We start from the raw sequence: 56,312 nt of genomic DNA, 5'->3' as shown, positions 1-56,312 counted from the left end.
TGATCAAAGAGCAGGACGAGGGTTTCTCCTATCGTCGCTCTTGCCGTGAAGGTGTTTGCGGTTCCGACGGCATGAACATCAACGGCAAAAACGGCCTGGCGTGCGTCACGCCGCTGTCTGCTGTCGTAAAAGGTAACAAGTTGATCGTTCGTCCTCTGCCAGGTTTGCCGGTTATCCGTGACCTGGTCGTCGATATGAGCATCTTCTACAAGCAATACGAAAAGGTTAAGCCATACCTGCAGAACGACACGCCGGCTCCGGCCATCGAGCGTCTGCAGTCCCCTGAAGAGCGTGAAAAGCTGGACGGTCTGTACGAGTGCATCCTGTGCGCCTGCTGCTCGACTTCCTGCCCGTCCTTCTGGTGGAACCCGGACAAGTTCCTGGGTCCTGCTGCCCTGCTGCAAGCGTACCGCTTCCTGGCAGACAGTCGTGACACCAAGACGTCCGAGCGTCTGGCTTCGCTGGATGACCCGTTCAGCGTATTCCGCTGCCGCGGGATCATGAACTGCGTCAGCGTATGTCCGAAAGGCCTGAACCCGACTAAGGCCATCGGTCACATCCGTAACATGTTGCTCTCAAGCGGCGTGTGATTCAGCTGCTGTACCCGTTGTACCCGTAGATGCTGCGGCGCAGGCTTCAACCGGCGCCGTAGTTTTAACCTGAGCAGCAGCTTAAAAGGCTGCGGCTCTTATTTTGAAGAAATGAGACAAGCAGGGGCATCCGGGCTGGTACCCGGACTATCAGTGTGATCCTAGTGGCTTGTTTTGGTCGCTGCATTCGGACTTCTGCAAGTTTGCTCGGTGTCGACACCGGTGGTGTTCCCCTAACCGAGGGTGACCAAGCATGCAAGAAAGCGTGATGCAGCGCATGTGGAACAGTGCCTACCTATCCGGTAGTAACGCTGCCTATGTGGAAGAGCTTTACGAGCTCTACCTGCACGACCCTAACGCTGTGCCAGAAGAGTGGCGCACCTACTTCCAGAAGTTGCCTGCTGACGGCAACTCTGCCACCGATGTTTCGCACTCCACAATTCGCGATCATTTCGTCTTGCTGGCAAAGAACCAGCGCCGCGCCCAACCGGTTTCCGCCGGCAGCGTGAGCAGTGAGCACGAGAAGAAGCAAGTTGAAGTGCTGCGATTGATCCAGGCCTACCGTATGCGTGGCCACCAGGCAGCCCAGCTTGACCCGCTGGGGCTGTGGCAGCGTCCTGCACCTGCAGACCTGTCGATCAATCATTACGGCTTGACCAATGCCGATCTTGATACGACCTTCCGTGCCGGCGACCTGTTCATCGGCAAAGAGGAAGCGAGCCTACGCGAAATTCACGAAGCGTTGCAGCAGACATATTGCCGCACCATCGGCGCTGAGTTCACGCACATCACCGATTCCGAGCAGCGCCAGTGGTTCCAGCAGCGTCTGGAAAGCGTGCGCGGTCGTCCGACGTACTCCGCCGACATCAAGAGCCATCTGCTCGAGCGCGTGACCGCCGGCGAAGGCCTGGAAAAATACCTGGGCACCAAATACCCGGGTACCAAGCGTTTCGGTCTGGAAGGCGGCGAAAGCCTGATTCCGATGCTCGACGAGCTGATCCAGCGTTCCGGTTCCTACGGCACCAAGGAAATCGTCATCGGCATGGCCCACCGTGGCCGTCTGAACGTGCTGGTCAACACCTTCGGCAAGAACCCGCGCGAGCTGTTCGACGAGTTCGAAGGCAAGAAGAAGGTCGAGCTGGGTTCCGGTGACGTGAAATACCACCAGGGCTTCTCGTCCAACGTGATGACTTCCGGCGGTGAAGTTCACCTGGCCATGGCGTTCAACCCGTCCCACCTGGAAATCGTTTCCCCGGTGGTCGAGGGTTCGGTTCGCGCCCGTCAGGACCGTCGTAACGATCAGACCGGTGAGAAGGTTCTGCCGATCTCCATCCACGGTGACGCTGCGTTCGCAGGTCAGGGCGTGGTCATGGAAACCTTCCAGATGTCGCAGACCCGCGGTTTCAAGACCGGCGGTACCGTGCACATCGTGATCAACAACCAGGTCGGTTTCACCATCAGCAACCCGCTGGACTCGCGCTCCACCGAGTACGCGACCGACGTTGCGAAAATGATCCAGGCGCCGATCCTCCATGTGAATGGTGATGATCCGGAAGCCGTATTGTTCGTGACCCAGCTGGCCATCGACTACCGCATGCAGTTCAAGCGTGACGTGGTGATCGACCTGGTCTGCTACCGTCGTCGCGGCCACAACGAGGCCGACGAGCCAAGCGGCACCCAGCCACTGATGTATCAGCAGATCACCAAGCAGCGCACCACCCGTGAACTGTATGCCGATCGTCTGACCCAGGGCGGTGTGCTGGACGCAGAGCGTGTTCAGGCGAAAGTCGACGAATACCGCAACGCGCTGGACAACGGTCTGCACGTAGTGAAAAGCCTGGTCAAAGAGCCGAACAAAGAGTTGTTCGTGGACTGGCGTCCGTATCTGGGCCACGCCTGGACCGCGCGTCACGACACTCGCTTCGACCTCAAGACCTTGCAGGAACTGTCCGCCAAGCTGCTGGAAATCCCGGAAGGCTTCGTGGTTCAGCGCCAGGTTGCCAAGATCTACGAAGACCGCCAGAAGATGCAAGCCGGCGGCCTGCCGATCAACTGGGGTTACGCCGAAACCATGGCGTACGCGACCCTGGCGTTCGAAGGTCATCCGATTCGCATGACTGGCCAGGACATCGGCCGCGGTACGTTCTCGCACCGCCATGCTGTCCTGCACAACCAGAAGGACGCGGGCACCTACATCCCGCTGCAGAACCTGTACGACGGTCAGCCGCGTTTCGACCTGTACGACTCGTTCCTGTCCGAAGAAGCGGTACTGGCGTTCGAGTACGGTTACTCGACCACCACGCCGAACGCCCTGGTTATCTGGGAAGCCCAGTTCGGCGACTTCGCCAACGGCGCCCAGGTAGTTATCGACCAGTTCATCACCAGTGGCGAGCACAAGTGGGGCCGCCTGTGCGGTCTGACCATGCTGCTGCCGCACGGTTATGAAGGTCAGGGTCCGGAGCACTCCTCGGCTCGTCTGGAGCGTTACCTGCAATTGTGCGCCGAGCACAACATCCAGGTGTGCATGCCGACGACGCCGGCTCAGATCTACCACTTGCTGCGCCGTCAGGTGATTCGTCCGCTGCGCAAGCCACTGGTAGTCCTGACTCCGAAGTCGCTGCTGCGCCACAAGCTGGCCATCTCGACGCTGGAAGATCTGGCCGAAGGTTCGTTCCAGACCGTTATCCCGGAAATCGATGCCCAAGACCCGAAAAAGGTCGAGCGCGTTGTTCTGTGTAGCGGCAAGGTCTACTACGACCTGCTGGAAAAACGCCGTGCCGAAGGTCGTGACGACATCGCTGTCGTGCGTATCGAGCAGTTGTACCCATTCCCTGAGGACGACTTGAAAGAAGTCCTGGCGCCTTACACCAACGTCAAGCATGCCGTCTGGTGTCAGGAAGAGCCGATGAACCAGGGTGCGTGGTACTGCAGCCAACACCACATGCGTCGCAGCATCAGCAACCTCAACAAATCTCTCGTACTCGAGTACGCGGGCCGTGAGGCATCTGCTGCACCAGCATGCGGTTACGCATCGATGCACGCCGAACAGCAGGAAAAACTGCTGCAAGACGCCTTTACTGTTTAACGCCTTCGCGCACCTGAAACCGAATTTAAGGAACCACAGACAATGGCTATCGAGATCAAAGCCCCCACTTTCCCGGAATCGGTTGCCGATGGCACCGTTGCCACCTGGCACAAGCAACCGGGCGACGCGGTCAAGCGCGACGAACTGATCGTCGACATCGAAACCGACAAGGTCGTGCTGGAAGTGCTGGCTACCGCTGACGGCGTGCTGGGCGCTATCGTCAAGAACGAAGGCGAAACCGTTCTGTCCGACGAAGTCCTGGGCTCCATCGTTGAAGGCGGCGCTGCTGCCGCTGCTCCAGCCGTTGCTGCTCCGGCCGCTGCTGCCGCTGCTCCAGCTGCCGGCGCTGACGAAGACGCTATCGCAGCTCCAGCTGCTCGCAAGCTGGCCGAAGAAAACGGCATCAACCTGGCTTCCGTCAAAGGCACCGGCAAAGATGGTCGTGTAACCAAGGAAGACGTGGTTGCCGCTGTCGAAGCCAAGAAAGCTGCTCCTGCTGCCGCACCTGCCAAGGCTGCTGCTCCGGCTGCCGCTGCTCCTGTGTTTGCCGCTGGCGATCGCATCGAGAAGCGCGTACCGATGACCCGCGTACGCGCCACCGTGGCCAAGCGTCTGGTTGAAGCTCAATCGAACATGGCGATGCTGACCACTTTCAACGAAGTCGACATGACCGAAGTCATGGCGCTGCGTTCGAAGTACAAGGACCTGTTCGAGAAGTCCCACAACGGCGTGCGCCTGGGCTTCATGTCGTTCTTCGTGAAAGCGGCCACCGAAGCGCTGAAACGCTTCCCGGCTGTCAACGCGTCGATCGACGGCGGCGACATCGTTTACCACGGCTACGCTGACGTCGGCGTTGCAGTTTCCAGCGATCGCGGCCTGGTTGTGCCGGTCCTGCGTAACGCCGAACTGATGAGCCTGGCTGAAATCGAAGGCGGCATCGCCACCTTCGGCAAGAAAGCCCGCGACGGCAAGCTGTCGATGGACGAAATGACCGGTGGTACTTTCACCATCACCAACGGTGGTACTTTCGGTTCGATGATGTCGACCCCGATCGTCAACCCGCCACAAGCAGCCATCCTGGGCATGCACAACATCATCCAGCGTCCGATGGCCATCAACGGTCAGGTCGTTATCCGTCCGATGATGTACCTGGCACTGTCCTACGATCACCGTCTGATCGATGGCAAAGAAGCTGTGACCTTCCTGGTGACCATCAAGAACCTGCTGGAAGATCCGGCTCGTCTGTTGCTGGATATCTGATAGAAGCAGCCATGAGCTGCAAGCCCGGGCTGTCGGAAAACCCGCTGCCTGGCTTGCCGCTCACGGCTTGAAGCTTTTCGCTAAAGAGGATTTTTTGAATGTCGCAGAAATTTGACGTAGTAGTGATCGGCGCGGGCCCTGGCGGTTACGTGGCTGCCATCAAGGCCGCCCAGCTTGGTCTTTCGACGGCCTGCATCGAGAAGTACACCGACAAGGAAGGCAAACTGGCTCTGGGCGGTACTTGCCTGAACGTCGGCTGCATTCCATCCAAGGCCCTGCTGGACAGCTCGTGGAAATTCCACGAAGCCCAGGACGGTTTCGCGATCCACGGTATCAATCACGCTGGCGTGACCATGGACGTGCCAGCGATGGTCGGCCGTAAGGCCAACATCGTCAAAGGCCTGACCTCCGGCGTTGCGACCCTGTTCAAAGCCAACGGTGTGACCTCGATCCAGGGTCACGGCAAGCTGCTGGCCGGCAAGAAAGTCGAAGTCACCAAGCCAGATGGCTCGGTTGAAATCATCGAAGCCGAAAACGTCATCCTGGCTCCAGGTTCGCGTCCGATCGACATTCCGCCGGCTCCGGTTGACCAGAATGTGATCGTCGATTCGACTGGCGCCCTGGAATTCCAATCCGTTCCAAAACGTCTGGGTGTGATCGGTGCCGGCGTTATCGGTCTGGAACTGGGTTCGGTCTGGTCGCGTCTGGGTGCGCAAGTGACTGTCCTGGAAGCCCTGGACACCTTCCTGATGGCAGCGGACACCGCTGTTTCCAAGGAAGCGCTGAAAACCCTGACCAAACAGGGTCTGGACATCAAGCTGGGCGCTCGCGTAACCGGTTCCAAAGTGAACGGCGACGAAGTCGTGGTGAACTACACCGATGCCAAGGGCGAACAGAACATCACTTTCGACAAGCTGATCGTAGCCGTTGGTCGCCGTCCGGTGACCACTGATCTGTTGGCTGCCGACTGCGGCGTGACCCTGGACGAGCGCGGTTTCGTGCACGTCGATGATCACTGCGCCACCACTGTACCGGGCGTCTACGCCATCGGCGACGTGGTTCGCGGCATGATGCTGGCGCACAAAGCCTCGGAAGAGGGCATCATGGTTGTCGAGCGCATCAAGGGCCACAAGGCCCAGATGAACTATGATCTGATCCCGTCGGTTATTTATACTCACCCGGAAATCGCATGGGTTGGTAAAACCGAGCAGGCCTTGAAAGCTGAAGGCGTTGAAGTTAACGTCGGCACCTTCCCGTTCGCAGCCTCTGGCCGTGCCATGGCTGCCAATGACACCGGTGGTTTCGTCAAGGTCATCGCAGATGCCAAGACAGACCGCGTATTGGGCGTCCACGTGATTGGCCCAAGCGCCGCGGAACTGGTTCAGCAGGGCGCGATCGGTATGGAATTCGGCACCAGCGCTGAAGACCTGGGCATGATGGTTTTCTCCCATCCGACCCTGTCTGAAGCCTTGCACGAAGCTGCTTTGGCTGTGAATGGCGGCGCCATCCACATCGCCAACCGCAAGAAGCGTTAAGACATAATAAGAAACCACGGCGGTTTGGCCCGTCGTGAGCCTTGCATGCAAGACTCACCGCGGAATATCCGCTGGACGCAGTCTTGCATAGCTGCACCGGGTATCCGGAAAGGCTATGCAAGCAGCAGTCACAGGTGGTGCGGCACTTGAATGAGTGCAGCACCGAATGCGCAGTACCTAACGAAGACGGTAATAAGCATGAATCTTCACGAGTATCAGGGTAAGCAGCTGTTCGCTGAGTACGGCCTGCCAGTTTCCACCGGTTACGCGGTAGACACCCCGGAAGCAGCAGCAGAAGCTTGCGACAAAATCGGCGGCAGCGAGTGGGTTGTCAAAGCCCAGGTCCACGCCGGTGGTCGCGGTAAAGCGGGCGGCGTAAAGCTGGTTCGCAGCAAAGAAGACGCCAAAGCCTTCGCACAGCAGTGGCTGGGCAAGCGTCTGGTGACTTACCAGACTGACGCCAACGGTCAGCCAGTCACCAAGATCCTGGTTGAATCGTGCACTGATATCGCTAAAGAGCTGTACCTGGGCGCTGTCGTTGACCGTTCGAGCCGTCGTATCGTGTTCATGGCTTCCACCGAAGGTGGCGTGGACATCGAGAAAATCGCTCACGACACTCCAGAAAAAATTCTGAAGGCCACTATCGATCCACTGGTTGGCGCTCAGCCATTCCAGGGTCGCGAGCTGGCTTTCCAGTTGGGTCTGGAAGGCAAGCAAGTTGCCCAGTTCGCCAAGATCTTCGTAGGTCTGGCCAAACTGTTCAAGGATCACGACCTGGCCCTGCTGGAAGTGAACCCGCTGGTGATCAAGGCTGACGGCGATCTGCATTGCCTCGATGCCAAGATCAACATCGACGCCAACGCCATGTACCGTCAGCCTAAGCTGAAGACTTTCCACGATCCGTCGCAGGACGATCCGCGCGAAGCGCACGCTGCCAAGTTCGAACTGAACTACGTAGCGCTGGAAGGCAACATCGGTTGCATGGTCAACGGTGCTGGCCTGGCCATGGGTACCATGGACATCGTCAACCTGCATGGCGGCAAACCAGCCAACTTCCTCGACGTGGGCGGCGGTGCTACCAAGGAACGCGTTACCGAAGCGTTCAAGATCATCCTGTCCGACACTAACGTCGCTGCAGTACTGGTCAACATCTTCGGCGGCATCGTTCGTTGCGACATGATTGCCGAAGGCATCATCGGCGCCGTGAAAGAAGTCGGCGTGAAAATCCCGGTTGTTGTTCGCCTTGAAGGCAACAACGCTGAGCTGGGCGCTAAAGTACTGGCAGAAAGCGGTTTGAACATCATCGCTGCTACCAGCCTGACCGACGCTGCTCAACAAGTTGTCAAAGCTGCGGAGGGCAAATAATGAGCGTCCTGATCAATAAAGACACCAAAGTTATCTGCCAGGGTATTACCGGTTCGCAAGGTAGTTTCCACACCCAGCAAGCCATCGAGTACGGCACCAAGATGGTCGGTGGTGTAACTCCAGGCAAAGGCGGCACCGAGCACCTGGGCCTGCCAGTGTTCAACACCGTGAAAGACGCTGTAGCTGCCACTGGCGCCACCGCCAGCGTGATCTACGTTCCGGCTCCTTTCTGCAAGGACTCGATCCTGGAAGCTGCCTTCGGCGGCATCAAGCTGATCGTGTGCATCACCGAAGGCATTCCTACCCTGGACATGCTGGACGCTAAAGTTAAGTGCGACGAGCTGGGCGTAGTCCTGATCGGCCCTAACTGCCCAGGCGTGATCACCCCAGGCGAATGCAAGATCGGCATCATGCCAGGTCACATTCACTTGCCAGGCAAGGTCGGTATCGTTTCCCGTTCCGGCACCCTGACCTACGAAGCTGTGAAGCAGACCACTGACGCCGGTTTCGGTCAGTCGACTTGCGTTGGCATCGGCGGTGACCCGATCCCGGGTTCGAACTTCATCGACATCCTGAAGCTGTTCCAGGAAGACCCGAAGACCGAAGCGATCGTGATGATCGGTGAGATCGGCGGTTCGGCTGAAGAAGAAGCGGCTGCCTACATCAAGGCACACGTGACCAAGCCGGTTGTTTCCTACATCGCTGGTGTGACTGCTCCTCCGGGCAAGCGCATGGGCCATGCTGGCGCAATCATCTCTGGCGGCAAAGGCACTGCGGACGAGAAATTCGCTGCTCTGCAAGACGCAGGCGTTAAAACCGTGCGTTCGCTGGCAGACATCGGCAAGGCCCTGGCCGAGCTGACCGGTTGGGCTGTCAAGTAAGCTTCGTGCTTGACTGACGCTTCACCAAACAAAGGCCACCTTCGGGTGGCCTTTGTCGTTTCCGGCATTTGTGTTGGCTCTGCCGGCCCCTTCGTCGGAACGCCGCCCGGGGCAAGCCCGCTCCCACAGGTTTTGCAGGGTAGTCCAAATCGTATGAACGCAACAAATCCTTGTGGGAGCGGGCTTGCCCGCGAAGGCGGACTTACAGGCACCAACCATTTACATGCATAAACGCGACACAAAAATGTCGTATATCGGAATGTTTGCCCACTAACAGTGCGTTTATCGGCCAAATTCGTTAGGCTACTCGCCATTTTTGCGTCCGCGGCCCACAAGGCTGCAACGCGCTAAAAGGGTCGGTCTTATACGGACTGACAGCATTTCCCTCACCCATAGGGAAATCCCTCTCTAAATTCCGATTCAGTAGTGTGGTATTTCCTTAATGAAAGTGTTGAAAGGCCAGGACATCCTGGCACTTGGTTTTATGACGTTTGCCCTGTTCGTCGGGGCCGGCAACATCATCTTCCCGCCTATCGTCGGTTTGCAGTCCGGGCCCAATGTCTGGATGGCGGCGCTGGGTTTTCTGGTCACGGCGGTGGGTCTGCCGGTGATCACCGTTGTGGCGCTGGCCAAGGTTGGCGGCGCCATGGACGCGCTGAGCAGCCCGATCGGTAAAGTGGCCGGTGGCCTGCTGGCAGCGGCTTGCTACCTCGCTGTCGGCCCGCTGTTCGCGACGCCACGTACCGCAACGGTATCCTTCGAAGTGGGCCTGGCGCCCCTGACCGGCGAGAGCCCGTTGGCGCTGTTCCTGTACAGCTCGGTGTACTTCCTGCTGGTGTTCTTCATCTCGCTCTATCCGGGCCGTTTGCTGGATACCGTAGGGCGCTTCCTCGCGCCGCTGAAGATCATCGCCCTGGCCGTGCTGGGCATTGCAGCGTTTGCCTTGCCGGCCGGTGACATTGGCCAGGCAACCCCTGAATACGTTGCAGCGCCGTTTTCCCAAGGCTTCATCAATGGTTACCTGACCATGGATACCCTGGGCGCCCTGGTGTTCGGCATCGTCATCGTCAATGCCATCCGTTCCCGCGGCGTCGAGTCGCCGGCACTGATCACCCGCTACGCGATCATCGCCGGCCTGATTGCCGGCGTGGGCCTGGCGCTGGTGTATGTCAGCCTGTTCCGTCTCGGTGCGGGCAGCCATGAAGTAGCCGCTGGCGCAACCAATGGCGCGGCGGTATTGCACGCTTACGTGCAGCACACCTTCGGTTCGCTGGGCAGTGGTTTCCTTGCCGTGTTGATCTCCCTGGCATGCCTGGTGACAGCGGTCGGCTTGACCTGCGCCTGCGCCGAGTACTTCAGCCGTGTGGTGCCGTTGTCCTACAAGACACTGGTGATCATCCTGGCGGCGTTCTCGCTGCTGGTGTCCAACCTGGGCCTGACCAAGCTGATTGCGTTCTCGATCCCGGTGCTCACCGCGATCTACCCGCCGTGCATCGTTCTGGTGGCGTTGAGCTTCTGCAAGGACTTCTGGCATGAGCAGGGTCGTATCCTCGGCCCGGTGATGCTGGTGTCGTTCATCTTCGGTCTGATTGACGCCCTCAAGGGTGCAGGCCTGGCGGACTGGATGCCGACGCAAATGGCCCACCTGCCGCTGAGCGAGCAGGGCCTGGCCTGGCTGGTGCCATCGGTGATGACACTGGTGGTCGCCGTGGTTTGCGATCGCCTGCTGGGCAAGCGCGCCGAAGCCTTGGCTTAAGCCGCTTCACGACCCGCCACAAGCGGGTCTTGAGCAAATACAGAAATGCCCCGTATCAATCGATATGGGGCATTTTTTATGGGGCAGATGCAGTGTCTTTTTTCTTGGGCTAACGTCGAAGCACTGCGAATCCTGATGTGGGAGCGGGCTTGCTCGCGAAGGCGGTGGGTCAGTCAACATCAATGTTGGATGATAAGCCGCCTTCGCGAGCAAGCCCGCTCACACAGGGATTCGGTACTCCTCTTGCACACCACAAGGACCTGCATGTCGTTCATCCAAGCCAACCTGATCCACATTCTTGCCGCCGTCTGGTTCGTTATCTGCTGGGGCGGGTACACCCGCTATGCCACATGGAAAGGCCGTGACACCGCTTGCCTGGCCAGTGTGCTGCACTTGTATCGTGAGGACTGGATGCGCCGCATGCTGCTGCGCGACAACCGCATCGCCGATGCCAGCGTGATCGGCAATCTGGAGCGCAATGCGTCGTTCTTCGCCTCCAGTACGCTGATTATCCTGGCCGGTATTCTCACGGTGCTGGGGGCTTCGGAGCGGGCGGTATCCTTGCTGGCGGATATCCCGATGGTGCAACAGGCGTCCCAGGGCATGTCGGAAATCAAGTTGTTGTGCCTGGCGCTGGTGTTTGTCTATGCGTTCTTCACGTTCAGCTGGTGCATGCGCCAATACAACTTTGCAGCGGTACTGGTGGGCTCGGCGCCGATGGTCGGCGAGCGCCATGTGTCGGAGCAGGAGCGCAAGGCGTTCGCTCTACGTGCCGCCCGCGTCATTTCCATGGCCGCCAACCAGTTCAACTTCGGGCTGCGTTCCTACTACTTCGGCATGACCATGCTGGCCTGGTTCGTCAGTCCCTGGTTGTTCATGTTGATGAGTGCCGGCGTGGTGTTCGTGTTGTATCGTCGCGAGTTTCATTCCGACGTTCTTGACGTGATGGTCTATACCCCTACAGAGGCGCCATTGGCCGAGGTGAGTAAAGAGGCAGCTTGATCGTGCGCCCGCGCGCTGGCTATCCAGTGTCTTAATGGAAGATCTGGCTCGGCAGCGCAGTCTGGTTTGGCTGGTGGGATTAATCTGTTCGCTGTTGTTGATGATTAGTCCGACTTTTCGAATGAAATTGCTCTAGCCACTTTTTTCAAGGCAAAAGAAAACCCGCACTTGGCGGGTTTTCTTTTGCCACACTAAAAACCGTATTAGTTCTTAGGTGCTTCCGGTGCGGCCGGAGTGGCCGGAGCAGCCTCTTTTGCCGCTTCTGCGTTCGATTCAGCCTGATCTTTGGCGGCTTCGGCGTTTTCTTTCGCCGCGTCGTTCACTTTATCCTGAGCTTCGTTCATTTTTTGCTGGGCTTGCTCAGCATGTTGGTTAGCATCTTGAGCTTTGTCCTCGGATTTTTTATCGCAGGCAGCGAGACCGAGGGAAGCGGTCAACATCAAGGCAATAGCTAAAGTCTTACGCATGGGGTGTTTCTCCTGATGAAAAGCATCTACTGGCATTAAGAGCCCACACATCAGGGTTAAGTTCCTTAATTCTTTCAGATATATAAGTTTGTTCTAGTGCGGAACTTTTACCCGGACCACCACCGCACTGTACGGACATAAACAGGAGCTTTTATCAAATGGCTGAAAACCCCGTTTTTGAGCGTGCGAAGCGCTTTCTGTCGGCGCTGCGACATTGTCAGGTACTTGGACTAAGCGTTCACAGTGCCAACAATGAAGGGCTGACGATTGTGTTGCCGTACAGCCTGCAGATCGTCGGCAATCCCCAAACCGGTGTGATTCATGGCGGAGCGCTGACCTCGCTGATGGACACGGCCTGCGGCATGGCGACCCTCTGCGTGCTCCCGGAGTTCGAAGTCTGCCCGACCCTCGACCTGCGCATCGACTACATGCACGCCGCCGAGCCGCATAAGGATGTCTACGGCTTTGCCCAATGCTATCGGGTCACCACTGACGTGATTTTTGCCCGTGGCTTCGCCTATCAGGATGACCCCGGGCAACCCATTGCCCATGTGATGGGCACTTTCATGCGCATGGGCAAGAACATCAAAGGCACCAAGGGCTTTGGTGGCGCGGTTGCCGGAGGTGCGCAATGAGCGAGTCGCTGAAGGATCAATTGCAAAAGGCTCATGAGCAGGGCGATTACGCCGCGCTGCTGGATTTGATTCCCTATGCCCGGCTGATCGGCGTCGAATGTTCACGGGTGGGAGATGAGTTGCTGTTCAAGCTGCCAGCGAACAAGGACAACATCGGGAACCCGTTGTTGCCGGCGATCCATGGCGGTGTGATCGCCGGCTTCATGGAGTTGGCCGCGGCGTTGCACCTGTTGGTGTTCACCGGGTCGCCCGGGGTGCCGAAGATCATCGACTTCTCCCTGGATTACCTGCGTGCCGGTCAGTTTCGCGATACCTGGGCCCGATGCCAGGTCTGGCGCCAGGGTCGCCGGGTCGCCAATGTGGCGATTACCGCATGGCAAAGCACCGAAGCCGAACCCATTGCCACGGCCCGTGCACATTTCAAACTCGAAGAGCCCTTGAAATCCTGAACTCAGCCCCCAACTCAGATGACAACCCGCCGTCGACCCTCAAGGTCGCGGCTTATGCCATCTGATTGGAGTTTGATGACCATGAGTGTGGAAACTCAAAAGGAAACCCTGGGCTTCCAGACCGAGGTGAAGCAGCTGCTGCATCTCATGATCCATTCGCTGTATTCCAACAAGGAAATTTTCCTTCGCGAATTGATCTCGAACGCCTCTGACGCTGTCGACAAATTACGTTTCGAAGCCCTGGCCAAGCCAGAGCTGCTGGAAGGTGGCGCCGAACTGAAAATCCGCGTGAGCTTCGACAAGGACGCTAAAACCGTCACCCTCGAAGACAACGGTATCGGCATGAGCCGCGAAGACGCGATCACCCACCTGGGCACCATCGCCAAGTCCGGCACCGCCGATTTCATGAAGCACCTGACCGGCGACCAGAAGAAAGACTCGCACCTGATCGGCCAGTTCGGTGTCGGTTTCTACTCCGCATTCATCGTCGCCGACAAAGTCGATGTGTTCAGTCGTCGTGCCGGCAGCGCTGCCAGCGAAGGCGTGCACTGGTCGTCCAAGGGCGAAGGTGACTTCGAAGTTGCGACCATCGACAAGGCCGAACGCGGCACTCGCATCGTCCTGCATCTGAAATCCGGTGAAGACGAGTTCGCCGATGGCTGGCGCCTGCGCAACATCATCAAGAAGTACTCCGACCACATCGCCTTGCCGATCGAGCTGCCGAAAGAAGTGGCCGCTGCCGAAGGTGAAGAGAAGCCGGCCGTTGAGTGGGAAACCGTCAACCGCGCCAGCGCGCTGTGGACCCGTCCCCGTACCGAGATCAAGGACGAGGAATACCAGGAGTTCTACAAGCACATCGCTCACGATTTCGAGAACCCGCTGAGCTGGAGCCACAACAAGGTCGAAGGCAAGCTCGAATACAGCTCGCTGCTGTACGTGCCGACCCGTGCGCCGTTCGACCTGTACCAGCGTGAAGCGCCGAAAGGCCTGAAGCTGTACGTGCAGCGCGTGTTCGTCATGGATCAGGCCGAGTCCTTCCTGCCGCTGTACCTGCGCTTCATCAAAGGCGTGGTCGATTCCAACGACCTGTCGCTGAACGTGTCGCGGGAAATCCTGCAGAAAGACCCGATCATCGACTCGATGAAGTCGGCGCTGACCAAGCGCGTCCTGGACATGCTGGAAAAACTGGCGAAGAACGAGCCTGAGCAATACAAGGGTTTCTGGAAAAACTTCGGTCAGGTCATGAAAGAAGGCCCGGCGGAAGATTTCGCCAACAAGGAAAAAATCGCCGGCCTGCTGCGTTTCGCATCGACCCTCGGCGACGATGGCGAGCAGGTTGTTGGCCTGGCCGAGTACCTGGCGCGCGCCAAGGAAGGTCAGGACAAGATCTACTACCTGACCGGCGAAACCTACGCCCAGGTCAAGAACAGCCCGCACCTGGAAGTCTTCCGCAAGAAAGGCATTGAAGTGCTGCTGCTGACCGACCGCATCGACGAGTGGCTGATGAGCTACCTCAGCGATTTCGACGGCAAGAGCTTCGTCGACGTGGCGCGCGGTGACCTGGACCTGGGCAACCTGGACTCGGAAGAGGACAAGAAGGCTGCGGAGGAAGTCGCCAAGGCCAAAGAAGGTCTGGTTGAGCGTCTGAAGACCGCCCTGGGCGATTCCGTTGCGCAAGTGCGGGTGTCTCATCGCCTGACCGACTCGCCGGCGATCCTGGCCATCGGCGAGCAGGACCTGGGCTTGCAGATGCGCCAGATCCTGGAAGCCAGCGGCCAGAAGGTTCCGGATTCGAAGCCGATTTTCGAATTCAACCCGGCTCACCCGCTGATCGAGAAGCTCGACAACGAGCAGAGCGACGAGCGCTTCGGCGACCTGTCGCATATCCTCTTCGATCAGGCGGCCCTGGCGGCCGGTGACAGCTTGAAAGACCCGGCGGCCTATGTACGCCGTCTGAACAAGCTGCTGGTCGAGCTATCGGCTTAACCGTGTTGCAGAAAAACCCGCTTCGGCGGGTTTTTTCATTCTGGTGTTCAACAATCAGGAGTCAGAAATGAGCCAAATCACTGTACGTTCCGTTGCCTATCAGATTGATGGACGAGATTACGAAAGCCGTCTGGCCTTCGATGCCGACCATAAAGGCCCGCGCCCGGGTCTGTTGATGGCACCGAACTGGATGGGCGTCAGCGCCGGTGCAGAGGAGATCGCCCGGTCGGTGGCCTCCAAGGGGTATGTGGTGCTGATCGCAGACCTTTACGGTCAATCGGTGCGTCCGACGAACAATGACGAGGCCGGCGCGGCCATGATGCCGTTGAAAAATGACCGCCCATTGCTGCGCAAGCGCATGCAGGCGGCGTTCGAGCGGTTGCAAAGCCAGGGTGAAGTGGCTGTCGACACTTCGAAACTGGCCACATTCGGTTTTTGCTTCGGCGGTTGCTGCGCCTTGGAGTTTGCCCGTACCGGCGCGCCGGTGAAGGCCGCGGTGTCGTTCCACGGTACGCTGGACACACCGAATCCGGCTGATGCAAAAAACATCAAGGGTAAGGTCCTGGTGCTGCATGGCGCTTCCGACCCGTTGGTGCCGAAGGAGCAGTTGCCGGCATTCGAAGATGAAATGAATGCGGCGGGTGTGGATTGGCAGTTGCTGAGCTACGGCGGTGCGTTCCACTCGTTCACCGACCCGCACGCCAATGTGCCGGGCATGATGATGTATGACGCGAAGGTCGCTGCCCGCGCTTTCACGTCGATGCATAACTTGCTGGATGAAGTGTTCAGGGGCTGACCATGATTTGGTCGGTGTGAGTGCCGACCCCTTCGCGGGCAAGCCCGCTCCCACAGGGATTTGGTCCATGCGCAATTTTTGCGGACAACCTGGAAACTGTGGGAGCGGGCTTGCCCGCGAAGGCGGCCTGACTAACGATAGAAAAACTAAGGCAGTTCAATCCGCTCAACTTCCCCCGGCACCGTCGGCCAGTCGCCGGCCGCCCAACGCCGGCGTGCTTCATCAATCGCCGCCGGATCGCTTGCGACAAAATTCCAGTTGATCCGCCGTGGCCCGTCCAGCGGAGCACCGCCGAACAACACGGCATGACTGTCGCTTTCAGCAAACAGTGTCATCTCTTCCCCGGCAGGCAGTACCACCAGCGAGTACGGCTCTATCGGCTCGCCATCCAGCTGGACCTCGCCGCTCAACACATACAACGCACGTTCTTCATGCTCGGTGGGGATGAGCAATGTCGTTGCCGTTTGCAGGTGCAGTTCCGCGTACAACGTAGGAGAAAGCACCGGCACGGGGGATTCCAGGCAAAAGCCTGACCCGGCAATCATGCGAATCTTCACCCCCAGGTTTTCGCTGACCGGCAATGTGGACGCCGGATGGTGGCTGTAATGCCCCGGGCCTTGTTCTTTGTCCTTGGGCGATGCCAGCCAGATCTGCAAGCCGTGCATCGTGAAGCCGCTCTCCTTGAGTGTCTCGGGCGTGCGTTCGACGTGGGCGATGGCGCTGCCGGCCGTCATCCAGCTGACATCGCCGGTATCAACAACCTGATCGGAACCCAGGCTGTCCTTGTGCTGGATTTGCCCCTGGAACAAATAGGTCAGGGTGGACAGGCCGATGTGCGGATGCTGGCGGATGTTCATGCCTTTGCCCGGTGGATAACGGGTTTCCAGCATATGGTCGAAAAACACGAATGGCCCGACGCTGCGGCACTTGGCCGATGGCAGCGGGCGGAGAATCGGCTGGCCTTCGACATCTTCGGTGCGGGGGCGGATCACGAGCGGAGTGTTCATGGTGCGTTCCAGGCTGAGCGGGTAATGCGTTCGAGCATAACCCGCTTGCGCAACGCTTGCCGCTATTGACTGAACGCGCCTTCGGACAAATGCGTTTCGATGCTGACTTCAGACGTGGTCATCAGCTTGTGGATCGGGCAGCGATCGGCCACGCGGTGCAATTCATCGCGCTGGGCGTCGGTGAGTACGCCCTTGAGGGTCAGTTTGACGTGCAGCGCGTACTGGCCCTTCTGTTCCAGGCTGTTGTCGCGCTTGACCTCGACGCCGACACCGGTCAGCGGGATGTCCTTCTTCCTGGCATACAGCTTCAAGGTCAAGGCTTTGCAGGCACCCAGCGCGGCATCGAAATAATCGTGCGGCTCCGGCGCCGACCCCTCTCCGCCAGCCGTGACGGGCACGTCGGCGAAGAGTTCATGGTCATCGATCTGGACGCTGTGGCGAAAGCCTTCGGCAGAAACGGTGTTGACAGTAACGGTCATGGGAAACCTCGCGGGCGACAGGAAATCTCATTCGATCAAAAAAGACCTTGAAGGTATAGAGCCATCGCGCTTGTCGGCGTTCCAATTTTCGAACTCACAAAAAAGCCCCGCAATGGCGGGGCTTCATGGTATCGATCCGGATCAGCTGCCTTTGACTGGCTTGCCGTTGACCGTGCCGTCCAGGAGCATGATGTTGTATTCCTTGCCGTCGGTTTCGACTTGTTGCAGGCGGACCAGCAGGTAATCCCAATCCTTGGCGAACCACATCACGGTGATGCGTTTGTTTTGTGTCGGGTCGCGTACACGTTCAACCTTGATCGCATCGATCTTGCCGGCCTTGGTGTCGACCTTTTCAGCGCCCAGCACGCGGAAGTCATAGGTATCGACTTCACCGCCGTCGACCACCTGATAACTCATGCTTTTTTTGCCGGCGGCGACGTCGTGCTGCAGGGCCAATTGGTAGCTGGATTTGTCGAGCATGCCACGGTTCAACGGAACCTTGACCGCGTCGCCGCGATCGGTACCGGTGACCATCTTGGTATTCCAGTCGAAATCCAGATCCGCTTTCTTGGCCTTGCCCAAGCCGCCACGTTCAAAGTGGTAGGACTCTGGGAGAAGCGTGTCCTTGTCCATGGTCAGGGTGCTTTCCTCGGACAGGCTGGCGATCATCATCGATGCCTTGAAACTCAGTTTCCATTTGCCATCACTGGTTTTTTCGAGGTTGCGCTCGGCAGTGCCGCTCATGGGCAACTGCTTCCAGTCGGCGGTGTAGCTGGCGGAGAAAGGTTGAAGGTCTGCCGCCTGGGCGAAGGGCAAGGCGAGCAGAGCGCAAGCGAAGAGCAGGGCGCGACGCATAAAATCTCCTAGTTTCGAATCAAGTGGCCGCTGGCCGCGAGTAACTGTCCATCCAGTAAAGCACCTTGCTCGCCGAGGGCCAGACGACCTTCGGCAAACCAGCGTACGGCCATCGGGTAGATCAGGTGTTCCTGAACATGGACCCGCTGCGCCAGACTCTGTGGCGAATCCTGTAACTCTACCGGTATTACAGCCTGTACGACCAGTGGTCCGCCATCGAGTTCCTCGGTGACGAAGTGTACGGAGCAGCCGTGCTCGGTGTCGCCGGCCTCCAGCGCGCGCTCATGAGTGTGTAACCCTTTGTATTTGGGTAGCAGCGAGGGGTGGATATTGAGCAGGCGACCCTGGTAGTGGCGTACGAAACCGGCGCTGAGAATGCGCATGAATCCGGCCAGTACCACGAGTTTGGGATTGAAGGCGTCGATCAGTTCGATCAGCGCGGCGTCGAAGGCCTCGCGACCTTCGAAAGCCTTGTGATCCAGGGCGCGGGTGTCGATACCCGCGTCCCTGGCGCGCTGCAGGCCGTAGGCGTCGGCGCGGTTGGAGATCACTGCAGCGATGCGGACCGGGCTGTTGCCGGTCCGCGTGCTGTCGATCAGGGCCTGCAAGTTACTGCCGGTGCCGGACAACAGCACCACCACATCACAGGTCTGGGACATCCGCTCTTGCATCAGTGTGCCTTGAGGTTCTTCAGTTCAACCTGAGCCGCGCCTTCGGCAGCGGTGGAGATCTGGCCGATGACCCAAGGCTGCTCGCCCGCTTCGCGCAGAACGTTGAGGGCCGCTTCAACGTGCTCTTGAGCGACGCAGATGACCATGCCCACACCGCAGTTCAGCACGCGGTGCATTTCGTTCTCGTCAACGTTGCCTTTCTCTTGCAGCCAGTCGAACACGGCAGGGCGATTCCAGCTTGCCACGTCAACCACGGCTTGCGCGCCTTTTGGCAGGACGCGCGGGATGTTGTCCAGCAGACCGCCACCGGTGATGTGGGCCATGGCTTTGACCGCGCCGGTTTCCTTGATCAGCTTGAGCAGCGGCTTCACGTAGATGCGGGTCGGGGCCATCAACAGGTCGGTCAGCGGCTTGCCGTCGAGCTGGGTGTTCTCGATGTCGGCGCCGGACACTTCGATGATCTTGCGGATCAGCGAGTAACCGTTGGAGTGCGGACCGGAAGACGGCAGGGCGAGCAGGGCATCGCCGGCAGCGACCTTGGAGCCGTCGATGATTTCGGATTTTTCCACGACGCCGACGCAGAAACCGGCCAGGTCGTAGTCTTCGCCTTCGTACATGCCCGGCATTTCAGCGGTTTCACCGCCAACCAGCGAGCAGCCCGACAGTTCGCAGCCAGCGCCGATGCCGGTCACAACCTGGGCGGCGGTGTCGACGTTCAGTTTGCCGGTGGCGTAGTAGTCGAGGAAGAACAGCGGCTCGGCGCCGCACACCACCAGGTCGTTGACGCACATGGCAACCAGGTCGATGCCGATGCTGTCGTGCTTGTTCAGGTTCAGGGCCAGGCGCAGCTTGGTGCCGACGCCGTCGGTACCGGAAACCAGCACAGGCTGCTTGTAGCCGGCCGGGATTTCGCAGAGGGCGCCGAAACCGCCCAGGCCGCCCATGACTTCCGGGCGCGCAGTGCGCTTGGCGACGCTCTTGATGCGTTCGACCAATGCTTCACCGGCGTCGATGTCTACACCGGCGTCCTTGTAGCTCAGGGAGGGTTGCTTGCTCATGATCCAGGCCTTTAGGGGGGGATTTCTGGGTAACGACCGAGTCCATCGGGACCGCCGAAACAGGCGAAGGCGAGGGCCATGCGCGAATTTCAGGGTTCCCGGCTGTTGCCGGTCTGCGAAGGCGCGCGATTTTATCAGGCTTGAGCCGCAGCGGCCATCCTCAGGCCGACAGCAGGGCCATATCCGTTAAAAAAACCGTTGATGCGCGGTGTCGGTGGCATCCTGCATGGCTGTATAAAGTGTCGCGATTAAGCGTCTATCGTTATGACAGTGCGAAAACTTACCCGGAACGTGTGAATGTTTTGCGTCGGGCAACGGTCACAGTCTTGCTCGATCGTCTTCATGCGGTCTGTTCCAGCCGCTCTTGTCGTCAGGAATCTTCCATGCGTTTTTGTAAATTCTTGCTTGTGAGTTGTTTGTCAGTGGTCAGCCTGGTCAGTCAAGCCGAAACCGTCAAAGGCCTTTACCAGGTGCGCGAGCCGGTCAATGGCCAGTCGCCGGAGGAGCGCGACCAGGCGACTCAGCGTGCGTTGGACACACTGGTGTTGCGTCTGACCGGCGACCCCAAGGCCGCTCAAAGTCCGGGGCTGGCGGCGATTCGCAAAGACCCGCAACAGATCATCAGCCAATACGGCTTTGAGGCCGGGCCGCCGGAAGTCTTGAAAGTCGACTTCGATCCGGGTACCACCGAACAGGCCTTGCGCCGCGCCGGCCTGGCCATGTGGGGGGGCAATCGACCGTCGATCCTCGGCTGGTGGTTGAATGATTCCACCGAGGGTTCAAGCCTGGTGGGCGACGGCCAGGCCAGCGCGGCGCCGCTGCGTCGGGCTGCCCAGCACCGTGGCTTGCCATTGCGCTTGCCGTTGGCGGACTTGAATGAGCAGATCGTCGCGACCGCGCCGAATCTGGAAGGCGCAGATCCCGCGCCTTTGCAAGCGGCATCGGAACGCTACAACGCCGACGCCCTGCTCGCGGTACACGCCAAGGAGGAGGGCGGGCAGTGGCAAGCCAAGTGGCAATTGTGGCTGGGGGACAAAAAAGAGGCGGGCAGCGTGCAAGGCGCCGATCAGGCCGCCGTGGCCGATGCGGTGATGCTGGCGGTCAACGAGCGCCTGGCGCCGCGGTTTGTCGCAAAACCCGGTGCTTCGAGTGAGCAATTGCTGGAAGTGCAAGGCATGAATCTTGAGCACTACGCCTCGCTCGGGCGTTTGCTGGAGCCGTTTGGCGGGCGAGTGCAAAGTGTCGAGGGCGACCGGATTCTCTATCGGGTCAATGGCAGCGCCGAACAACTGCGTGCGCAACTGTCGCTGGCGAGGTTGCAGGAAGCGCCGGCGGGTCAGGCCCCGGCCCCGGTAGCGCCCGTTCAGCCGGCCACCGGCAGCCCGATACCCGCCGCCGCGCCGGCTCCGATCCCGCAACTGCGTTATCGCTGGTAGTTTTTCTTTCTTTATATAGAAGCAGTGGAGTGGTTCATGGCCGATACGCGGCGTTGGTTCTGGTTCGGTGGGGTGGTCCTGCTGTGTGTGTTTGTCTGGTTGTTGCATCCGATCCTGACGCCGTTCCTGGTGGCGCTGCTGTTGGCCTACCTGTTCGACCCGCTGGTGGATCGGCTGGAGAAGGCAGGCTTGTCCCGAACCTGGGGTGTCGTGGCGGTGTTTGCCCTGTTTACATTGATCTTCACCGCGCTGTTGTTGGTGTTGGTGCCGTTGCTCGCCAGGCAGTTGTTTCGTTTGTATGAGCTGGCCCCGCAGATGCTCGACTGGCTGCAGCACACGGCGCTGCCTTGGGCTCAATCGAAATTCGGTCTGTCGGAAGGTTTCTGGAAGTTCGACAAGCTCAAGGCCGCCATCAGCGAGCATATGAGTCAGACCACTGATGTCGTCGGCGTGGTGTTGAGCCATGCCACGGCCTCGGGGCTGGCGCTGATCGGCTGGCTGGCGAACCTGGTGTTGATTCCGGTGGTGAGCTTCTATCTGTTACGGGACTGGGACCTGATGATGGCCAAGCTCCGCAGCCTGCTGCCCCGTGATCGTGAAGCGCGCGCGGTATCCTTGGCGGGTGAATGCCATGAAGTGCTCGGCGCGTTCATGCGCGGACAGTTGCTGGTGATGGTGGCCTTGGGTGTGATCTACGCAGCAGGCCTGATGCTGGTCGGGTTGGAGCTGGGCCTGTTGATTGGCGTGATTGCCGGTCTGGCGGCGATCGTGCCGTACATGGGGTTTATCATCGGCATTGGCGCGGCGCTGCTTGCGGGGCTGTTCCAGTTCGGCGGTGATCTTTACCCGATGCTCGGCATTGTCGCGGTATTCATGGTCGGTCAGGCGCTGGAGGGCATGGTGTTGACCCCCTTGCTGGTCGGTGACCGGATTGGCCTGCACCCGGTGGCCGTGATTTTCTCGATCCTGGCCGGTGGTGAGCTGTTTGGTTTTACCGGTGTGCTGCTGGCATTGCCGGTCGCCGCGGTGATCATGGTGCTGGTGCGCCACGTGCATGATTTGTATAAGGATTCTGAAATCTACGGGGGCGCCGACGAGCCGCAGGTGTAGGGGCTGTCGATAGGCGATGGCAGGCTGCCCGGGTTCGTACCGGATCAGCCTGCTGGTGTTGCCCGACTGTCACATGCACCGCCAAAGAATCTGTCATAAAACCGGTGCATTAACGCAAACCTTTGATTTTGCTTGTGGTCTGTCGCATTGTGCGGTCCGCTTCACGGGTATAAACTTCGCAAACTTTACACAGAGGCCACTAACGGTTCCTTTGGAACTGTTCAGTCAGCATGAAACCGATTCAGCTGCCCCTAGGTGTGCGTCTGCGTGACGACGCCACCTTTATCAACTACTACCCAGGCGCCAATGCCGCTGCACTCGGCTATGTCGAGCGGCTGTGCGAAGCCGACGCCGGCTGGACCGAAAGCCTGATCTACCTTTGGGGCAAGGACGGGGTAGGGCGTACGCACCTGTTGCAGGCCGCCTGCCTGCGCTTCGAGCAATTGGGCGAGCCGGCGGTGTATCTGCCGTTGGCCGAGCTGCTCGATCGCGGTATCGAAATCCTCGACAACCTGGAACAGTACGAACTGGTCTGCCTGGATGATTTGCAAGTGGTCGCCGGGCGAGCGGACTGGGAAGAGGCGCTGTTCCATCTGTTCAATCGCTTGCGCGACAGCGGTCGACGCTTGTTGATTGCCGCATCGACATCCCCGCGTGAGTTGCCGGTGAAGCTGGCGGATCTCAAGTCCCGCCTGACCCTGGCCTTGATCTTCCAGATGCGCCCGCTGTCCGATGAGGACAAGCTGCGCGCCCTGCAATTGCGCGCATCCCGTCGTGGCCTGCATCTGACCGATGAAGTCGGGCATTTCATTCTGACTCGCGGTACCCGCAGCATGAGTGCGCTTTTCGAACTGCTCGAGCGTCTCGATCAGGCTTCCCTCCAGGCTCAGCGCAAGCTGACAATCCCGTTTTTGAAAGAAACCCTCGGCTGGTAAACCCGCTACAACCGGGGCTTTTAGCCGGTTCGGCATCTTTCAGGCGCCAGAAATCCCGCTTTCCTGCAAGGTTGCAGGCCGCGTGCATGTTTAAAATGGGCTTAAGCGCTTAGATGTAAACGAGAAACGGATAAGTCACAAAAAGATCGATTGAATTTGCAAATGAGGTTGATAGCGGGCATAGTCTCGGCTTCTTTACAACTTTCAGCCACGGTCGTGCCCATGCTAAATCGCTTCGCACCCCTCGTGCCTCTCGCACTCGTTACCCTGTTGTTCGGTTGCGCCGCCCACACTCCAGTGGCCCGGCAAGCTCCGCAACAGCAGGTTCAAAACTCCGTTACTGCCCAGTCTTCGGCTCTCTTTCAAGAAGAACTGGCTACCGAAAAAGAACTCGCAGACTTCGCTGGCGGCAAGTCCTACCAGCTTCCGGTCCTGGCCGACAGCATCCTCGAACGTGGCATGTCCCTGATCGGTACCCGTTACCGTTTCGGCGGTACTTCTGAAGCCGGCTTCGATTGCAGTGGTTTCATCGGTTACCTGTTCCGCGAAGAAGCGGGCATGAACCTGCCACGTTCCACCCGCGAAATGATCAACGTGGACGCTCCGCTGGTCTCGCGCAGCAAGCTTGAGCCGGGCGACCTGCTGTTCTTTGCCACCAACGGTCGTCGTGGTCGCGTCAGTCACGCCGGGATCTACCTGGGTGACAATCAGTTCATCCACTCCAGCAGCCGCCGCAGCGGTGGTGTGCGCATCGATAGCCTGGGTGACAGCTACTGGAGCAAGACCTTCATCGAAGCCAAGCGCGCCCTGGCAATGGCACCTAACGCGTCGCCAATCGTCACTGCACGTAAATAAGCGGACATTTTGTAAGGCGAACTTAAAGTCTTACTTGAAGTTTGTCGTGTAGCCGCTAGAATCTTGATCTACAAATGATGGCAAACCGCCTGCGTCCTGCGCAGGCGGTTTTCTTTTCTGCGCTCCCCGCGGAAAAAGCCGCAGCCAGATCAGGATGTTCTGCTTATGACGACGTCGGCCCGCCTCGCAATCATGTTCTTCGCAGCACTGCTCAGTGCCTGCGCCAGCCGCACACCGCCTCCTGCGCCGGTGGTTCGCGCTCCCATCGTATTTGGTTCCTCACAAGCGTTTTCGCCCGAAGCGGAAGACGTGCTGTTTCGCGCGCTCGGGCTGGTGGGCACGCCTTATCGCTGGGGTGGCAATACGCCGGATTCCGGGTTTGATTGCAGCGGCCTGATCGCCTACGTGTACCGCGATGTCGCCGGTATTGCCCTGCCGCGCACCACTCGCGAGATGATCTCCATGCAAGCGGCGAATGTGGGCAAGGAAGGCCTGCAGACCGGCGACCTGCTTTTCTTCGCCACCAATGGCGGTTCCCAGGTCAGTCACGCCGGCATCTACGTGGGAGAAGGGCGTTTCGTCCACGCGCCGGCCACCGGCGGCACTGTGAAGCTCGACAGCCTGTCCAAGGCGTATTGGCAAAAAGCTTACCTGAGCGCCAAGCGTGTTCTGCAGCCTGAACATCTGGCGCGCAACCCGTAACGTTCGGAGCTGCCGGTCATGACTGCTCGCACGCTTAATCTCGACGACAACCTGTACCAATACCTTCTCGATGTTTCCCTGCGTGAAACACCCTTGCTCAAGCGCTTGCGCGATGAGACCCAGGCGCTGCCGATGGCTCGCTGGCAGGTGGCGCCTGAGCAGGGGCAGTTTCTTGCCCTGCTGGTGAAGCTGACGGGGGCCAGGCGCTTGCTCGAAGTCGGCACCTTTACCGGTTATAGCGCGCTGTGCATGGCGGCGGCGTTGCCCGCTGACGGTTCGCTGATTTGCTGTGACATCCCCGGTGACTACAACGCCATCGCACGGGGCTACTGGCAGGAAGCGGGGCTCGCCGGGCGGATCGACCTGCGACTGGCCCCGGCGCTGGAAACCCTCGCCGGGCTTGAGCGGCAAGGACAGGCCGAGCAGTTCGACCTGGTGTTCATTGATGCCGACAAGGCCAACTACCCGGCTTATCTGGAGCACGCCCTGCGTTTGCTGCGGGTTGGTGGGCTGGCGGTGTTCGATAACACCCTGTGGAGCGGGCGCGTGCTCGAGGCCAGCCCCGAGAGTGCGGACACCCGGGCGATCCAGGCGCTCAATCGGGCATTGAAGGACGATGTGCGGGTGGATTTGTCGTTGTTGCCGTTGGGTGACGGGCTCACTCTCTGTCGCAAACGCTAGAACCCTGTGGGAGCGGGCTTGCTCGCGAAGGCGGTGTATCGGTCAACGGATGTGGCGTCTGACATTGCGCATTCGCGAGCAAGCCCGCTCCCACAGGTTAGGTGACCTATTTTCCTGCCGACACCCGCCACACCTTGTTCCCCACATCATCAGCCACCAACAGGTCACCCTGCCGGTCGATCACCACGCCCACCGGGCGGCCCATGGCCTGTTCCTTGTCGTTGAGGAAGCCGGTGAGCACGTCAACCGGTTTTCCCACCGGTTTGCCTGCGCTGAACGGCACGAAAATCACTTTGTAGCCACTGTGGGGTTTGCGGTTCCATGAGCCGTGCTGACCGATGAATGCCCCTTGAGTGAAAGGCGCCGGCAGCTTGCTGTTTTCGGCGAAGGTCAGGCCCAGTGATGCCGTGTGCGGGCCGACGGCGTAGTCCGGGGCGATGGCCTTGGCCACCAGGTCGGGGTTTTGCGGCTCGACGCGAATATCCACATGCTGACCGTAGTAACTGTACGGCCAGCCATAAAAAGCGCCGTCTTTCACCGAAGTGATGTAGTCCGGCACCAGGTCACTGCCGATTTCATCCCGCTCGTTGACCGCAGTCCACAGCGCGCCACTGTGCGGTTCCCAGGCCATGCCGTTGGGGTTGCGCAGGCCGGAGGCGAAGATACGGTGCTGGCCGGTGGCACGATCCACTTCCCAGATCGCTGCGCGACCTTCTTCCTTGTCCATGCCGTGTTCGGCGACGTTGCTGTTGGAACCCACGGTGACGTAGAGCTTGCTGCCGTCCTTGCTGGCGATGACGTTTTTGGTCCAGTGGTGGTTCAGCGGTCCGCCGGGCAAATCGACCACTTTGACGGGTTGCGACTTGATCGCCGTGTCGCCGGTTTCATAGTGGAATCGCAACAAGCGATCAGTATTGGCAACGTACAGATTTTTGCCGACCAGTGTCATGCCAAACGGCGAGTTGAGGTTTTGCAGAAACACGGTTCGGGTTTCCGCGATGCCGTCGTGATCCTTGTCCCGTAGCAACGTGATGCGGTTCGGGCTGGGCACGGCAGAGCCGGCACGCCCCATGACTTTCTTCATGACCCAACCGCGAATGCCATTACCGTCTTCGGGTTTGGGTGGTGCGGCGGTTTCCGCCACCAGCACATCGCCATTGGGCAGCACATAAAGCCAGCGCGGGTGATCCAGGTGTTCGGCAAAAGCGGCCACTTGGGTGCCATTGGCGGCGATGGGCTTTGCACCCTCCGGCCAGCCAATGGCGGGTGCAATGTTCACGGTCGGAACCAGTGTCTTGTTGGGTTCTGGTAGTCGGGGTGACGGGCCGGTACCGTCGGAGACTTGCAGGCGGGAGGTCTCGCCACAAGCGGCGAGCCCTCCGCTGAGCGCGATAACGAGAACGAGCGGGGGCGTGCGCATGCTGGTCTTCCCTATGAATGCCTTGTTCTAATCATAGAGAAGGGTTGTCGTGCGATGGTTCAACCCTTAGCCGCGGGCTTCCTTGAACAGCACCGCAACGCCGGGGTGATAGTTGCCGGCTTCGTTGCGCAACTTGCGGTAGGCATAAGGGAAATACCAGGCGACAGCGCAGGTGTGTTCCTTTTGCAGGTCGTCGACCATGTCCTGGAGTTCTTCCGGTGTGGCGCCCTGCTGGGCTTTTTGCGGGGCGACGAACAGGCAGCCGAGTTTCAGGTCGCTGGCGTGGCTCAGGCGCTTTGCATCGCTGGCGATGTCGAGCAGGGCCTGGGTCAGGTTGAGGCTGTTGACCCGTGGCCAGCGCTGGCTGGTCTGGATGTAGGCGCGGGTTTCGGACGAAGCCAGGAGCAGGTCGGCGCGGCTGTTGCGTTCGCCTTCTTCGGTCTGCTTGCGGGTGGGCGTCTGTTGCAGCGTGACCATCTCGGCCATCCAGGCGGCGGCGGACAGCAGTCCGAGATTGGCCTTTTCGTCGTGCCAGTACGGTGTGTCGCCATCGCCGCGGACGGCGTTGTAACGGTCGATGCATTCGAACCAGTGTTCGAGCACCGGGCGCAGGAATTCCAGCTTTGGATTGCTGATGATCATGCCTTGCATGGGCTCACCCTTGTTGTTGTGTTGTGGGGTTGTGGCTCTTTGATATCACCGCTGAGAGCGTGGCACAAGATTGACGTCAGTTTATTGATTGATGGCAGTTATTCGGTCGTTGGCCTCCCGGCTTTAATTGACGCTCCACCCCCAACCCTCTAACCTTCGCGGCTTGTTTCAGGTGCTCTGTGACTTGGGTCGACAGAGTGAAACAGGGAAGCCGGTGAGTGAGTCCTTCTGTTGGTCGAAGGCCCGCAATTCCGGCGCTGCCCCCGCAACGGTAAATGAGTGAAAACTGTGTGTGATGCCACTGTGTCGATTCGATGCGGGAAGGCGCACGGTCTGGCCCCGCGCCACTCATGAGCCCGGAGACCGGCCTGATTCATCCAGCGGCATCACGGTGGGCGATGCCAGGCTTTTTGCCTTCTATTGTTGTGCCTGCCCGCCGTTATTCCAGCCTCAACGGAGAGCTCCCCCATGACTGATACCCCTGATCGTGACGAACGCCACCTGGCGCGCATGCAGCGCAAAAAAGCCGTGATCGACGAGCGCATCGCCAATTCCCCGAACGAGTGTGGCCTGCTGCTGGTGCTGACCGGCAACGGCAAGGGCAAGAGCAGCTCGGCCTTCGGCATGCTTGCCCGCGCCATGGGGCACGGCATGCAATGTGGCGTGGTGCAGTTCATCAAGGGCCGCAACAGCACGGGCGAAGAGTTGTTCTTCCGACGCTTTCCCGAGCAGGTGCGTTTTCATGTGATGGGCGAAGGCTTTACCTGGGAAACCCAGGACCGCCAGCGCGACATCGCCGCCGCCGAAGCCGCCTGGGCGGTGTCCCGGGAACTGCTGCGCGATCCTTCCATCGGCCTGGTGGTGCTGGATGAGCTCAATATCGCCCTCAAGCACGGCTACCTCGATCTCGATCAAGTGCTCAGCGACTTGCAGGCCCGGCCACCGATGCAACACGTGGTGGTCACCGGTCGTGCCGCCAAGCCGGAAATGATCGAGATGGCCGACACCGTCACCGAGATGGGCGTGATCAAACACGCCTTCCAGGCCGGGATCAAAGCGCAGAAAGGCGTCGAACTGTGAACCAGCCTCGTCATTGCCCGGCGGTACTGATTGCCGCGCCAGCTTCCGGCCAGGGCAAGACCACCGTCACCGCGGCACTGGCCCGATTGCATCGCAATCAGGGGCGCAAGGTCCGTGTGTTCAAGTGCGGCCCCGACTTTCTCGACCCGATGATCCTCGAACGCGCCAGCGGTGCGCCGGTGTATCAACTGGACATGTGGATGGTCGGCGAGCAGGAAAGTCGCCGGTTGTTGTGGGAAGCCGCCGCTGAAGCCGACCTGATCCTGATCGAAGGCGTCATGGGGTTGTTCGACGGCACGCCATCGAGTGCCGACCTGGCGCGGCATTTCGGTGTGCCGGTGCTGGGGGTGATCGATGGCACGGCCATGGCCCAGACCTTTGGCGCATTGGCCCTGGGGTTGGCGCGTTATCAGCCGGACTTGCCGTTCGCCGGCGTGCTGGCCAATCGTGTCGGTACGCTGCGCCACGCGCAACTGCTCGAGGGTAGCCTGACTGAAGGCTTGCGCTGGTACGGCGCGCTGTCCCGGGAAACCGGGATCGAGTTGCCGAGCCGGCACCTGGGGCTGGTGCAGGCCAGTGAGTTGAACGATCTCGACTTGCGCCTGGATGCGGCAGCCGATGCCCTGGCAAGCAGTTGCGAGGTCGCGCTGCCGCCGGCGGTCGAGTTCGCCGCCCCTGATGTCATCGCGGCCGAACCGCTGCTGGCCGGCGTGCGCATTGCCGTCGCCCGCGATGAAGCCTTTGCGTTCACCTACGGCGCGAGCCTGGATCTGCTGCGGGCGATGGGCGCCGAACTGTCGTTCTTCTCGCCGATCCGCGACCGAGGGTTGCCGGAAGCGGACAGCCTGTATCTGCCGGGCGGTTACCCGGAACTGCACCATGTTGCGCTGGCGCAAAACACCGCGATGCTCGACGCGATCCGCGCCCACCACCGGGCGGGCAAACCCTTGCTCGCCGAGTGTGGCGGCATGCTGTATCTGCTCGACTCCCTGACCGACGTCGAGGGCACTCGCGCCGAACTGGTTGGCTTGCTGGCCGGTGATGCGGTCATGCAAAAGCGACTGGCAGCGCTGGCGTTGCAAGCGGTGGAATTGCCGGAAGGCTCGCTGCGCGGGCACACCTATCACCATTCGCTGACCACCACTGAACTGGCGCCGATTGCCCGTGGCTTGAGCCCTAACGGCGGGCGCGGAGCGGAGGCGGTCTACCGTGAGGGGCGGATGACTGCCTCTTATGTGCACTTTTATTTTCCGTCCAATCCGCAAGCAGTTGCCGCACTGTTTGCGCCCGGCCTTGAAACCGCCATCGCTGGCAAGCCAGCTCCCACAGTGGGCGGTGTAATGCCTGTAGAAATGCAATCCCTGGTGGGAGCGGGCTTGCTCGCGAAGAGGCCATGACCGACAACGCATTCTCCGAAGCCGAACGCGCAGCGGTCTACCGCGCCATCGCCGAGCGCCGCGACATGCGCCACTTCAGCGGCGGCACCGTCGAGCCCGAATTGCTGCGGCGCCTGCTCGAGGCCGCACACCAGGCCCCCAGTGTCGGCCTGATGCAGCCTTGGCGCTTTATCCGAATCAGCGATCGCGCCTTGCGCGGGCAAATCCAGGCCCTGGTGGAAGAAGAGCGCATCCGCACCGCCGAAGCCCTGGGTGAGCGCAGCGATGAGTTCATGAAGCTCAAGGTCGAAGGTATCAACGATTGCGCCGAGGTGCTGGTCGCCGCACTGATGGACGACCGCGAGCAGCATATCTTTGGTCGCCGCACCTTGCCGGAAATGGACATGGCTTCGTTGTCCTGCGCGATCCAGAACCTGTGGTTGGCGTCCCGAGCCGAAGGGCTGGGGATGGGTTGGGTGTCGCTGTTCGAACCCCAGGCACTGGCGGACCTGTTGAGGTTGCCGCCCGGTGCCAAGCCGCTGGCCGTGCTGTGCCTGGGACCGGTGAAGGCGTTCTATCCGGCGCCGATGCTGGTGCTCGAAGGCTGGGCACAGGCGCGTGCGCTGCATGAATTGCTGTATGAAAACTATTGGGGAGTGAGTCAATGAGTGTGGCGTTGTTGAGTGTCGCCGCGGTTGCGCTGGATGCGCTGCTGGGTGAACCCAAACGCTGGCATCCGCTGGTGGCGTTCGGTCGTTTTGCCGAGCGCATCGAGCAACGTTTCAACGGCGGCGGTCGCGGCTGGCGCAGTCATGGCGTCACCGCGTGGGTGATCGCCGTGTTGCCGCTGACGCTGTTGGCCACGGCATTCTCCTGGGCGCCTTATGTCGGCTGGATCGTCGAGATTCTCGCCCTCTATTGCGCCCTCGGCATGCGCAGCCTCGGTGAGCACGTCACGCCTGTGGCCAAGGCCCTGCGCGGCGGCGATCTTGATGAAGCACGCAAACGGGTGAGTTTTCTGGTCAGCCGTAAAACCAGTGATCTGGATGAAACCGAAGTCGCCCGGGCCGCTACCGAGTCGGTGCTGGAGAACGGTAGCGACGCGGTGTTCGCGGCGTTGTTCTGGTTTGCCGTGGCCGGCGCGCCGGGCGTGGTGCTCTACCGCCTGAGCAATACGCTGGATGCGATGTGGGGTTATCGCAATGAACGCTTCGAACGGTTCGGTTGGGCGGCGGCGAAGGTCGACGATGTGCTCAATTACATTCCTGCGCGCCTGGTGGCACTGACTTACGCGTTGCTGGGCAAAACCCGGCTGGCGTTGAAATGCTGGCGCACCCAGGGCCCGACCTGGGACAGCCCGAACGCCGGCCCGGTGATGGCGGCAGGGGCGGGCGCCCTGGGCGTTGAATTGGGCGGGGCGGCGATTTATCACGGCGAACTGCATCAGCGTCCGCAGCTGGGTGAAGGCGTGCCGGCGGATGCCGACTCCATTGACCGGGGCTGGCAATTGGTCCAGCGCGGGGTATGGTTATGGCTGCTGATTCTCTGCCTGGGGGCCGAATTTTATGCTTGAGCATGGTGGGCGGCTGCGCAAGGCGGCACTTGAGTACGGCATAGATGAAGCCGACTGGCTGGACCTGTCCACGGGCCTTGCGCCCTGGCCGTTCCCGGTGCCGGATATTCCGCTGCGGGCCTGGGCCCGATTGCCGGAGACGGACGACGGCCTGGAACTGGCCGCCTGCGATTACTACGGCACCTTGCAGGCATTGCCGGTGGCCGGCTCGCAAATGGCGATACAGCTACTGCCGCGATTGCGTCGGGCGGGCAAGGTCGGCGTGCTGTCGCCCTGTTACGCCGAGCACGCCGAAGCGTGGCGTCGCAACGGCTACATCGTGCGTGAAGTGCTGGAGCAGGAAGTCGACTTCTTTATCGACAGTTTCGACGTGCTGGTGGTGGTCAATCCGAACAACCCCACGGGCCTGAGCCTCACCCCCAGCCGGCTGCTCGACTGGCACACGCGGCTCGCCCAGCGCGGTGGCTGGCTGGTGGTGGACGAAGCGTTCATGGATAACACGCCGCAACTGAGCCTGGCGCCGTTTGCCCATCAAGTCGGGCTGATCGTCTTGCGCTCCTTCGGCAAGTTTTTCGGCCTGGCCGGTGTGCGCCTGGGGTTTGTGCTGGCCGAGCGCAAGCTGCTCAAGTTGCTGGCTGAACAAGTGGGGCCCTGGGCCGTGAGCGGGGCAACCCGGGTCGTGGGCCAGGCCTGCCTGCGCGATACCGAGGGGCAAATTCGGCAACGGCTGCGCACCGAAGAGGCCAGCGAGCGCCTTGCGTCGTTGCTGCAGCAACACGGCTTCGAACCCCAGGGCGGTTGTGCGCTGTTCCAGTGGCTGGTCACCGAGCATGCCGAAGAGCTGCATGTATTCATGGCCCGGCGCGGCATTCTCCTGCGGTTGTTCACGCACAACGGCAGCTTGCGATTCGGCTTGCCCGGTGACGAAATCGCCTGGGTACGACTGGCACAGGCGTTCGAAGATTTCGCCAAGGAAAACCAATGACCACGCTGATGGTGCAGGGCACCACATCGGATGCCGGTAAAAGCACGCTGGTGACCGCGCTGTGCCGTTGGGCTACGCGCCAAGGCGTCCGGGTGGTGCCGTTCAAGCCGCAGAACATGGCCCTCAACAGTGCGGTGACCGCCGACGGTGGCGAGATCGGCCGTGCCCAGGCGGTACAGGCCCAGGCCGCGAACCTTGAGCCGCACACCGACATGAACCCGGTGTTGCTCAAGCCCAACAGTGACACCGGTGCCCAGGTGATCATCCATGGCCGCGCCGTCACGACCATGAATGCCGTCGCCTATCACGACTACAAAACCATCGCCATGCAAGCGGTGCTGGCCTCCCACGAGCGCTTGAGCGCGGCATATCCGCTGGTGATGGTCGAGGGCGCGGGCTCGCCGGCGGAAATCAATCTGCGGGCCGGGGACATCGCCAACATGGGCTTCGCCGAAGCAGTGGATTGCCCGGTGCTGCTGATCGCCGATATCAATCGCGGCGGGGTCTTTGCCCATCTGGTCGGGACTCTTGAGCTGCTGTCGCCGAGCGAACAGGCGCGGGTCAAAGGCTTCATCATCAATCGTTTCCGCGGCGACATCGCGTTGCTGCAACCCGGCCTCGACTGGCTCGAAGAGCGCACGGGCAAACCGGTGATCGGCGTGCTGCCCTACGTGATGGACCTGCACCTGGAGGCCGAGGACGGCATCGATCAACGCCAGGCCGATAAAGCCGAACAGGTGCTGAAGGTGGTGGTGCCGGTGCTGCCGCGCATCAGCAATCACACCGATTTCGATCCGCTTCGCCTGCATCCGCAAGTGGACCTGCAATTCATCGGCCCCGGCCAGGCGATTCCGTCCGCCGATCTGATCATTCTTCCTGGCTCGAAAAGTGTTCGAAGTGATCTTGCGTACCTGCGGGCCAACGGCTGGGACACCGCCATCGCCCGGCATCTGCGCTACGGCGGGAAACTGCTGGGGATTTGTGGCGGTCTGCAGATGCTCGGTGAGCAGGTGCATGACCCGCTGGGTCTTGAGGGGGCGCCGGGTTCCAGCGTCGGTTTGGGGCTGTTGGCCTTCCAGACTCAACTCGAACAAGAGAAGCAGTTGCGCAATGTGCGTGGTCGCCTGGCGCTGGAAGATGCGCCGGTGGCGGGCTATGAAATTCATGCCGGCGTGACCACCGGGCCGGCCCTGGAACATGCCGCCGTGCAACTGGATGACGGCCGCTGTGATGGTGCGCAAAGTACGGACGGGCAGATTTTCGGCACCTACCTGCACGGGCTGTTCGAATCGCCGGCGGCGTGCAGTGCGCTGCTTCGCTGGGCGGGTTTGCAGGAGGTGCAAGACGTGGATTATCACGGCTTGCGCGAGCGTGATATCGAGCGGCTGGCGGATCTGGTGGAGAAGCATCTGGATACCGGGCTGTTGCGGCAGCTCTGTGGATTCTGAGGTGTAAGCTCTGGCCTCTTCGCGAGCAAGCCCGCTCCCACAGGTTACGAGGTGCATTCAAAATTTATGTTCAGCCTGGATCAACTGTGGGAGCGGGCTTGCCCGCGATGAGGCCAGTCGCTTCACCGAATATTTCAAGGAAACAACCATGCTCCAACTGATCCTCGGCGGCGCCCGCTCCGGCAAGAGTCGCCTGGCTGAAAAACTCGCCATCGACAGTGCCCTGGCCGTGACCTACATCGCCACCAGCCAGCCACTGGATGGCGAAATGAGCGAACGGGTGGCTCATCACCGCGCCCGTCGTCCTGCCGAATGGGCACTGATCGAAGAACCGCTGGAACTGGCCCGGGTACTGCGTGAAAACGCCCGCGCCGACCACTGCCTGTTGGTGGATTGCCTGACCCTGTGGCTGACCAATCTGCTGATGCTCGACGATGCCGAGCGCTTGCAAGCCGAGCGAGATGCTCTGCTCGAATGCCTGGCATCGCTGCCGGGTGAAATCATTTTTGTCAGCAACGAGACCGGAATGGGTGTCGTGCCGCTGGGCGAATTGACTCGCCGCTATGTCGATGAAGCCGGTTGGCTGCATCAAGCTCTGGCTGAACGTTGTCAGCGTGTCGTCCTGACCGTCGCCGGCCTGCCCCTGACTCTGAAAGGAACTGCGTTATGACTCAATCCTGGTGGCTGAACCCGTGCAAGCCGGTCGATACCCAAGCGGTCGAACAGGCCCGGGCGCGGCAACAGCAACTGACCAAGCCGGCCGGCTCCCTCGGCCAGCTGGAGGCGCTGGCGGTGCAACTGGCGGGTTTGCAGGGGCGGGTCAAGCCGAGTCTGGAGCAGGTCTGGATCGCGATTTTTGCCGGCGACCATGGTGTCGTCGCCGAGGGCGTGTCGGCGTTTCCCCAGGAAGTGACCGGGCAGATGCTGCTCAACTTCGTCAGCGGTGGTGCGGCGATCAGCGTATTGGCGCGGCAACTGGGCGCTTCCCTCGAGGTGGTTGACCTTGGCACGGTCACGCCGTCGCTGGACCTGCCGGGCGTGCGGCACCTTAATGTCGGCCTGGGCACGGCAAACTTTGTACAGGGGCCGGCCATGACTCAGGCCCAAGGGCAACTCGCCTTGCAGGCCGGCCGTGACAGCGTGCAGCGGGCCATTGCCACCGGTGCGCAGTTGTTTATCGGTGGCGAAATGGGCATCGGTAATACCACCGCCGCCAGCGCCCTGGCGTGTGCGCTGCTCGATTGCCCGGTGGTGCATTTGACCGGGCCTGGCACCGGGCTCAATGCCGAAGGTGTCAGCCACAAAGCTCAGGTGATCGAGCGCGCCCTGGCATTGCATGGCGCGCAGCGTGACGATGCCTTGCAGACACTGTTCAATCTCGGCGGTTTCGAGATTGCCGCGCTGGTCGGTGGCTATATCGCGTGTGCCCAGGAAGGTGTCGCGGTGCTGGTGGACGGCTTCATTTGCAGCGTCGCGGCACTGGTTGCGGTGCGCTTGAATCCGGAATGTCGTCAGTGGCTGTTGTTCGGTCATCGCGGCGCCGAGCCGGGGCATCGTCATGTGCTGGAAACCCTGAAGGCGCAACCCTTGCTCGATCTCGGCCTGCGCCTTGGCGAAGGCAGTGGCGCGGCATTGGCTGTGCCGCTGCTGCGCCTGGCGTGCGATCTGCACGGTCAGATGGCGACCTTCGCCGAAGCCGCCGTGGCAGATCGTCCGGCATGACTTTGCGCCTGGATCTGTTGCGTCACGGTGAAACCGAACTCGGTGGCGGCTTGCGCGGCAGCATCGATGATGCGTTGACCGACACGGGCTGGACGCAGATGCGTGCCGCCGTGGTCGGGCAAGGGCCGTGGGATCGGCTGGTCAGTTCGCCGTTGCAGCGTTGTGCGCGGTTTGCCGAGGAGCTCGGTGCGCAATCGGGTGTGCCGGTGCAACTGGATAAAGACCTGCAAGAATTGCATTTCGGCGCCTGGGAAGGGCAGAGCGCGGCGGCGTTGATGGAAACCGACGCGCAGGCCCTGGGCTTGTTCTGGGCCGATCCCTATTCGTTCACGCCGCCTCGGGGTGAGCCGGTTGCAGACTTTTCGGCACGGGTGCTGGCAGCGCTGGAGCGTTTGCACGCGACCTGTGCCGGTGAGCGCATTCTGTTGATCAGCCATGGTGGTGTGATGCGCCTGTTGCTGGCGCAAGCCCGGGGGCTGCCGCGAGAGCAACTGCTCAACGTTGAGGTCGGGCATGGTGCGCTGTTTTCGCTGACGGTGGAGCCTGCGGGCTTGTTGAAGGAAGTGCTCTGACCATGCTGCCATTCTGGATCGCCCTGCAATTTCTCAGCAGCCTGCCGATTCGCCTGCCCGGTATGCCTGAGCCCCGGGAACTGGGGCGGTCGCTGCTGTTTTATCCGCTGGTGGGGTTGCTCTTTGGCGCCATTCTGTGGGCAGTGAACTGGCTGTTGCAGGGCACGCCGACCTTGCTGCACGCGGCACTGTTGCTGAGCCTTTGGGTGCTGCTCAGCGGCGGCTTGCATCTCGATGGCCTGGCGGACAGCGCTGATGCCTGGCTGGGCGGTTTTGGCGACCGCGAGCGTACGCTGACCATCATGAAAGACCCGCGCAGCGGGCCGATCGCCGTGGTGACGCTGGTGCTGGTGTTGTTGCTCAAATTCACCGCGCTGCTGACGCTGATCGAGCAGCCGCATTCGCTGGCATTGATCATCGTGCCGTTGATCGGTCGCAGCGCTTTGCTCGGCTTGTTCCTGACTACGCCTTATGTGCGCGCCGGTGGCCTGGGCCAGGCATTGGCCGATCATCTTCCGCGTTCGGCGGGCAAGCAGGTGTTGGCGGTCAGTGCATTGGCCTGTGTGCTGATTGCCGGTTTGAGTGGTGTGCTGGCGGTGGTGTTGGCCGCTCTTGGATTTGCCTGGTTGCGACAGGTCATGCTGCGGCGACTCGGTGGAACGACGGGCGATACGGCAGGGGCAATGCTGGAGTTGCTGGAGGTAGGGGGGGTGGTCGGATTGGCGTTAGTCTGAGGGCAGTGACGGTGACGAGTGGCATGATGAAGGCAGTTGCTCCCGCAGTGTCCGAGTAAAGCCGCCTATCTGTTGGCTTGCGCGCGAAGAACGATGACACGGTCCACCTGACGGAACACAAGCGCTGTAAGGCACTTGCCATGGCCCTGACGTTAACGTAAAGATTGCGGCAGGGCGCCGACGTATGAAGGCGCAGGGTGGATGACCCGGAGCGCTTGATGACGCCAACAAAAACAAACTCCCCCAAACTGCATCGCGAAGCCCGGCTGGCCCGGGAAAAACTGCACCTGGAAGGCGAAGTGCCGGATGGCGTCCTGCGTGCGGAGATCGATGCCTCGTGGCGGCGCAGCCTGAGCCATGGCGTGCATTTCAATGCCAAGCATGAGCTGGCGCTGGAATCGGGTGCCAGCCTGGACCTGTTGCTGGCCAGCAACCGCTTGCTGATTGACGCCGCGCTGCCGGCCATCGATTACCTGGCCGAGCGTCAGGGCAAGGAAGGGCTGATCATCCTCGCCAACTCCGACGCCACCATCCTCGCCGTCGAAGGCCGCGCCGACCGTCTCAAGGGCAGTGGCCTGCAGGACATCACCCTCGGCGCCTGCTGGAGCGAAGCGGTTCGCGGCACCAACGCCCTGGGCACGGCACTGGTGGAAGCCCGGCCGACCCTGATCGATTGCGGCGAACATTATCTGGATCGCCTCAGTGACTTTTCCTGCACTTCGGTGCCGATCCATTGCCCCCAAGGCGACATTCTTGGCGTCCTCGACCTGACCCGCGAAGGTCCCCTCGGCCGCGTCCACGACAGCACCGCGTTGCTGGCCATGGCCGTCAGCCAGATCGAAAGCCGGGTGTTCAACGCCAGCTATCCGGACGAAATCGTCCTGGCCTTCCACAGCCGCAGGCAATACCTGGAATCCCCGTGGCAAGGCTTGCTGGCGGTGAGCCTGGGCGGGCAGATCCTCGCGGTCAGCGCCCAGGCCTGCCAGTTGCTCCATGCCGAGCGCTCGGCCCTGGTCGGTCGGCGCTGCGAGGAGTTTCTGGGCGTCGACGGCCTGCAGTTGTTGGCGCGTCTGCACCAGGGCGGGGCCGGCAGCCTGCAAACCGCCAAGGGTGAATTCTTCTACAAGACCCTGCGCGCGCCGCAACGCTCGATCAACGTCAGCAACCCGCCGCGCACTGTTGCGAAACCGGCCAAGGCGCAACCGGATCTTGAAGCGCTGGCCGGCAGCAATACGCGCTACGCCCGTGCCTTGCGCATGGCCCGTCAAGGCCTGGCCAATGAGTTGCCGGTCTTGTTGCTGGGCGAAACCGGCACCGGTAAGGAGGTCATCGCCCGCGCCCTGCACATGGCCGGAAGCCGCTGCGACAAACCCTTCGTGGCGGTGAACTGCGCGGCCATTCCCGAAGGCCTGATCGAGTCCGAACTGTTCGGCTACCGCGAAGGCGCGTTCACCGGTTCACGCCGGGGCGGCATGGTCGGGCGCTTGCAACAGGCCCATGGCGGCACCTTGTTTCTCGATGAAATCGGCGACATGCCATTGGCCTTGCAGGCCCGACTGTTGCGGGTGTTGCAGGATCGCAAGGTCGCGCCCCTGGGCGCTGGCGAAGAGCAGGACATAGACGTCGCGCTGATCTGCGCCACCCACCGCGACCTCAAGCGTCTGGTGGAAGAAAAACACTTTCGCGAAGACCTGTTCTACCGGGTCAACGGTATCAGCGTGATGCTCCCGGCCCTGCGCGAACGCGAAGATTTCGGCGCGTTGGTCACTCGTATGCTGACGACACTGGGCGCACCCGCCGTGGTCCTGCACGATGATCTCGATCGTTTGCTCAGCGGCTATCACTGGCCGGGCAACATCCGCCAATTGGAGATGATCCTGCGCACCGCGCTGGCCATGCGCGAACCGGGCGAAACCGTGTTGACCCTCGACCACCTGCCCGACAGCATGCTCGACGAGTTGACCGCCAGCGAACGGCCCCAGGCCGGCAGCATCCGGGAAAACGAACTGGAACTGATTCGCCAGTCCCTGGACACCCATCAGGGCAACGTCTCGGCCGCCGCCGACGCCCTGGGCATCAGCCGCGCGACGCTTTATCGCAAGCTCAAACAGTTGCGTTCGTGATGCAGCGCTTGATCGTTCGGCTGATCGACAGCCAGAACCCCGAGGCGCTGCAAGCGTCACTGCGCTGGCTCTACAGCTTCGTGCGACCCCATCGCCTGGCGATTGCCGGGCTGCTGGGTTTGTCGGTCTGCGCCTCGGCGCTGGTGCTGGTGCAGCCGTGGCTGACCAAACTGCTGATCGACGATGGCCTGTTGGCGCGCAACTTCCCGATGCTGGTCATGATCGCCGGGCTGATGATCGTCGCCGGATTGCTGGGCACGGCGCTTTCGGGCATCAACCGCTACCTGCACACGCGACTGTCCGGGCGCATGCTGTTTGCCCTGCGCGATGACCTGTACCGCCATTTGCAAACCCTGTCACCGGGCTTTTACGGCCAGCGGCGCATCGGCGACCTGATGTCGCGCCTCGATGGCGACGTCGCGGAAATCCAGCGCTTTGCCGTGGACTCGCTGTTCTCGGCCGTGTCCAGCGTGATCGGCCTGGTGGTGGCCGTGGCGATGCTGCTGACCTTGTCCTGGAAGCTCTCGCTGCTGGCCCTGCTACTGATTCCCCTCGATGTCCTCTGGCTGCGCTGGATGCGGCGCAAGGTCGAGCGCGATGTGCGGCAGTTGCGCGAGCGTTCGGCGGACATGTCGTCGTTCATGGTCGAGACGCTGCCGGTGATGAAGTTCATCCAGTCCGCCGGCCAGCAACAGCGCGAAGCACGGCGCCTCGAGATGCTGGGGCAGGGCTACATGAGCCAGTTGCTGCGCCTGCAGGTCACCGAATTTTTCACCCAGGCCGTGCCCGGCACGCTGACCTCATTGTCCCGGGCCTGCGCATTCTTGATCGGCGGGTACTGGGTGGTGCAGGGCACCTGGCAACTCGGCGCCCTGATTGCGTTTTCCACCTACCTGGGGATGGCCGTGGGGCCGGTGCAGAGCTTGCTCGGGCTTTACGTTGCGATTCAGCGGATGACCGTCAGCCTCGGTCGGGTCATGGAGTTGCGCGGCGAACAACCGACCGTGCTGACGCCCGATACCCCACGGGCGATGCCCAAAGGCGGCGATCTGTGGTTCGACAACGTGCACTTCGCCCATCCTGGCCGCCAGTCGACCCTGCGCGGCATCGAGGCGCGGATTCCCTACGGTATGAAGGTGGCCCTCAGCGGCGGCTCGGGCGTGGGTAAATCCACCCTGATCGACCTGCTGCAACGTCATCACGATCCGCAATCGGGCCGGGTACTGCTGGGCGACGTCGATCTGCGCGAACTGGACCTGTTCCAGTTGCGTCGGGGCATCGCCATCGTCAGCCAGGACATCGTGCTGTTTCGCGGCAGCCTCGCCGACAACCTGGCCTACGCGGTGCCGGACGCCAGCCGCGAGGCGATTGCCGACGTGGCGCGACTGGCGCAACTCGACAGTCTGATCGAGTCCTTGCCCGAAGGTCTCGACAGCCCCTTGGGCGAGCGGGGCCAGCAGTTGTCCGGTGGGCAGAAGCAACGCATCGCGATTGCCCGGGCGCTGTTGCAGGACCCTTTGATTCTGGTGCTCGATGAAGCCACTTCCGCGGTGGATGAAGCCACCGAGCGCGAAGTCATCGACGCCATCGACCGCTTGTTTGCCGGGCGTACGCGCATCCTGATCAGCCATCGCCCCTCAACCCTGGCCGATGCCGATCTGCGCTTCGAATTGCTCGACGGCGTGCTGACCTCGAAAACGGTGCTGCATGAAACCTGAGTTGCGCATTGGTGTGGTGGACAGCGGCCACTCGGCGGCACAACGGGTGCAAGTGATCGCCGGCCGGCGCTTTTCATTGCTCGAAGACGGCCTGGCCGAGGGCGACTTGCGCGAGGACCCGCTGGGGCATGGCAGTGCGGTGATCGAGGCGATTGGCCGGCGTGCACCTTCGGCGCTGTTTTGCGTGGCCCAGGTGTTCGACCAGCGGGGTGTCACCAGCGCCTTGCAGATCGCCACGGCGATTGACTGGCTGCTGACGCAGGACGTGCGACTGATCAATCTGAGCCTTGGTCTGCGCCAGGATCGCAGCCTGCTGCGCGCGGCCTGCGCGGCAGCGGTAGCACGGGGCGTGCTGTTGTGTGCGTCGAGTCCGGCCCAGGGCGAAGGGGTGTTTCCGGCCAACTATCCGCAGGTGTTGCGGGTCACCGGCGATGCGCGGTGTGCCGAGCAGGAATGGTCATGGCTCAACAGCGCCCAGGCGGATTTCGCCGCCTGTGTGCATGGCACGTACCCGGGGCAATCCGGGGCGAGCCTCGGTTGCGCCGCGTTGAGCGGGCACATCGCCGGGTTCCTCGTCGATCAGCCTGATGCCAGCAATGAGCAAATCATCGAGTGGTTGCGCGAGCATGCCCGTTACCGTGGCCCTGAACGGCGCTTCGGGCCATGACCGACATCGTCATTCTGGGCGCCGGACCGGCCGGCGCCGCCGTCGCACTGGGGCTACGGCGGCTGGGCCATGGCGTCACGCTGATCAGCGAATGGCGCCGGTTTGCCGCGCTCGAAGGCGTGTCCGTGCGGGTTCTGGAAGCCTTGCGCGGCGCGGGCCTGCATCAGGCGTTGGCGCAAGCGGCGCTGCCGTCCCGGCGCCAGGTTTCGTGGAATGGCCAGCGCCACGCGCAGAACATCGAATACTTGCTCGACCGTCCGGTGTTCGACCGAGGCCTGCGTGAGGATTTGCGCCTGGCAGGGGTCGAGTTGATCGAAGGCCGGGTGCTGACGGTTCAGTCATCGGCCAATGGCCACCGAATCGAAATCGACGGAGGCGAACCGCTGCTCGCGCCGTTTCTCGTGGAAGCCCGAGGACGTCAGGCCCCCGCTATCGGCAAGGGCTTGCGTGGGCCCGAGACCGTCAGCTTGCTCAATCGCTGGCAGGGTTCGCCGGGCAGCACCGCCAGCGCCGTGGAAAGCCTCGAGGACGGCTGGGCATGGATGGCGCGGCGCGCCGACGGCCAGTGTTACTGGCAATGGACGGTGGACGTGGCCAGCGCCGGGTTGCCGGGCAAGGCCATGTTGCTCGAATACTGTCGGCAAAGACGTGGGGAGTCGGCAGTGGCTCGTGGTTTTTTCGGCGGCGAACCGGAGCTGGATTTGCAGCTGCACGCCCGCAGCAGCACGGCGATTCTCAGCCCGCAGGTGTGTGGTGACAACTGGATTCGGGTCGGTGATGCGGCGATGGCCGTGGACCCGTTGTCGGGCAACGGCATCTTTCAGTCGTTGTCTTCGGCATTGCAGGCGCCGGCGGTGATCAACACGCTGCTGTGCAAACCCGAACGGGCGGCTCTGGCCCAGCGTTTTCACCAGCAACGGGTGGAGCAGTTGTTTTTGCGATTTGCGCGGATCGGCCGGGATTTTTATGCCGATGAGCAGCGTTGGCTGGATCAGCCATTCTGGCAGGCACGACGGCAATGGCCGGATGCTGAAATCGCCCATGCCGAGGCCGATTTCAATGCCCTGAGAATCGAACTCGCACCGGTGCTGCGTGACGGATTTGTCGATGAGGCCGAGGTGGTGATCACGGCGGATCAGCCGTTGGGGATCTGGCATGTGCATGGGGTGGAGGTGGCGGCGTTGGTGCAGCGGTTAAAGCAGGGAGAACCGGCGGGTCAGGTGTTGGCCGGGTTGGCGGTGGAGCAGGGGAAGATGGTCAGGAGTTGGTTGTTGGCTCAGGGATTCAAACCCTGATATTTGAGCTGTCTGGACCGGCCTCTTCGCGGGCAAGCCCGCTCCCACAGAGTTTTGCGTCGTACACAAATCCACTGTGGGAGCGGGCTTGCCCGCGAAGGCGGCCTAAAGGACGCTACAAATCACAATTTGATCAACACCGACTTCAACTCAGTGTAATGCTCGATCGCCGCATACCCCATTTCACGCCCGACCCCGGACATCTTGTAGCCGCCGAAGGGCAATGCCGGGTCTAGGGCGCTGTGGCAGTTGACCCACACCGAGCCTGACTTGATCCGTGGAATCATCCGGTGCACCGCCGCCAGGTCATTGGACCAGATGCTCGCGCCCAATCCATACGGACTGTCATTGGCCATGCGCAAAGCATCGGTCTCGTCATCGAACGGAATCGCCACCAGCACCGGCCCGAAGATTTCTTCCTGCACCAATGAGTGCTTCTGATCGACATCGACAATCACCGTCGGCTTGACGAAGAAGCCCGGCCCGAACTGCTCACCGCCGCAGGCGATGGTCGCGCCGCCCTCCCGGCCCTTTTCGATGTACCCGTAGACGCGCTCCTGCTGGCGCGCCGAGATCAACGGCCCCATGTCGACGCTCGGGTCCAGGCCGTTGCCGAGTTTCATGGCGTTGGCGATGTCGCTGATGTCCGCCACCACATTGTCGAAGTGCTTGCGCTGCACATACAGGCGCGAGCCTGCGCAGCAGACCTGGCCCTGGTTGAAGAAGATCGCGCTGGCGGCTCCGGCCGCGGCGGTTTTCAGGTCGGCGTCGGCCATGACGATGGTCGGTGATTTGCCGCCCAGCTCCAGGGTGACCCGGGTCATGGAGTCCATGGCGATCTTGCCGATCTGCTTGCCCACGGCGGTGGAGCCGGTGAAGGTCAGCTTGTCCACCAGCGGGTTGTGGGTCAGGGCCGAACCTGCGGTGATGCCGGTGCCGGTGACCACGTTGAACACGCCTTCGGGATAACCGGCCTCCAGCACCAGTTCGGCGAGTTTCAATGCGCTCAGCGGGGTTTCGTCGGCGGGCTTGAGTACCACGCTACAACCGGTGGCCAGAGCCGGGCCGAGTTTCCAGCAGGCCAGCAACAGCGGGAAGTTCCAGGCAACGATGGCGCCTACCACGCCCACCGCTTCGCGGCGAATAAAACTGTGGAACTGGTCGTTGGGCATCAGCGGTGCCGATACGTCAACCGTGGAGCCTTCGATCTTGGTCGCCCAACCGGCCATGTAGCGCAGGAAATCGATGGACAGTTGCACGTCCATCACTTGAGCCACCGCCGCGCTTTTACCGTTGTTCAGGCATTCCAGCTGAGCCAGCAGTTCGGCGTCGCGCTGCATCAGGTCGGCGAGTTTCCACAGCAGGTTCTGCCGCTCCCGGGGACGGGTGCGGGTCCAGGCTGAATCGTCGAACGCCTGGCGGGCGGCGAGCACCGCACGGTCGACATCTTCCGGCGTTGCCCGTGGCACCACGCACAACACCTCACCGGTGGCCGGGTTGTGCAGGGGCATGGTCTGGCCGTCGGCGGCCTCGACCCAGTCACCGCCGATGAGCATGCGCGGGGCGCGCTGGATGAATGCCGAAGTGGCGGGAAGCAGGTTTGGGAGCGACATGATGAAACCTCGTCTTGTTCGTGTGGCGAGGTCTTCGCAATGGCTGTGCCAGTTGTGTTTTTTCGGCCCGAAGGCCCCATCCGCCGGGGAGTGACTGATTCTCTGCGGATCACCCTGCGATCGATAAACGTCGCAAATTGCGACGACGTGAGACGTCCCGAACACAACACCCTGTAGGAGCGAGCTTGCTCGCGATGGACGAAAGAGCACCACGTTTAGCCTGTAGGCACGCGATATCGTTAACGACCATCGCGAGCAAGCTCGCTCCTACAGAAAGCTATGCTTGTCTCAGGCTGAAACAGTTGTCGCGAAATTAAACGCGGAACGCCGATGACACGATTGGCAAAAGACCGGCCTTTATCGGCAACTCATTGATTCATAGAAATATTAATAAGCTGGCACGCTCCGTGTATTGCTCATCGCAGACGTTTCTCTTGCCTCCGCCAGCGGATCAAAGCCGGCGGCAGAAACCATAAAAACGATAAGCCACAACAATAAGAACGCACCGTGCGAGGTTCGACGTTGATGAAGAGAAAACTCCGTTCAGGCATGAGCGCCAGCCTGCTGGCCGTAGCCGCTTGTATAGCGCTGCATTCGCCTCATAGCCTGGCAGCCCGCGACGCCCAGACCATCCTCAAGGAAACCTGTCAGGGCTGTCACACCCCCGAAGCCGATAACGCCCTGAGCCGCATCAGCCACCAGCGCAAAACGCCGGAAGGCTGGCTGATGAGCATCGCCCGGATGCAGACCATGCACGGTTTGCAGATCAGCGATGACGACCGTCGCACGCTGGTCAAGTACCTGGCCGACACCCAGGGCCTGGCACCGAGCGAAACCGACGGCGTGCGCTATGCGCTGGAGCGGCGACTCAATACCGTCGAGCACTTCGACGACCAGACCAGCCAGATGTGCGGCCGCTGCCACTCCGGTGCGCGGGTAGCCCTGCAACGGCGTCCGGCCCAGGAGTGGGAACGCCTGGTGAACTTCCACCTCGGCCAATGGCCGTCCCTGGAATACCAGGCACTGTCCCGGGACCGCGACTGGTTCGATATGGCCCGCAAAGAAATGGTGCCGCTGCTGGCCAAGCGTTATCCGCTGGACAACCCGGCCTGGAAAAAATGGCAGAGCGCGGCGCCCAAAGCCGATGCCCTGGTGGGCGACTGGAGCTTCAGCGGCCACTTGCCGGGCAAGGGTGAGTTGGCCGGTGTCATGACCGTGAGTGCCGATGGCAGCGACACCTTCAAGGTCCGCGTCAAAGGCCAGTACGCCGACGGCAGCCCGTTCAATGGCGACGGCAGTGCGATTCTCTACACCGGCTACGAATGGCGCGGCAACGTGACCATCGATGGCGTGACCATGCGCCAGGTGTTCGCCGCGCAAGGCAATGCGATGCAGGGCCGGATGTTCGAGGCCGAGCACGATGAACGTGGTTTGGACTTCGTCGCAGCCAGGCAGGGCTCCAACCGTTTGCTCGCAGTACAGCCGGGTTATGTGAAGGTCGGCAGCGAAAGCGAAGTCACCCTGATCGGCAGCGGCCTCACCGGCAAACCGGACTTCGGCAAAGGCATGGAAGTGGTCGAAGTGCTGGAGCAAACCCCGGAGCGCATGCGGGTCAAGCTCAAGGCCGCCGCCAATGCCCAACCGGGCGTGCGCGCGGTCAGTGTCGGTACCCTGAAAGGCCCGAGCCTGTCGGTGTACAGCAAGATCGATGCAGTCAAAGTGGTGCCTGAGTTCTCGGTGGCGCGGATCGGCGAGGGCGGTGGTTCGACGCCGAAAGTCCAGGGCCGTTTCGACGCGGAAGCCTGGGGCAAGGGCGCTGACGGCAAGCCGTATCGCATCGGTGTGTTCCCGGCGCAGTGGAAAGTCGAGGCTTTCGACGACCGCGCCAAGGAAGACGAAGACGTCAAGTTCGCCGGCACCATGCAGGCCGACACCGGCGTGTTCACCCCGGGTGATGCCGGGCCGAACCCGGCACGCAAGATGTCCACCAACAATGCCGGCAACCTCAAGGTGATTGCCGCCGTCGACGACGCAGGGAAATCCCTGACCGGCGAAGGCCACATGATCGTGACCGTGCAACGCTGGAACAACCCACCCATTCCATGAGTTGGCTGACAGCACAGGCTTCAGACACTTTTCGGAATGATCGCAAGCCCCGCCAAGCGGGGCCTGCACAGGAGGTTTGCCATGGGCGCTATCTTGAATCTGGTCGAACGCAACCTGCACGAAGTGCAGGTCGATGCCGACCGCATGCTGTTTCACATCCCCAGCAGTTCGCTGTTCGCCAGCGATGAACTGACGGGCACCATCATCGATACCTTGCGCGGCCCGGGCTGTTCGTCGGAAGACCTGATCCAGCGCCTGGCCGCGCGTTTCAACGGCGAGGAAATCACCGAGACCCTGCGCGAACTGATGGCCCTGGAACTGGTCAGCGACGGTTCGCCGCTGACCCCGGACATCGCTACCAGGCGGGTCGAGCGCACGGCGATCAATACCGTGGTGCTCAACGTCAACACCGGTTGCAACCTGAGTTGCACGTATTGCTACAAGGAAGACCTCGACAAGCCGTCGGCGGGCAAAAAGATGGACGTCGAAACGGCGATCGCCTCGGTGGAAATGCTGCTGCGTGAGTCCCCGGACGAAGAGCGTTTCACCGTGGTGTTCTTCGGCGGAGAACCGCTGAGCAACCGCAAGCTGATCGAGTACATGGTCGACTACTGTGAGAAGCGTTTTCGCGAGGCGGGCAAGTTCGTCGAATTCGTCATGACCACCAACGCCACGCTGCTCACCGAAGAAACCGTGGACTACCTCAATGCCCACCGTTTCGGGCTGTCGGTCAGCATCGACGGGCCGAAGACCGTGCACGACCGCAACCGCATCACCGTGGGCGGGCAGGGCACCTATGACGTGGTGCGACGCAAGGCCGAGATGCTGCTGTCGCGCTACAACAGCCGTCCGGTGGGCGCGCGGGTGACCCTGACCACCGGCGTGACCGACGTTGAAACCATCTGGGATCACCTGTTCAACGAACTGGGTTTTGCCGAAGTCGGCTTCGCCCCGGTGACCTCCGGCGACATCAGCAGCTTCAACCTCACCAGCGATGAACTGGTGCAGGTGTTCGCCAACATGAAGGCCCTCGGTCGTCGTTACCTGGAAGCGGCGCTGGAGCACCGCAACATCGGCTTCTCCAACCTGCATCAGCTCATCACCGACATCCACGAAGGCCACAAGAAAGCCCTGCCATGCGGCGCGGGCCTGAAGATGCTGGCGGTGGATCACAAGGGCGAACTGAACCTGTGCCACCGCTTTACCGGCTCGAGCCTGCCGACCTTCGGCAACGTCCACAGCGGTGTGAAACAGGTGGAATTGAACGACTTCCTGTCCCAGCGCCTGGACCGCACCAACACCGGCTGCGAGGACTGCCAGATCCGCAACCTGTGTTCCGGCGGCTGCTATCACGAGAGCTACGCCCGCTACGGCGACCCGACCCACCCGACCTATCACTACTGCGAACTGATGCGTGACTGGGTCGACTTCGGCATCGAGGTCTACACCCGGATCATGGCCAACAACCCTGCGTTCATCAGCAGTTACATCACTCCGCGCAAGGCTCACTGATATGAAACATCTCAAGGCAATCAATAACAAAGCGTTGAAGCTGGATCAGGCCGCGGATGAAAACCGCATTGAAGAAGTGGTGGCCATGAGCTCCGTGGCGGGCTGTGCCTCGACCACCGACCCGGGCTGGGAAATCGATGCGTTTGGCGGTGTGTCGTCGCTGTGCCAGCCGATGGAGGCCGACCTCTACGGTTGCTCCGATCCCTGCTGGTGGCCGGCCCAGGTGCCCGACATGATGAGCACCTACCCGGACTGGAACAAGGATGCCCAGGCGTCCAACGACAACTGGCGCAACCTCGGCACTGTCTTCCCCAAAGACAAGTGATCACAGAAGAAGGATTCCAGCATGCGTAACATCAAAGCCTGCGGCCTGGCCGCGTTCGCCGTCCTGAGCAGCTGTTCTGTCAGTGTTCTGGCCGATGAAAACACTGCGCTGCAAGTCGGTCACGAATACATGGTGACCACCAACTACCCGAACAACCTGCACGTGATCGACCTGGCCAGCGACACGCTGTTCAAGACCTGCAAGATGCCCGACGCCTTTGGCCCCGGCACCGTGCAATTGTCGCCGGACCGCAAGACCGCCTACGTGCTGAATAACCACTACGCGGATGTCTACGGCGTCGAACTGGACAACTGCAAGCAGGTGTTCCACGCCAGCATCACCCAGAAACCGGGGGAGAAAGCGCGCTCGATGTTCGCCTTCACCCTCAGCCACGACGGCAAGGAGCTGTACACCGTCGCCAACCCGACGCTGATGATGAACGATCGCTACGAAGTGCAGCAGCCCCGGCTCGACGTGTACAAGACCGACGCCGTCATGGACGCCAAGCCTGTGCGCAGTTTTCCGGCGCCGCGCCAGTTGACCATCATGCAGAGCGGTGACGACGGCACGCTGTACGTGGCCGGGGCGGACGTCTACAAGGTCAATGTGCAAACCGGCAAGTTCGACGTCCTGATCCCCAGTCGTCATTGGAAACGCCCGAACTACAGCGCGCCGGACGTGCTCTACGTGTGGAACCAGCAGACTTACCGGCATGACTTCTCGCTGCTCTACACCGCGGCGAAGTTCAAGGACAAGAAACAGGACCCGGCCACCGCCGAATACCTGTACGGCCTGTTCAGTGTCGACCTGAAGACCGGCAAGACCGAAACCACCGACTTCGGCCCCCTGACCGAAATCTACTTCAGCGGCATGCGCTCGCCCAAGGATCCGAACCTGATGTTTGGCGTGCTCAACCGCCTGGCCAAGTACGACATCAAACAGAAGAAAATGCTCCAGTCCGCGACGCTCGATCACTCGTACTATTGCATTTCATTCAACAAGGACGGCAGCAAGATCTACCTGGCGGGGACGTTCAACGACGTGGCGATCTTCGATGCCGACAGCCTCAAACAGACGGGCAGCATCAAGTTGCCGGGCGGGGATATGGCGATTACCACGGCGCAGATTTTCGTCCGGTAAATTGTGGCGCTTGAACTGACGCCTTCGCGGGCAAGCCCGCTCCCACAGGTGACCGAGTTGGAACGCATATTTGCATTCACTCCGACCCCTGTGGGAGCGGGCTTGCCCGCGAAGAGGCCCTCAAAAACACTGAAAATCTTAAACCCCCGGCACCGGACAACTCATATCCCCCTCCTGGCACTTCAGGTAGTTCTTGAACGTCTGAACCCGTGCCTTGGTCAGCTCCGTGGTGCAGTTGCTGTAGATCAGCGGATACACACTCCCGCCTTCCACCCCGGACGCCGAGAACCTGCACTCGGCATCGCGGAACGCCACCCACGCCCGCTGCGCACCCACCAATTGCTTCTTGCTGTCCGGGTTGCTCTTGAGTCGCGAAGTGATCTGCTGGTAAAGCGCATTCAATTCCTTGTCGGCGGCCGCATTCTGCTGCGCCGCGCACTGGTTCATCGTCGCCTGGTCGCTGGCGTTGTCACAGTCCACGGCGAACGCCATGGAGGTGAACAGCAGGGGCGTCAGCGCCAATAGAAAGCGTGGATTCATGCTGGAGTGCTCGTTGTGACCGAATGAGAGGTGCAGTGTAGCGCCGGGGGGCACGGGCACCTGCCGCGCAGTTTTTTCATGTCGCTATCCTTTTCGATGCTGTTTCGAGGGTGAACGTTAGCAGTTTCGACCCTCTGATTTTGCGATAGCCCCAGAACTTATCCGCGCAAATACAACCGAATATCTCAGGCATGTTTGATTGCGCATCCCGATTGGTACTACTTTAGGGTTGGTCTTGTGGTCTTACTGACCTACTGTTCAAGTACAGGAGGTGACTTATGAACCCAGCATCTGATCGCATTGAAAGGAAAGTCCTGCTCAAGGCCAAGCGTTCGCAGGTCTGGCGCGTGCTGGCCAATGCCGAAATGTTCGGACAGTGGTTTGGCGTGGCGCTGGAGGGCAAGCGTTTTGTGGCAGGCGAGTGGACCCAGGGGCAGATTACCTATCCCGGTTATGAGCATTTGCGCTGGAATGTACTGGTAGAGCGGGTCGAGCCAGAGCGGCTGTTTTCGTTTCGCTGGCACCCTTATGCCGTGAACCCTGAAGTCGACTACTCCCAGGAACCCACGACACTGGTGAAATTCGAGCTCGAAGACATGGACAACGGCACGTTGCTCAAGGTCTCCGAGTCCGGTTTCGACCACGTTCCCCAGGCCCGTCGCGAAAAGGCCTTTCGCATGGACAGCCGTGGCTGGGAAGAGCAAATGAACAATATCGAGCAGTTTTTGATCGAAGGTGCCAAGTTCCACGAGCAACAGAGTGGCTGAAGCCGGCTCGAAGCCTGAGGCGTCTAAGGGTTTTCGGAAGGAGGCTTATGGCGAATGTCTTACACGCGATGGTAGCAATATCGCCTGTTACAAATTGGATCCGATGCGTAATCTGGCCTCACCCACTGAAGCACAGGATGTGCTCAGGATCATGGATGATCGACCATATGCAAGGAACGCTACGACAAGGAGTCGTCATGGTCTTGGAAAACCCGCTTCGGCGGGTTTTTTTTGCGCGCATGAAAAGTCGTGGCGGCAGGAACCGGGTTCCCGTCGCCATATTTTTCACTGTCGGTCGAGTTTCGCCGCCGCGCGCTCGGTGATCTGCGCCCGCAGCTTCAACGAGCCGGCAGCCCGCTGGCGAGCTTCCTCCAGCACACTGGTCGGGGCCGTCTCCGGGCTGCCCGCGGTAAACGGCGGGGCCGGGGCGTATTCCAGTTGCAACTGCACCAACTCGGCGGTGGCCTGGTCGAACAGCTCGGCGGCCAGGGTCAGGGCGAAGTCGATACCGGCGGTGATGCCACCACCGGTCAACAGATTGCCATCACGAACCACCCGATCTTGCACCGCGATAGCGCCCAGGGGCTTGAGCAGTTCGTGATACGCCCAGTGGGTGGTAGCGCGTTTACCCTTGAGCAATCCCGCCGCGCCCAGCACCAGCGAGCCGGTGCACACCGAAGTGATGTAGCGGGCGTTGGCGGCCTGGGCCTTGAGAAAGTCCAGGGTCTGGTCATCTTCCATCAAGGGTCCGACGCCACTGCCACCGGGCACACAGATCACGTCCAGTGCCGGGCAATCGTCGAAGGTGGTGGTCGGTTTCAACAGCAGGCCGGTGCTGGCGGTGACCGGCATCAGGTCTTTCCAGATCAGATGCACTTTCACGTCCGGCAGCGAGGCCAGTACGTCGTAAGGGCCGGTCAGGTCCAGTTGCTGAACCTGTGGAAACAACAGAAAACCGATCTGCAACGTCATGGTGTTTTTTCTCGTGAAGTGGGTGGACGGTTTGACTTTAGGCTCGTAGGCTTTGGCGCATACGCCAATATCCCCACGAATTACGCCAAATGTCGAAAACCATCCATGTGCTCGCTTTCGCCAACGTGCAATTGCTCGACGTCACGGGGCCGTTGCAGGTCTTCGCTTCGGCCAACGACATTGCCCGCCAGCAAGGCCTGCCGCCACCCTATGCGCCGACGGTGATTGCCAGCGACGGCGGGGCGGTGATGTCGTCGGCGGGCCTGGCGCTGTTGGCCGAACCGTTACCGGAGGAGGGCACCGACACCCTGATCATCGCCGGTGGCTGGGGTGTCTACGCAGCAGCGCAAGATGCGCCGTTGGTCGCCTGGGTACGCGAACATGCCCATGGTTGCCGGCGGGTTTCCTCGGTGTGCACCGGCGCGTTCCTGCTGGCGGCCAGCGGCTGGCTCGACGGCCGGCGCGTGGTCACCCACTGGACCCGTTGCGAGCAACTGGCGCAACAGCACCCGCGCTTGCAGGTCGAACCCAACCCGATCTTCATCAACGACGGCCCGGTCTGGACCTCGGCCGGGGTGACCGCCGGCATCGACCTGGCGTTGGCCATGGTCGAACAAGACCTGGGGCGCAGCATGGCCCTCGAAGTTGCCAGGCAACTGGTGGTGTTTCTCAAGCGTCCGGGCGGTCAATCGCAATTCAGCGTGACCCTGTCCCTGCAACAGGAAGGCAACCGTTTCGACGAACTTCACGCCTGGATCAGCGAAAACCTGACCAAGGACCTTGGCATCCCGACCCTGGCCTTGCAGGCCGGCATGAGCGAACGCAGCTTCGTGCGCCACTACCGTGCCGACACCGGCCAGACCCCGGCCCGGGCCATCGAACTGATCCGCGTCGAAACCGCACGGCGTTTGCTCAGCGATACCGGTGTGCCGATCAAACGGGTGGCGGTGCAATGCGGCTTCGGCAGCGAAGAAACCCTGCGCCGCAGCTTCCTGCGGGCCATGGGGGTGACGCCGCAGGCTTATCGGGAGCGGTTTTCGGTCAGTGCCGGAGTAGATTCCGCCATGACTTGAGCCCATTTCTATCAGGCTTCCGTTTCTGCCACCTGATTGAAATACTTCGCCCGATCCGGTGTAAACGTCACCACCATCCCGGTTCGCGAGCAGGTCAACGCCCGCTCTTCGCTCAAATCAACATCCAGATCTTCCCCGCGCAAGCCTTGCCACTGTGCAAGGTATTTGAGGGAGCCATATTTTTCGAGCTTCTTCAGGCTGCGGCTGACACCACCTTTCCAGCCCAGTACCGGCAACTCGCCGGCGAGGCACTGTCGGGCGAGGTCGGGGAAACGAGCCGCGCGCTGGCGACCGACTTCCCAGTATTTGATCAGTCCCTTATCACCGGCCTCCCAGAGTTCTTCGCGGTTCAAACCGGTTCGGAGCGGGGAATCGATGCTGCGTTGGATGCGTTGGGTCATTCTGGTTCCTTGAATTCGGGGGGGTCTGGACAGCTCCGCTGTACCCGTAGAGCAAGGATGTTAGGTGGGGATGTAACGGCTGGCAACAGGGTATTTGCGGGGGTGTTGCAAGCTGTTTTGTTTAAGAGACGTAGGTCTCGGATTGCACAGGACCTGTGGCGTTAAGGCTGCCAAACAACCTTCTCCCCACTCAACCTGCGATCCAGAAAGCACGCCGCACTGATCAACGCCAGATGCGTCAGCGCCTGCGGCGTGTTGCCCATATGCCGCCCATGGCTGTCGAATTCTTCGGCATACAACCCCAGCGGGTTGGCGTACCTGAGCAGCTGTTCGAACTCCAGGTGGGCCTTGTCGAGCTGGCCGGCGCGGGCCAGGCATTCGACGTACCAGAAGGAGCAGGCGGCGAAGGCGCCTTCGCTGCCGGGCAGGCCGTCGATCCGGCTGTCGTCGTTGCGGTAGCGGTAGATCATGCCGTCGTGCACCAGGCTTTTTTCGATGGCTTGCAGGGTCGCCAGCCAGTGCATGTAGGCTTTGGCCTCTTCGACGAAGCCCAGGCGCATGAACGCATAGACGGTGAACGAGGCGTCGCGGATCCAGGTGAAGCGATAATCCCAGTTGCGTGCGCCCCCCGGGCTTTCCGGCAGGCCGAAGGTGGCGGCGGCGAGAATGGCGCCGTGTTTGCGCGAGGTCAGCAGCTTCATCGCCAGGGCCGAGCGGTTGACCATTTCGCGCCAGCGGCCACGGTAGTTGGACTGGCCGATCCAGTCGCGCCAGAACTTCAGGGTGCGCTCCAGGCACAGTTGCGCAGCGCCTTCCTTGAAGCGTGGATCGTCGAGGGCGCCGAGCAGGAACTGACCGGTCTGGTCTTGTTCAAGGGTGAATTCAGCGACCGCCACGTTGGCAACAATGTGCATGGCTTGATCGGCGCGCAGTCGCAGGGACGGCTGGTCGGCAGCCTCGAAAATCACGTCATCCTTATCCATGCACGCGCGGGTGCTGGCGCGGGCGTAGTCATGGCGCACCGCGCAACGCATGTGGAAGCTGGCACGGCCGCTGACCACACGGATCCGCCGCATCAGCAGCGGCAGGTCATCCTCGGTGTCGCCGACCGGCAGCAGGTCGGTGACCTCGACCACCGCCTGGTCACTGAGCCAGCAGGTTTGCAGCACGTTGGTGTCGGGGAGGTAAATCTGTTCGCGGCGGGCATCGGGTAAATCCGGGGAGAGTTGGAAAATTCCGGCCTCGGGGCTGTCCAGCAGCGAGCAGAAGATCGACGGACTGTCGAACTCCGGCCAGCAGAAAAAATCCACACTGCCCTTGTCGTTGACCAGCGCCGCGCTGCGCATGTCGCCGATGATGCCGTGGGCGTCGATGGGGCTTTGGCGTTCGGGGTGATCAGCCATTGTCGCGAAACTCCGGGAGTCTGGGGCCTATTTAGCTGACTGGTCCGGGAGGTCGAGAGTTCATTTGGCGGGGAGTGTGAGTTGTCTGTGAGGGCCCCTTCGCGGGCAAGCCCGCTCCCACATTGGACTGCGTACACAAATCAACTGTGGGAGCGGGCTTGCCCGCGAAGGGGCCTTCACATTCAACCAACAATTCCACGCTTCCCCCGCAATCAGGCGTTATGGCAACGTGCAGTCCCCTGATGAGACCTGACCCATGGCAAACCCCTATCGCGAGTTGTTCAAAGCCCCTGGCAGCGGCACATTCGTGCTGGCCGGCATGCTCGCGCGCATGCCGATCTCCATGACCGGCATCGGCCTGATCACCATGCTCTCGCAGTTGCAGGGGGGCTACGCAATGGCCGGTGCGATCGCGGCGACGTTCGCCCTGGCCACGGCCTTTTGCGCGCCGCAGGTCTCGCGGCTGGTGGATCGGTATGGCCAGGGGCGGATTCTGCCGGTGGCGGCGCTGCTCGGCGGTGGGGCGCTGTTGCTGTTGTTGCTGTGCACGCGGTTGCAGGCGCCGCACTGGACGCTGTTTGTCTTCGCCGCGCTGGCCGGCTGCATGCCGAGCATGTCGGCGATGGTGCGGGCCCGCTGGACCGAGGTGTATCGCGGTCGCCCCGAGCTGCAGACTGCCTACGCCCTGGAATCGGTACTGGATGAAGTCTGCTTCATCGTCGGGCCGCCGCTTTCCGTTGGCCTGTGTGTGGTCGCGTTTCCCGAGGCCGGGCCATTGGCGGCCTTGCTGGCGCTGGCCATCGGCGTCACCGCGTTCGTGTTGCAGCGCAGCACGGAGCCTGCGGTACATCCCCACGAAGACCACCATCAAGGCTCGATCATTCGCTCGCGTGACATTCAATTGCTGATGCTGTTGATGGTCGCCATGGGCACCATCGTCGGCGTGGTGGACGTGGTCAGCGTGGCCTTCGCCCAGCAGCAGGGGCAACCGGCGGCGGCGAGCATCGTGCTGTCGGTGTACGCCATCGGCTCGTGCCTGGCCGGACTGGCCTTCGGCGCACTGCGTTCGAAAGTACCACTGGCGCGCCTGTTCCTGTACGGCGGTGTGGCGACGGCGGTGACCACCTTGCCGTTGTTGCTGGCGGCGAACATTCTCGGCTTGTCGCTGGCGGTGTTTGTCGCGGGGCTGTTTTTTGCACCGACGCTGATCGTCGCCATGGCCCTGGTGGAGCAGATCGTGCCGCCGGCCAAACTCACCGAAGGCCTGACCTGGCTGGTCACCGGGCTGAGCATCGGCGTAGCGATCGGCGCCGCCGGCTCCGGCTGGCTAGTGGACGCCTTCGGCGCGCGCAGCGGGTTCTGGCTCGCGATTGCGGCGGGGGCGGTGGTGCTCGGCTCGGCAATTCCAGGCTATCGCCATCTGAAATGAAGATCGACCTGTGGGAGCGGGCTTGCTCGCGAAGGCGGTGTGTCAGTCGACATCAATGTTACATGACACAC

The 56,312-nt window shown here is 61.2% G+C and carries 52 protein-coding genes, 1 pseudogene and 1 riboswitch (1 of these 54 running past the window's edge); of the genes and pseudogenes, 40 read left to right on the top strand and 13 right to left on the bottom strand.

The window, feature by feature from the left end; all coding sequences use genetic code 11:
* The 9 genes and pseudogenes from AC07W4_RS22955 to AC07W4_RS22915 form a co-directional block, all read left to right on the top strand.
* Window positions 1-590, top strand: the 3' portion of a protein-coding gene (locus tag AC07W4_RS22955) for a succinate dehydrogenase iron-sulfur subunit (RefSeq protein ID WP_095944019.1). Its footprint begins 115 nt before the window's first position; 590 of the gene's 705 nt are visible here — the last part of the coding sequence; its start codon lies beyond the left edge, outside the window; its stop codon occupies window positions 588-590.
* A 253-nt stretch (window positions 591-843) separates the two neighbouring features.
* Window positions 844-3,675 carry a 2-oxoglutarate dehydrogenase E1 component gene (locus AC07W4_RS22950; RefSeq protein WP_008049686.1) on the top strand — a complete coding sequence of 944 codons (2,832 nt, stop codon included), beginning with the start codon at window positions 844-846 and terminating at the stop codon, window positions 3,673-3,675.
* A 42-nt stretch (window positions 3,676-3,717) separates the two neighbouring features.
* Window positions 3,718-4,935 carry a 2-oxoglutarate dehydrogenase complex dihydrolipoyllysine-residue succinyltransferase gene (gene odhB / locus AC07W4_RS22945; RefSeq protein WP_495034087.1) on the top strand — a complete coding sequence of 406 codons (1,218 nt, stop codon included), beginning with the start codon at window positions 3,718-3,720 and terminating at the stop codon, window positions 4,933-4,935.
* Window positions 4,936-5,033: 98 nt separating this feature from the next.
* Window positions 5,034-6,470 (top strand): dihydrolipoyl dehydrogenase, encoded by a 1,437-nt coding sequence (gene lpdA / locus AC07W4_RS22940; RefSeq protein ID WP_495034086.1) that lies wholly within the window; start codon window positions 5,034-5,036, stop codon window positions 6,468-6,470.
* Between the two features lie 198 nt (window positions 6,471-6,668).
* A complete protein-coding gene (gene sucC / locus AC07W4_RS22935; RefSeq protein WP_007919879.1) occupies window positions 6,669-7,835 on the top strand; it encodes an ADP-forming succinate--CoA ligase subunit beta in 1,167 nt (388 codons plus the stop codon).
* Window positions 7,835-8,716: a succinate--CoA ligase subunit alpha gene (gene sucD / locus AC07W4_RS22930; RefSeq protein WP_007919877.1), complete on the top strand. Its 882-nt coding sequence runs from the start codon at window positions 7,835-7,837 to the stop codon at window positions 8,714-8,716. The genes sucC and sucD overlap by 1 nt, the downstream gene beginning before the upstream one ends.
* Window positions 8,717-9,158: 442 nt before the next feature.
* Complete coding sequence (brnQ, locus tag AC07W4_RS22925; RefSeq protein WP_495034085.1) at window positions 9,159-10,472, top strand: branched-chain amino acid transport system II carrier protein; 1,314 nt, start codon at window positions 9,159-9,161, stop codon at window positions 10,470-10,472.
* 264 nt (window positions 10,473-10,736) lie between these two features.
* A complete protein-coding gene (locus AC07W4_RS22920) occupies window positions 10,737-11,474 on the top strand; it encodes a DUF599 domain-containing protein (protein ID WP_008049692.1) in 738 nt (245 codons plus the stop codon).
* Between the two features lie 40 nt (window positions 11,475-11,514).
* Window positions 11,515-11,610 (top strand): annotated as a pseudogene (locus AC07W4_RS22915) (MAPEG family protein); the annotation flags it as partial.
* A gap of 67 nt (window positions 11,611-11,677) precedes the next feature.
* On the opposite strand, the gene AC07W4_RS22910 reads toward AC07W4_RS22915, so the two are convergent.
* Window positions 11,678-11,941 (bottom strand): hypothetical protein, encoded by a 264-nt coding sequence (locus AC07W4_RS22910; protein ID WP_495034084.1) that lies wholly within the window; start codon window positions 11,939-11,941, stop codon window positions 11,678-11,680.
* A gap of 158 nt (window positions 11,942-12,099) precedes the next feature.
* On the opposite strand from AC07W4_RS22910, the gene AC07W4_RS22905 reads away from it, so the two are divergent.
* The 4 genes from AC07W4_RS22905 (at window position 12,100) to AC07W4_RS22890 (ending at window position 15,807) form a co-directional block, all read left to right on the top strand.
* Entirely contained in the window at window positions 12,100-12,576 is a 477-nt protein-coding gene (locus AC07W4_RS22905) for a PaaI family thioesterase (protein WP_008049696.1), read from the top strand.
* Window positions 12,573-13,025, top strand: coding sequence for a PaaI family thioesterase (locus tag AC07W4_RS22900; RefSeq protein WP_008049698.1), 453 nt, complete (start codon window positions 12,573-12,575; stop codon window positions 13,023-13,025). The genes AC07W4_RS22905 and AC07W4_RS22900 overlap by 4 nt, the downstream gene beginning before the upstream one ends.
* A gap of 81 nt (window positions 13,026-13,106) precedes the next feature.
* A complete protein-coding gene (gene htpG / locus AC07W4_RS22895) occupies window positions 13,107-15,011 on the top strand; it encodes a molecular chaperone HtpG (protein ID WP_495034083.1) in 1,905 nt (634 codons plus the stop codon).
* Window positions 15,012-15,078: 67 nt separating this feature from the next.
* Entirely contained in the window at window positions 15,079-15,807 is a 729-nt protein-coding gene (locus tag AC07W4_RS22890; RefSeq protein WP_495034082.1) for a dienelactone hydrolase family protein, read from the top strand.
* Between the two features lie 146 nt (window positions 15,808-15,953).
* On the opposite strand, the gene AC07W4_RS22885 is transcribed toward AC07W4_RS22890, so the two are convergent.
* From AC07W4_RS22885 to purM, 5 genes are all read right to left on the bottom strand, one after another.
* The gene (locus tag AC07W4_RS22885) at window positions 15,954-16,814 is read right to left on the bottom strand and encodes a pirin family protein (protein WP_495034081.1); all 861 of its coding nucleotides are present in this window, start codon (window positions 16,812-16,814) and stop codon (window positions 15,954-15,956) included.
* A gap of 62 nt (window positions 16,815-16,876) precedes the next feature.
* The gene (locus AC07W4_RS22880) at window positions 16,877-17,293 is read right to left on the bottom strand and encodes an OsmC family protein (RefSeq protein ID WP_008049704.1); all 417 of its coding nucleotides are present in this window, start codon (window positions 17,291-17,293) and stop codon (window positions 16,877-16,879) included.
* A 141-nt stretch (window positions 17,294-17,434) separates the two neighbouring features.
* Window positions 17,435-18,148 carry a DUF3108 domain-containing protein gene (locus tag AC07W4_RS22875; RefSeq protein WP_095945917.1) on the bottom strand — a complete coding sequence of 238 codons (714 nt, stop codon included), beginning with the start codon at window positions 18,146-18,148 and terminating at the stop codon, window positions 17,435-17,437.
* An 8-nt stretch (window positions 18,149-18,156) separates the two neighbouring features.
* Entirely contained in the window at window positions 18,157-18,807 is a 651-nt protein-coding gene (purN, locus tag AC07W4_RS22870) for a phosphoribosylglycinamide formyltransferase (protein ID WP_032829640.1), read from the bottom strand.
* An 11-nt stretch (window positions 18,808-18,818) separates the two neighbouring features.
* Window positions 18,819-19,877, bottom strand: coding sequence for a phosphoribosylformylglycinamidine cyclo-ligase (purM, locus tag AC07W4_RS22865; protein WP_008049708.1), 1,059 nt, complete (start codon window positions 19,875-19,877; stop codon window positions 18,819-18,821).
* A gap of 383 nt (window positions 19,878-20,260) precedes the next feature.
* Here purM and AC07W4_RS22860 point away from each other — a divergent pair, with 383 nt between their 5' ends.
* From AC07W4_RS22860 to AC07W4_RS22835, 6 genes are all read left to right on the top strand, one after another.
* The gene (locus tag AC07W4_RS22860) at window positions 20,261-21,313 is read left to right on the top strand and encodes a DUF2066 domain-containing protein (RefSeq protein ID WP_495034080.1); all 1,053 of its coding nucleotides are present in this window, start codon (window positions 20,261-20,263) and stop codon (window positions 21,311-21,313) included.
* Between the two features lie 36 nt (window positions 21,314-21,349).
* Window positions 21,350-22,423, top strand: a complete 1,074-nt coding sequence (locus tag AC07W4_RS22855) for an AI-2E family transporter (RefSeq protein WP_495034079.1) — start codon at window positions 21,350-21,352, stop codon at window positions 22,421-22,423.
* Window positions 22,424-22,653: 230 nt separating this feature from the next.
* A complete protein-coding gene (hda, locus tag AC07W4_RS22850; RefSeq protein ID WP_007984552.1) occupies window positions 22,654-23,358 on the top strand; it encodes a DnaA regulatory inactivator Hda in 705 nt (234 codons plus the stop codon).
* Between the two features lie 222 nt (window positions 23,359-23,580).
* Entirely contained in the window at window positions 23,581-24,213 is a 633-nt protein-coding gene (locus AC07W4_RS22845; RefSeq protein ID WP_495034078.1) for a C40 family peptidase, read from the top strand.
* A 165-nt stretch (window positions 24,214-24,378) separates the two neighbouring features.
* Entirely contained in the window at window positions 24,379-24,915 is a 537-nt protein-coding gene (locus AC07W4_RS22840; protein WP_008049713.1) for a C40 family peptidase, read from the top strand.
* A gap of 18 nt (window positions 24,916-24,933) precedes the next feature.
* Window positions 24,934-25,596 carry an O-methyltransferase gene (locus AC07W4_RS22835; protein WP_495034077.1) on the top strand — a complete coding sequence of 221 codons (663 nt, stop codon included), beginning with the start codon at window positions 24,934-24,936 and terminating at the stop codon, window positions 25,594-25,596.
* Window positions 25,597-25,702: 106 nt separating this feature from the next.
* Here AC07W4_RS22835 and AC07W4_RS22830 read toward each other — a convergent pair whose 3' ends face one another.
* On the bottom strand, window positions 25,703-27,016 hold the full coding sequence (locus AC07W4_RS22830; protein WP_495034076.1) for a PQQ-dependent sugar dehydrogenase: 1,314 nt from the start codon (window positions 27,014-27,016) through the stop codon (window positions 25,703-25,705).
* Window positions 27,017-27,082: 66 nt separating this feature from the next.
* Window positions 27,083-27,667: a hypothetical protein gene (locus tag AC07W4_RS22825; protein WP_008049720.1), complete on the bottom strand. Its 585-nt coding sequence runs from the start codon at window positions 27,665-27,667 to the stop codon at window positions 27,083-27,085.
* A 153-nt stretch (window positions 27,668-27,820) separates the two neighbouring features.
* Window positions 27,821-28,053: riboswitch (cobalamin riboswitch) on the top strand.
* 82 nt (window positions 28,054-28,135) lie between these two features.
* On the opposite strand from AC07W4_RS22825, the gene cobO reads away from it, so the two are divergent.
* The 14 genes from cobO (at window position 28,136) to qhpG (ending at window position 42,960) form a co-directional block, all read left to right on the top strand.
* Window positions 28,136-28,747 (top strand): cob(I)yrinic acid a,c-diamide adenosyltransferase, encoded by a 612-nt coding sequence (cobO, locus tag AC07W4_RS22820; protein ID WP_008049722.1) that lies wholly within the window; start codon window positions 28,136-28,138, stop codon window positions 28,745-28,747.
* Window positions 28,744-30,144, top strand: coding sequence for a cobyrinic acid a,c-diamide synthase CobB (locus AC07W4_RS22815; RefSeq protein WP_495034075.1), 1,401 nt, complete (start codon window positions 28,744-28,746; stop codon window positions 30,142-30,144). Before cobO ends, AC07W4_RS22815 begins: the two co-directional genes overlap by 4 nt.
* Entirely contained in the window at window positions 30,141-30,791 is a 651-nt protein-coding gene (gene bluB, locus AC07W4_RS22810) for a 5,6-dimethylbenzimidazole synthase (protein ID WP_495034074.1), read from the top strand. Before AC07W4_RS22815 ends, bluB begins: the two co-directional genes overlap by 4 nt.
* A complete protein-coding gene (gene cbiB / locus AC07W4_RS22805; protein WP_495034073.1) occupies window positions 30,788-31,696 on the top strand; it encodes an adenosylcobinamide-phosphate synthase CbiB in 909 nt (302 codons plus the stop codon). Before bluB ends, cbiB begins: the two co-directional genes overlap by 4 nt.
* Entirely contained in the window at window positions 31,689-32,681 is a 993-nt protein-coding gene (gene cobD / locus AC07W4_RS22800; protein ID WP_495034072.1) for a threonine-phosphate decarboxylase CobD, read from the top strand. Before cbiB ends, cobD begins: the two co-directional genes overlap by 8 nt.
* The gene (locus AC07W4_RS22795; RefSeq protein ID WP_495034071.1) at window positions 32,678-34,129 is read left to right on the top strand and encodes a cobyric acid synthase; all 1,452 of its coding nucleotides are present in this window, start codon (window positions 32,678-32,680) and stop codon (window positions 34,127-34,129) included. Before cobD ends, AC07W4_RS22795 begins: the two co-directional genes overlap by 4 nt.
* Before the next feature lie 148 nt (window positions 34,130-34,277).
* Window positions 34,278-34,799, top strand: a complete 522-nt coding sequence (gene cobU / locus AC07W4_RS22790) for a bifunctional adenosylcobinamide kinase/adenosylcobinamide-phosphate guanylyltransferase (protein ID WP_495034070.1) — start codon at window positions 34,278-34,280, stop codon at window positions 34,797-34,799.
* Window positions 34,796-35,851 carry a nicotinate-nucleotide--dimethylbenzimidazole phosphoribosyltransferase gene (gene cobT, locus AC07W4_RS22785; RefSeq protein ID WP_008049729.1) on the top strand — a complete coding sequence of 352 codons (1,056 nt, stop codon included), beginning with the start codon at window positions 34,796-34,798 and terminating at the stop codon, window positions 35,849-35,851. Before cobU ends, cobT begins: the two co-directional genes overlap by 4 nt.
* Window positions 35,848-36,423, top strand: coding sequence for an alpha-ribazole phosphatase family protein (cobC, locus tag AC07W4_RS22780; protein WP_495034069.1), 576 nt, complete (start codon window positions 35,848-35,850; stop codon window positions 36,421-36,423). Before cobT ends, cobC begins: the two co-directional genes overlap by 4 nt.
* A gap of 2 nt (window positions 36,424-36,425) precedes the next feature.
* Window positions 36,426-37,157: an adenosylcobinamide-GDP ribazoletransferase gene (locus AC07W4_RS22775; RefSeq protein ID WP_495034068.1), complete on the top strand. Its 732-nt coding sequence runs from the start codon at window positions 36,426-36,428 to the stop codon at window positions 37,155-37,157.
* A 218-nt stretch (window positions 37,158-37,375) separates the two neighbouring features.
* Window positions 37,376-39,280 carry a sigma-54-dependent Fis family transcriptional regulator gene (locus AC07W4_RS22770; RefSeq protein ID WP_495034067.1) on the top strand — a complete coding sequence of 635 codons (1,905 nt, stop codon included), beginning with the start codon at window positions 37,376-37,378 and terminating at the stop codon, window positions 39,278-39,280.
* Window positions 39,280-40,998 carry an ABC transporter ATP-binding protein gene (locus AC07W4_RS22765; RefSeq protein ID WP_495034066.1) on the top strand — a complete coding sequence of 573 codons (1,719 nt, stop codon included), beginning with the start codon at window positions 39,280-39,282 and terminating at the stop codon, window positions 40,996-40,998. Before AC07W4_RS22770 ends, AC07W4_RS22765 begins: the two co-directional genes overlap by 1 nt.
* Window positions 40,988-41,665: a subtilisin-like serine protease QhpE gene (gene qhpE / locus AC07W4_RS22760; RefSeq protein ID WP_495034065.1), complete on the top strand. Its 678-nt coding sequence runs from the start codon at window positions 40,988-40,990 to the stop codon at window positions 41,663-41,665. The genes AC07W4_RS22765 and qhpE overlap by 11 nt, the downstream gene beginning before the upstream one ends.
* A complete protein-coding gene (gene qhpG, locus AC07W4_RS22755; RefSeq protein WP_495034064.1) occupies window positions 41,662-42,960 on the top strand; it encodes a flavin-dependent monooxygenase QhpG in 1,299 nt (432 codons plus the stop codon). The genes qhpE and qhpG overlap by 4 nt, the downstream gene beginning before the upstream one ends.
* Window positions 42,961-43,082: 122 nt before the next feature.
* On the opposite strand, the gene AC07W4_RS22750 is transcribed toward qhpG, so the two are convergent.
* Window positions 43,083-44,573 carry an aldehyde dehydrogenase family protein gene (locus AC07W4_RS22750; RefSeq protein ID WP_495034063.1) on the bottom strand — a complete coding sequence of 497 codons (1,491 nt, stop codon included), beginning with the start codon at window positions 44,571-44,573 and terminating at the stop codon, window positions 43,083-43,085.
* A gap of 525 nt (window positions 44,574-45,098) precedes the next feature.
* On the opposite strand from AC07W4_RS22750, the gene peaA reads away from it, so the two are divergent.
* The 4 genes from peaA to peaD all read left to right on the top strand — a co-directional run bounded on the left by peaA (window position 45,099) and on the right by peaD (window position 49,656).
* Window positions 45,099-46,679, top strand: a complete 1,581-nt coding sequence (gene peaA, locus AC07W4_RS22745; protein ID WP_495034062.1) for a quinohemoprotein amine dehydrogenase subunit alpha — start codon at window positions 45,099-45,101, stop codon at window positions 46,677-46,679.
* 81 nt (window positions 46,680-46,760) lie between these two features.
* A complete protein-coding gene (gene peaB / locus AC07W4_RS22740; RefSeq protein ID WP_495034061.1) occupies window positions 46,761-48,191 on the top strand; it encodes a quinohemoprotein amine dehydrogenase maturation protein in 1,431 nt (476 codons plus the stop codon).
* A 1-nt stretch (window position 48,192) separates the two neighbouring features.
* On the top strand, window positions 48,193-48,516 hold the full coding sequence (gene qhpC, locus AC07W4_RS22735; RefSeq protein WP_008016081.1) for a quinohemoprotein amine dehydrogenase subunit gamma: 324 nt from the start codon (window positions 48,193-48,195) through the stop codon (window positions 48,514-48,516).
* 21 nt (window positions 48,517-48,537) lie between these two features.
* Window positions 48,538-49,656, top strand: coding sequence for a quinohemoprotein amine dehydrogenase subunit beta (gene peaD, locus AC07W4_RS22730; RefSeq protein ID WP_495034060.1), 1,119 nt, complete (start codon window positions 48,538-48,540; stop codon window positions 49,654-49,656).
* 138 nt (window positions 49,657-49,794) lie between these two features.
* Here peaD and AC07W4_RS22725 read toward each other — a convergent pair whose 3' ends face one another.
* Complete coding sequence (locus AC07W4_RS22725; RefSeq protein WP_495034059.1) at window positions 49,795-50,196, bottom strand: lysozyme inhibitor LprI family protein; 402 nt, start codon at window positions 50,194-50,196, stop codon at window positions 49,795-49,797.
* A 278-nt stretch (window positions 50,197-50,474) separates the two neighbouring features.
* Here AC07W4_RS22725 and AC07W4_RS22720 point away from each other — a divergent pair, with 278 nt between their 5' ends.
* Window positions 50,475-50,963: an SRPBCC family protein gene (locus AC07W4_RS22720; RefSeq protein ID WP_495034058.1), complete on the top strand. Its 489-nt coding sequence runs from the start codon at window positions 50,475-50,477 to the stop codon at window positions 50,961-50,963.
* Between the two features lie 285 nt (window positions 50,964-51,248).
* Here AC07W4_RS22720 and inhA read toward each other — a convergent pair whose 3' ends face one another.
* Window positions 51,249-51,935 (bottom strand): isonitrile hydratase, encoded by a 687-nt coding sequence (gene inhA / locus AC07W4_RS22715; protein WP_495034057.1) that lies wholly within the window; start codon window positions 51,933-51,935, stop codon window positions 51,249-51,251.
* Window positions 51,936-52,024: 89 nt separating this feature from the next.
* On the opposite strand from inhA, the gene AC07W4_RS22710 reads away from it, so the two are divergent.
* Window positions 52,025-53,008, top strand: coding sequence for a GlxA family transcriptional regulator (locus tag AC07W4_RS22710; RefSeq protein WP_495034056.1), 984 nt, complete (start codon window positions 52,025-52,027; stop codon window positions 53,006-53,008).
* A gap of 11 nt (window positions 53,009-53,019) precedes the next feature.
* Here AC07W4_RS22710 and AC07W4_RS22705 read toward each other — a convergent pair whose 3' ends face one another.
* Together AC07W4_RS22705 and AC07W4_RS22700 are read right to left on the bottom strand one after the other, a co-directional pair.
* Window positions 53,020-53,409, bottom strand: coding sequence for a hypothetical protein (locus AC07W4_RS22705; protein ID WP_495034055.1), 390 nt, complete (start codon window positions 53,407-53,409; stop codon window positions 53,020-53,022).
* A gap of 161 nt (window positions 53,410-53,570) precedes the next feature.
* Complete coding sequence (locus AC07W4_RS22700) at window positions 53,571-54,812, bottom strand: glycoside hydrolase family 15 protein (protein WP_495034054.1); 1,242 nt, start codon at window positions 54,810-54,812, stop codon at window positions 53,571-53,573.
* A gap of 256 nt (window positions 54,813-55,068) precedes the next feature.
* Here AC07W4_RS22700 and AC07W4_RS22695 point away from each other — a divergent pair, with 256 nt between their 5' ends.
* Window positions 55,069-56,241 (top strand): MFS transporter, encoded by a 1,173-nt coding sequence (locus AC07W4_RS22695; protein ID WP_495034053.1) that lies wholly within the window; start codon window positions 55,069-55,071, stop codon window positions 56,239-56,241.
* Window positions 56,242-56,312 lie beyond the last annotated feature (71 nt).

This window comes from Pseudomonas sp. GW821-FHT02A08 (assembly GCF_059422045.1).
The sequence above is the reverse complement of the archived record's forward strand: the minus strand, read 5'-3'. Positions and strand labels throughout refer to the sequence as shown.

Coding starts and splice junctions, on each gene's coding strand:
- inhA (WP_495034057.1), bottom strand. CDS start 51,935: ATGACGTTGCAGATCGGTTTTCTGTTGTTTCCACAGGTTCAGCAACTG.
- AC07W4_RS22825 (WP_008049720.1), bottom strand. CDS start 27,667: ATGCAAGGCATGATCATCAGCAATCCAAAGCTGGAATTCCTGCGCCCG.
- AC07W4_RS22860 (WP_495034080.1), top strand. CDS start 20,261: ATGCGTTTTTGTAAATTCTTGCTTGTGAGTTGTTTGTCAGTGGTCAGC.
- htpG (WP_495034083.1), top strand. CDS start 13,107: ATGAGTGTGGAAACTCAAAAGGAAACCCTGGGCTTCCAGACCGAGGTG.
- AC07W4_RS22890 (WP_495034082.1), top strand. CDS start 15,079: ATGAGCCAAATCACTGTACGTTCCGTTGCCTATCAGATTGATGGACGA.
- purM (WP_008049708.1), bottom strand. CDS start 19,877: ATGAGCAAGCAACCCTCCCTGAGCTACAAGGACGCCGGTGTAGACATC.
- bluB (WP_495034074.1), top strand. CDS start 30,141: ATGACCGACAACGCATTCTCCGAAGCCGAACGCGCAGCGGTCTACCGC.
- AC07W4_RS22795 (WP_495034071.1), top strand. CDS start 32,678: ATGACCACGCTGATGGTGCAGGGCACCACATCGGATGCCGGTAAAAGC.
- AC07W4_RS22840 (WP_008049713.1), top strand. CDS start 24,379: ATGACGACGTCGGCCCGCCTCGCAATCATGTTCTTCGCAGCACTGCTC.
- AC07W4_RS22880 (WP_008049704.1), bottom strand. CDS start 17,293: ATGACCGTTACTGTCAACACCGTTTCTGCCGAAGGCTTTCGCCACAGC.
- sucD (WP_007919877.1), top strand. CDS start 7,835: ATGAGCGTCCTGATCAATAAAGACACCAAAGTTATCTGCCAGGGTATT.
- purN (WP_032829640.1), bottom strand. CDS start 18,807: ATGTCCCAGACCTGTGATGTGGTGGTGCTGTTGTCCGGCACCGGCAGT.
- AC07W4_RS22770 (WP_495034067.1), top strand. CDS start 37,376: ATGACGCCAACAAAAACAAACTCCCCCAAACTGCATCGCGAAGCCCGG.
- AC07W4_RS22725 (WP_495034059.1), bottom strand. CDS start 50,196: ATGAATCCACGCTTTCTATTGGCGCTGACGCCCCTGCTGTTCACCTCC.
- cobU (WP_495034070.1), top strand. CDS start 34,278: ATGCTCCAACTGATCCTCGGCGGCGCCCGCTCCGGCAAGAGTCGCCTG.
- peaB (WP_495034061.1), top strand. CDS start 46,761: ATGGGCGCTATCTTGAATCTGGTCGAACGCAACCTGCACGAAGTGCAG.
- AC07W4_RS22875 (WP_095945917.1), bottom strand. CDS start 18,148: ATGCGTCGCGCCCTGCTCTTCGCTTGCGCTCTGCTCGCCTTGCCCTTC.
- AC07W4_RS22775 (WP_495034068.1), top strand. CDS start 36,426: ATGCTGCCATTCTGGATCGCCCTGCAATTTCTCAGCAGCCTGCCGATT.
- AC07W4_RS22695 (WP_495034053.1), top strand. CDS start 55,069: ATGGCAAACCCCTATCGCGAGTTGTTCAAAGCCCCTGGCAGCGGCACA.
- lpdA (WP_495034086.1), top strand. CDS start 5,034: ATGTCGCAGAAATTTGACGTAGTAGTGATCGGCGCGGGCCCTGGCGGT.
- AC07W4_RS22900 (WP_008049698.1), top strand. CDS start 12,573: ATGAGCGAGTCGCTGAAGGATCAATTGCAAAAGGCTCATGAGCAGGGC.
- AC07W4_RS22710 (WP_495034056.1), top strand. CDS start 52,025: ATGTCGAAAACCATCCATGTGCTCGCTTTCGCCAACGTGCAATTGCTC.
- cobD (WP_495034072.1), top strand. CDS start 31,689: ATGCTTGAGCATGGTGGGCGGCTGCGCAAGGCGGCACTTGAGTACGGC.
- AC07W4_RS22910 (WP_495034084.1), bottom strand. CDS start 11,941: ATGCGTAAGACTTTAGCTATTGCCTTGATGTTGACCGCTTCCCTCGGT.
- qhpG (WP_495034064.1), top strand. CDS start 41,662: ATGACCGACATCGTCATTCTGGGCGCCGGACCGGCCGGCGCCGCCGTC.
- AC07W4_RS22830 (WP_495034076.1), bottom strand. CDS start 27,016: ATGCGCACGCCCCCGCTCGTTCTCGTTATCGCGCTCAGCGGAGGGCTC.
- AC07W4_RS22765 (WP_495034066.1), top strand. CDS start 39,280: ATGCAGCGCTTGATCGTTCGGCTGATCGACAGCCAGAACCCCGAGGCG.
- cobT (WP_008049729.1), top strand. CDS start 34,796: ATGACTCAATCCTGGTGGCTGAACCCGTGCAAGCCGGTCGATACCCAA.
- hda (WP_007984552.1), top strand. CDS start 22,654: ATGAAACCGATTCAGCTGCCCCTAGGTGTGCGTCTGCGTGACGACGCC.
- AC07W4_RS22750 (WP_495034063.1), bottom strand. CDS start 44,573: ATGTCGCTCCCAAACCTGCTTCCCGCCACTTCGGCATTCATCCAGCGC.
- AC07W4_RS22885 (WP_495034081.1), bottom strand. CDS start 16,814: ATGAACACTCCGCTCGTGATCCGCCCCCGCACCGAAGATGTCGAAGGC.
- AC07W4_RS22700 (WP_495034054.1), bottom strand. CDS start 54,812: ATGGCTGATCACCCCGAACGCCAAAGCCCCATCGACGCCCACGGCATC.
- peaD (WP_495034060.1), top strand. CDS start 48,538: ATGCGTAACATCAAAGCCTGCGGCCTGGCCGCGTTCGCCGTCCTGAGC.
- AC07W4_RS22720 (WP_495034058.1), top strand. CDS start 50,475: ATGAACCCAGCATCTGATCGCATTGAAAGGAAAGTCCTGCTCAAGGCC.
- AC07W4_RS22845 (WP_495034078.1), top strand. CDS start 23,581: ATGCTAAATCGCTTCGCACCCCTCGTGCCTCTCGCACTCGTTACCCTG.
- AC07W4_RS22950 (WP_008049686.1), top strand. CDS start 844: ATGCAAGAAAGCGTGATGCAGCGCATGTGGAACAGTGCCTACCTATCC.
- qhpC (WP_008016081.1), top strand. CDS start 48,193: ATGAAACATCTCAAGGCAATCAATAACAAAGCGTTGAAGCTGGATCAG.
- brnQ (WP_495034085.1), top strand. CDS start 9,159: ATGAAAGTGTTGAAAGGCCAGGACATCCTGGCACTTGGTTTTATGACG.
- AC07W4_RS22705 (WP_495034055.1), bottom strand. CDS start 53,409: ATGACCCAACGCATCCAACGCAGCATCGATTCCCCGCTCCGAACCGGT.
- AC07W4_RS22905 (WP_008049696.1), top strand. CDS start 12,100: ATGGCTGAAAACCCCGTTTTTGAGCGTGCGAAGCGCTTTCTGTCGGCG.
- peaA (WP_495034062.1), top strand. CDS start 45,099: ATGAAGAGAAAACTCCGTTCAGGCATGAGCGCCAGCCTGCTGGCCGTA.
- qhpE (WP_495034065.1), top strand. CDS start 40,988: ATGAAACCTGAGTTGCGCATTGGTGTGGTGGACAGCGGCCACTCGGCG.
- AC07W4_RS22855 (WP_495034079.1), top strand. CDS start 21,350: ATGGCCGATACGCGGCGTTGGTTCTGGTTCGGTGGGGTGGTCCTGCTG.
- cbiB (WP_495034073.1), top strand. CDS start 30,788: ATGAGTGTGGCGTTGTTGAGTGTCGCCGCGGTTGCGCTGGATGCGCTG.
- AC07W4_RS22920 (WP_008049692.1), top strand. CDS start 10,737: ATGTCGTTCATCCAAGCCAACCTGATCCACATTCTTGCCGCCGTCTGG.
- cobC (WP_495034069.1), top strand. CDS start 35,848: ATGACTTTGCGCCTGGATCTGTTGCGTCACGGTGAAACCGAACTCGGT.
- AC07W4_RS22835 (WP_495034077.1), top strand. CDS start 24,934: ATGACTGCTCGCACGCTTAATCTCGACGACAACCTGTACCAATACCTT.
- odhB (WP_495034087.1), top strand. CDS start 3,718: ATGGCTATCGAGATCAAAGCCCCCACTTTCCCGGAATCGGTTGCCGAT.
- cobO (WP_008049722.1), top strand. CDS start 28,136: ATGACTGATACCCCTGATCGTGACGAACGCCACCTGGCGCGCATGCAG.
- sucC (WP_007919879.1), top strand. CDS start 6,669: ATGAATCTTCACGAGTATCAGGGTAAGCAGCTGTTCGCTGAGTACGGC.